The following is a 57,096-nucleotide window of genomic DNA, read 5'->3' as shown; positions in this document are numbered from 1 at the left end:
GAGAGCGGGCCGACGGGCGGCGGCCTCGGCCCCTCGCAGGGTTCGGGCCCGCGTTTCGGCACGCTCACCAGCAGCGGCCTGTTCGGCTCCGGCAGCAACACCGGCGAGCGGCCGACGGTCAACGGCTTCGCCAACGGCGCCACGCCTCGGCCGGCCCCGCCCGCACCCCCGTCCCGCCCGAGCCTTCCGCCGAGCGGCGGATCGGGCGGCTTTGGCGGATCGGGCGGCCAGGGCGGCTTCGGCGGCTTCGACGCTGGCAGCGGCTTCGACGCCGGCAGCGGCGCGGGGCCCGACCGCACCGGAGCGTCCGGCGGCGGTCGCAGCCTCCCGGCCTGGTCCGACCTCACCGGCGTGGGCGGCGACCCGTACCCGTCCCGCCCGAACCCGCCGAGCGAACTCGGCCCGCTGCCGCAGCGCCGCGCGAACGAGAGCTGGCCGGCCGACGGCGACATCGACGGCGAGGAGGTCAGCGGCCCGATCCCGCGGCAGCGCCCCGGCTTCCCCGGCTCCTACGACGACGCGCCCGCCGGCCCGGCCGGCCTGTTGACGCCGCCCGCGCCCGCCCAGCCGCCGTCCGCCTGGCCGCCGGCGGCGGAGCCCGAGCCGCAGCGCCCCGCGCCGAGGCCCGAGCCCCTCGCGCCGGTCGACATGACGGCGGAGATGCCGCGGGTACGGCTGGATTGGGACCCGGCGCCGAACGAGAGTGAATCTCACGACCCTCGGCAGCGGTTCGTCGACGAGACGATGGAGCTGCCGATCTTCCGGGAGCTCGAGTCGGCGTGGTTCACGACGACCAAGCAGCACCCCCTGGTGGACCCGACATCGGCGGCTCCCGCCCCTGTTCAGCAGCCCTCGCCGGGCCCTCGCCCGGTCGAGGTCACGTACAGCGACGCGTCGTCTCATTACGTGCCGCCGCAGCGATTCGAAACCCGTAGTCCGGGTGAAGCTTCGCGAGGTTCGGCCGACCGGGCATCGAGCGGTTCGGCAGTAAACTGGCACACTGCGGCAGACGAAGGATGGCAAGCGGCAGCGGCACTCGCCGACGCGCAGGAATTTACGACGACCGACATTGGTTTGCCCAAGCGCGTTCCGATGTCGCAGTTGGTTCCAGGTGGGGTTGAAAAGAACCCCGCCGCTGCGCACAAGCGGACGCCGGAGTCCGTGCGCGGTCTGTTGTCGGCGTATCACCGAGGCGTTCAGCGCGGCCGCACGCGGTCCGACGACTCGAAAACCCCGGAGCCGACTTCGGCCGGGCCTCAAAACTCGCAGGTTGGCAAGGAGCAAGAGGCATGACATCTACGCAGGATCTCGGTTGGCTGCTCGCCAACTTCGCGGACCGAGTGCCGGGGGTCGCCCATGCGGTCGCCGTCTCGGCGGACGGTCTGCTGTTGGCTGCTTCTCGTGACCTGCCCCGCGACCGCGGTGACCAGCTCGCCGCGATCGCCTCCGGTCTCGTGAGCCTGACCCAGGGCGCATCCCGCTGCTTCGAGGGCGGGGCCGTGCTGCAGACTGTGGTCGAAATGGACAACGGCTTCCTGTTCCTCATGTCGATCTCCGACGGTTCGTCGTTCGCGGTCCTCGCGGCCCGCGCCTGCGACGTCGGTCAGGTCGGCTATGAAATGGCGTTGCTGGTGGACCGCGTCGGTGATGCTCTTACGCCGCCGCCACGGCCTGCCGCTTCGATGCTCGGCTGAAGCTGAACTAGGTGACAGAGCAATATCCCTTAGCTGTAACAGACTTATTGGCTGCTTACGAGGCCCGACGAGTGAGGAGGTGAACGGCGAACATGGCCGAACGCGATGAGCCAACGGGCGCGTTGGTAAGGCCGTACGCCGTCACCCGAGGTCGCACCCGGCCCAAGCTGGAGATTGCGATCGAGGCGCTGGTCGAGACCACCGTGCGTGGCCGGGCGGCCAATACCCGGCCGGGCGGTGCTCACGGTCAGGAGCAGCAATACATTTCCACGCTTTGCGACGGTCGCCTGCAGTCGCTCGCCGAGATCGCGGCGCGCATGCAGCTCCCGCTGGGTGTCGCCCGCGTCATCGTGGCCGACATGGCTGCCGACGGACTGGTCGCGGTGTACGAGCCGACCTCGCTCGACGACGAAAACGAGTCGGTGGGCACAGAACTGCTTGAGAGGGTGCTGAGTGGACTTCGGAGGCTCTGACGTGGCACACCGCCCAGGGCGGGTCACGTCAGCGAAGATCGTCATCGCCGGAGGTTTCGGCGTGGGCAAGACCACACTGGTCGGCTCGGTATCGGAGATCACGCCGCTGACCACCGAGGCCATCATGACCTCCGCCGGTGTCGGTGTGGATGACACCCGCAATGTGCCCGGCAAGACCACGACCACGGTCGCGATGGACTTCGGTCGTATCTCGATCGACCGGGACCTGATCCTGTACCTGTTCGGTACCCCGGGCCAGACCCGTTTCTGGTTCATGTGGGACGAGCTGGTGCGCGGCGCCATCGGGGCGGTCGTGATGGTGGACACGCGGCGCCTCGCGGACTGTTTCGCCGCCATCGACTTCTTCGAGCACCGGCGGCTGCCGTACCTGGTGGCCATCAACTGCTTCGACGGCGTGCAGTACCACAACGCCGACGACGTGCGCGAGGCGCTCGCGATCTCCAGCGACGTGCCCGTCGTGTCGTGCGACGCGCGCACCCGCGAGTCGACGAAGAACGTGCTCATCTCCCTGGTGGAGTACGTGCTGTCGATGCGGCGGACCCGCGCCACCGCGCCCGCGTAACCCGCGCTCCACAACGCAAGACACCCCTCAGCCGCAACCGCGCACCGAGTAGCCCGCAAGGGTCGCCCGGTGCGCGTTCGCGTTGTGCGATCATTACGCAGCGTGTTCGCCCGACCCCGCCAGGAAGCGACCGGCCAGGACGCCGCGCCGCAAAGGCATCGATAGCCCTGTCAGCGACCCGTCGACGGTAGTGGTCCCCCGGGTATGCCTGTGGCCCGGATGACGCCGCAGCGTCCTTCTCAGGCGGCGCGGCGCGCTTCTTCAGGCGGCGCGCCGTGGTGGGTGGTGAAAGGTTCGGACCTTTGGCCGTCCCGGGCGTGGAGGCCCGAACACGGAAAGGGCCGCCCCCGGCAAACCCCGGGGAGCGGCCCATCTCAGGCGTTGCTAGCGGCGGGCGGAGCGGTATTCGTACTCGCGCTCCTGGTAGTCCCGGCTCGCCTCGCGGCTGAAGTCCCAGCCGCCGGCCGACTCACGGCCCGGGCGGCCGCCGACCGAGAAGCCGCCGACCTCCTGGCCGCGGCGCCAGCCGCGGAAGTAGCCGGTCGTGTGCGCGGCGATCTGGGCGGCGTCGCGGACGATCCGCAGCGGGCGCTCCGGGGCGTTGTTGACCGGGGCGCCGGGCACCAGGTTCTGCTGGGGCACGCGGCGCGGCAGGCCGGACCGGGTCTCGTCGCCGATCTGCGGTGCGCTCGCGCGCTGGGCGGCCTGCCAGGCCGTGTCGTTCGAGTTTTCCCAGTTCACAGAGGGGCGTTCGGTCTCGCCGGTGGTGTCGGCGTCCCAGTCGGTGAACCAGGCGGACCGCGCGGCCGCGAAGATCAGCAGGTCGCCGTCGCCCTCGTCGGCGGGCTTGGCGGCCTCGCGCTCGGCGGCGGCGCGGCGGCTCCGGCCGGCGGCGCTGCCGCTGCTGCGGGCCGTCGCGCGCTCGGCCGGGCGGTCCGAGTCGACCAGGCGGAGGGCCGGGGGCTCGAAGCGGAACTCGCCGCTGGACTCCCCGCTGACCTCGTCCGAGTAGCCGCCCTTGAGCGCCGGGTCCGGCACCGGGGCCGGCTCGACCAGCCGCAGGCCCGCGGGCTCGATCGGGTACTCGCCGGTCTGCCACGGCGGGGGCACGCGGCCCTCGCGCTGGCGCGGCAGCTCGACCTGCCGCTCGGCGGAGCGGGACCGCTCGCTGCGCGGGACCTCGGTCCGGGACCGCTCGGAGCGAGGGATCTCGGTGCGCGAGCGCTCCGACCGCGGGATCTCGGTGCGGGACCGCTCGCTACGCGCCGGCTCGCTGCGCTCCTCGGCCTCGGCCCGGCTGCGGTCGGCGCGCCGGGACTCCGACCGGGTCGGCTGCTCGGCCCGCTCTGCCCGCTCGCGCTCGGCGCGGTTGCGCTCGGCGCGGGAGAGGCCGGCCGTGGCCGACGAGTCGGAACGGGAGGGATCGGCCCGGGAAAGATCGGCCCGGGAGAGATCGCTCAGCTCGCCGCGGCCGCCCAGCGCCGGGAACTCCCCGGAGCCGAACGAGCCCAGCGAACCGCCGGTGGCCGGCGAGGAGAGCGACCCGGTGGTCTCCAGCGGCGAGGAGGCGTCGAGCGCGCTGAAGTCGGGCGGCTGCGGGATGTCGCTCAGCTTCGGCAGGCTGCTCAGCTCCGAGGGGGAGGCGAGCGGGTCGGCCCCGAACGCGTACGACGGCGGCTCCGAGGACGACGTCTCCGCCCCACTGAGCGGCCAGCCGGCACGCGAGCTCGCCGCGGCGGTCGTGTCCAGCGTCGGCGGCTCCCCGAGCGCGCTGAGGTCGCTGAGCCGCATCGCGCCGCTGTCGTGCCCGCCGCCCGAGGTGGGTGCGGAGGACACGGACGCGGCCGGCGGCGCCGAGGACCGGCCGGATAGCGGGTCGTAGCCGAACGAGTCGTAGCGCGCCGGTTCGGTGGGCTCCGGTCCGCTCAGGAGCGGGGCGATGCCCGGGGGCGGCGGCGGCATCAACGACGTGAACTGCGGCTCGCTCGCCGTTGGCTGCGGCGGGATCACCGGCGCCGGGGCGACCGGCGGCGGTGCGACCGGTGCGGGCGCCACGGGCAGCGGCGCGACGGGCACGGGCTGCGGCGGGGCCGGCTGCAGCGGCACCGGGATCGACTGCATCGACGCCGGCACCGGCGGCTGGTAGGTCGGCGGAACCGGCGGCGCGGGCGCGTACATCGGCGTCGGCGGCTGATAGGCAGCCGGCTGGTACGGCGGCGGCGCGGCATGCGTGCCGTGCGTGGGTGGCGTGTATCCGGGCGGGGTCGACGTCACCGGTGGCGCGGAGGGGACCCCGTAGGCGGGCGGGGCCGACGGGACCTGCCCGTAGGCGGGCGGGGCCGACGGGACCTGCCCGTAGGCGGGCGGGGCCGACGGAACCTGCCCGTAGGCCGGCGGCGCGGACGGGACCTGCCCGTAGGCGGGCGGGGCCGAGGTGACCTGGCCGCTCGCGGCGGCGGGCGTGTAGCCGGGCGGGGTCGAGATGACCGGCGGCGTGGAGACCACGGCCGGCGGCCCGGAGACGACCGAGGACGGCAGGCCCGTGTGGGCCGGGGGCGCGGAGACGACCGGCGGTTGGGCCTGGTTGGGCATGGCCGGGGCGTTCTGGGCGCGGCGGCGACCGCCGACGGCGCGCGTGGCGGCCGACTCCTCGGCGCGGGCGGCCTCGGCGGCGCGGGACGCCGCCCGCGAGCGGGTCGGCGCGGCGTCGGCAGAGGCGGCCGGCGGCCGGGCGTTGGACGCGGCCGCGGCGGCCCGCGAGCGGGTCGGCGCGCTGTCCTGGGCGGCGGCGGGGCGCAGCGGGGTGGCCGGGGCGAGCGGTGATGCCGGGCTCATCCCGGTCGGGGCGAGCGGCGAAGCCGAGCGCTGGCGACCCGGGGCGACCCGGGGCACGGCCGGGCTCATCTTGTCCGCCAGCACCGCGACCAGGGCGGCGGCGGCCGCGTCGCCCGCGCGCACCGCGGCGACCGACTGCCGGATCGTCTCGGCGATGGCGTTGTTCACGGCCCGGTTGACGCCGGTGCGGCGCGGGGTCTCGGCGATCGCGACGCGCAGCGCGGTGATCGCCTCGCCCAGCGTGTCGGCGTCGGCGACACCGGCGTTGGCCAGCTCGGCGACGACGGCGGCGTCACCCTTGCGGCCGTTGGCGCCGCCGCCGAGGATGCCCGGCTCCGGCAGCGCGTCGAGGATGGCCAGCGGAATGGCCTCGGCCGGGTCCGGGTAGGCCCGCAGCGCCGCGGGGTAGAGCTCGCGGAGCACCTCGCGCAGCGTGGCCGCGGCGCTCTGCCGGCCGGAAACGACCGCGGCGTGCGCGGCGAGCACCGGCTTGAGCGGCAGCATGTCGCGCGGCGGGCTCTGGCCGACCGCGGAGAGCACGCCGGCCTGCAGCGCTCGGGCGAGCCCGACCGCGCGGCGCTCGGCGGCGTTGGACTGGATCTCCTCCGGCGACTCGTCGTCGGCGAAGCGCTCGGCGTAGTCATCGGCCGAGTCGTCGTCGGTGAAGGCGAGGTTGCGGCCCGCCGCGGTGAGCAGCTGAGTGACGACGTGGTCGTCGCTTTCGGCCGCGACCGCCACGGCGGACGTGCCGCCGGAGCGCTGCGCCAGCAGAGCGCTCAGCTCGGCGTAGCCGCCGGCGTCGTCGCTTACCTCGCAGATGTCGATGAGTCGGCCGGCGTCGTCGACGACCGCGACGGTCAACCAGATGTCGGAACCCGACTGCGGCTCGGCGGGGTCAGCCGACGCCAGACCGCAGTACACCCGAACGAGCGCCACCGCGTCGTCCTCCTCTCGGGACATCAGTTGAGCTTTCGTCACGTCGGCGGGGACTGTCCCGGCCCCCCGCCGCCGTGTTGCCGCAGGTCAAACTGAACGACCTCTAGTGAACAGGTTGACGGCCGGTGACGCGATCAGCCTTTTCGGCTGAATGCCCCGCTGGCTGATCGTCGTCCACCGCCGCCACCCGTCCGGCTAGGGACCGGGTCGGGCCCGCCGTGCCAAAATGCCCACGACTTAGATCCTGTCGGTCACAAATCAATCACGCCAGTCCGCCGCGGCAGAAATCTTGCCAATAATCGTCCGCCAGCCCAGCGCTGCCTGTTGTGCCCCGATTTTCTTGAGCCGGCGCTTGGCGAAGAAGCCCCCGACACCCCCGGCCGCCGCAGCTCGCAGGCCCTCGTCGAGGTCGTCGAGCGGCGAGCCCGCGGCGAGCGCCGTGCGGACCGCCTCGAGGCGCAGGGCGTAAGCAAGGTCACGCGCGGCCTCGCCGGCGCCGAGCAGCAGATCGGTGTCCCAGGCGTCCTGGCCGCCGCGGAGGTTCTCCACCACGAGGTCGAGTTCGTAGCGGTTCTCGTCGGTGGGCACGACCGACGACACGGTGATGCGGGACTTGAGGCTCTCCCAGGTGTCCAACTGGGTCAGGTCGTGCTCCGCGTCGGACTTCACGAACTCGACCAGGCCCTCGACGCTGCGGAAGAGCAGGAGCTTGCCGTGGTGGCTGAGGAATGCGGGAACCTCCTCGGGCTCCGCCTCCTCTTCTTCCTCCTCCTCTTCCTCTTCTTCTTCCTCGGCTTCGTCCGATTCCTCGGTCTCTTCCGAAGTATCGGACTTGTCCGACTCGTCCAGCTCGGCGGCTTCGTCCTTCTTGTCGGAGTCCTCGTCGGCCTCGTCGTCGGCGTCCTTCTTGGCCGGCTTCTTCTTCGAAGCGGCCGCGGGCGCGGCGACGGGCTCCGGCTCCTCGTCCTCGAACATCTCCGCGTTCTCGAGGATCACGACCCGGTCGTCGTCCTCGTCCTGCGGCTTCCGGTGGAGGACCGCGAACTCGTCCTCCTCCTCTTCGACCTGCGTCGGCGTCAGCTCGGTCGAGAGCCGGTACGCCCGAAGCGTGTAACCGACACCCTTGGGCAGCGCCAGCTCGACCGGCTCGATCTTGACGTCGCTCCACATCGCGTCGGCCTGGGCCGAGCGCTCGCTGCCGCCGTCCTCCTCATCGAAGTCGGCGCCGTCCTCGAGATCGGCTTCGTCATCAACCTCGGTGTCGACGTCCTCGACGGCGTCGACCTCCTCTTCCACCTGCTCGGCCTTCTTGGTCGGCCGCGACGACGCGGACCGGGAAGACTGGGAAGATTGGCGGGCCACTGTAGACCTCCGTAGTCGGACTCGGCGTGCGGGCACACTTAGGGCGTGTGTGGCCTCGCGCACAAACACCCTAGTGTGCCCGGTCGGGCGGCGATCAGACCCCCTTGGGGTGCCAGACCGTCTTGATCTCCAGAAGCGAGAGCATCCGGGAGACGCCCGGGTCGGCGGCCCAGTCGGGATCGCTCGGGCGGATCACCCGCTTGAGGTTCTCCGCCGCGGCCGCCTCGAGCTCCCTCGCCAGTGTGGGGTCCGTCACACCGGTCAGGTCGATGGCGTTGACGTCCATGTGCGCCGCGAGCCAGGGCGCCATCTCGGCGACCGACCCGGTCAGCAGGTTGACCACCCCGCCGGGCAGGTCCGAGGTCGCCAGCACCTCGCCCAGCGTCACGGCGGGCAGCGGGCGGTCGGTCGAGGCGAGCACAACGACGGTGTTCCCGGTCACGATCGCCGGCGCGACGACGCTCACCAGGCCCAGCAGCGACGAGCCAGCCGGCGCGACGACCCCGACCACCCCCGTCGGCTCGGGCGCGGAGAGGTTGAAGTACGGCCCGGCGACGGGGTTGGCCCCGCCGTGCACCTGGGCGATCTTGTCGGCCCATCCGGCGTACCAGACCCAGCGGTCGATGGCGGCGTCGACGAGCCCGGCGGCCGCCTCCGGGGCCGTGCCCTCGGCGGCGGACACCTCGGCGACGAACTGGTCGCGCCGGCCCTCCAGCATCTCCGCGACCCGGTACAGGATCTGCCCGCGGTTGTACGCGGTGGCGCCCGACCACTTGGCCACGGCCGCCCGGGCCGCCTTCACGGCGTCGCGGACGTCCTTGCGGGAGCCGAGGGCGGCGTTGGCGAGGAAGTCGCCGGAGGCCGAGTGCACCTGGTAGGACCTCCCGGACTCGCTGCGCGGGAACGCGCCGCCGATGAACAGCTTGTAGGTCTTGCGGACGGCGAGACGCGCCTCAGTGCTCAAGGTAGGCCTCCAGCCCGTGGCGGCCGCCCTCGCGGCCGTAGCCCGACTCCTTGTACCCGCCGAACGGCGAGGCCGGGTCGAACTTGTTGAACGTGTTGGCCCAGACGACCCCGGCGCGCAGCCGGTCCGCGATGCTCAGGATGCGCGAGCCCTTCTCGGTCCACACCCCGGCCGACAGCCCGTACGGCGTGTTGTTCGCCTTCTCGACCGCCTCGTCCGGGGTGCGGAAGGTGAGCACCGACAGGACCGGCCCGAAGATCTCCTCGCGCGCGATCCGGTGCGCCTGGGTCACGCCGGTGAAGATCGTCGGGGCGAACCAGAACCCACGCTCGGGCAGCTCGCACGGGGGCGACCAGCGCTCGGCGCCTTCGTCCTCGCCCACCCGGGACAGCTCGCGGATCCTCGCCAGCTGCGCGGCGGAGTTGATCGCGCCGATGTCGGTGTTCTTGTCCAGCGGGTCGCCGACCCGCAGGTGCGCCATGCGCCGCTTGAGCGCCGTCAGGAACTCCTCGGCGACGGACTCCTGCAGCAGCAGCCGCGAGCCCGCGCAGCACACGTGGCCCTGGTTGAAGAAGATGCCGTTGACGACGCCCTCGACCGCCTGGTCCAGCGCCGCGTCGTCGAAGACGATGTTGGCGGCCTTTCCGCCCAGCTCGAGGGTGAGCCGCTTGGTCGTGCCGCTCACCGCCTTGGCGATCGCCCGCCCGACCTCGGTCGAGCCGGTGAAGGCGACCTTGTCGACGCCGGGGTGCTCCACCAGCAGCCGCCCGGTCTCCCCGGCGCCGGTAATGATGTTGACCACGCCCGGCGGCAGGTCGGCCTGCCGGCAGATCTCGGCGAACAGCAGCGCGGTCAGCGGCGTCGTCTCGGCAGGCTTGAGCACCACCGTGTTGCCGGCGGCCAGCGCCGGGGCGATCTTCCAGGCGAGCATCAGCAGCGGAAAGTTCCACGGGATGACCTGGCCGGCGACGCCCAGCGGCCGCGGGTCGGGCCCGAAGCCGGCGTACGGCAGCTTGTCGGCCCAGCCGGCGTAGTAGAAGAAGTGCGCGGCCACCAGCGGCAGGTCCACGTCCCGCGACTCGCGGATCGGCTTGCCGTTGTCCAGCGACTCGAGCACGGCGAGCTCGCGGGAGCGCTCCTGGATGATCCGGGCGATGCGGAAGAGGTACTTCGCCCGCTCCCGCCCCGGCATCGGCCCCCAGACGGTGTCGTAGGCGTGCCGGGCCGCGCGCACCGCCGCGTCGACGTCGGCGGCGTCGGCGCAGGCGATGTCGGCGAGGATCTCCTCGCTGGCCGGGTTGATCGACTTGAACGGCTCCCCGCGGCCGTCGACGAACTCGCCGCCGATGAACAGCCCGTACGAGGAGCGGAGGTCGACGATCGAGCGCGATTCCGGGGCCGGTGCGTATGAAAAATCCATCGTGGCTAGTCCAGGGTGAAGTAGTCGGGGCCGCTGTAGCGGCCGGTGGCGAGCTTCGTGCGCTGCATTAGCAGGTCGTTGAGCAGCGTGGACGCGCCGAAGCGGAACAGGTCCGGGTCGAGCCAGTCCGGCCCGGCGGTCTCGTTGACCAGCACGAGGTACTTGATGGCGTCCTTGGCGGTCCGGATGCCCCCGGCGGGCTTCACGCCGACGATCCGGCCCGTCTCGGCGCGGAAGTCGCGCACCGCCTCCAGCATCACCAGCGTCACCGGCAGCGTGGCCGCGGGCTGCACCTTGCCGGTCGAGGTCTTGATGAAGTCGGCGCCGGCCAGCATCGCCAGCCAGGAGGCTCGGCGCACGTTGTCGAGCGTCGCCAGCTCGCCGGTCTCCAGGATGACCTTGAGGTGCGCGTCGCCGCACGCCTCCTTCACCGCGGCGATCTCGTCGTGGACCTCGGCGTAGCGGCCGGCCAGGAACGCGCCGCGGGAGATCACCATGTCGATCTCGTCCGCGCCGTCGGCGACCGCGGCCCGGGTGTCGGCGAGCTTGACCGGCAGCGGTGCCTGGCCGGACGGGAACGCGGTCGCGACGCTGGCCAGGTGCACCCCGGTGCCGCGCAGCGCCTCGGCGGCGACCCGGATCATCGCCGGGTACACACAGATGGCGGCGGCGCTCGGGCAGGTGGCGTCGGCGGGGTCCGGCCGGACCGCCTTGGCGCACAGGGCGCGCACCTTGCCGGGGGTGTCCGAGCCCTCCAGCGTCGTTAGGTCGACCATGCGGATCGCCAGGTCGAGGGCTTGGGCCTTGGCCGTCGTCTTGATCGACCGGGTGCCCAGCATCGCGGTGCGTTGCTCGGCGCCGATCTGGTCGACTCCCGGCAGGCCGTGCAGGAAGGTTCGCAGGGCGCCTTGTGAGCGCGCGACCTCGGCGGTGAGGGTCATGGGGAAAATACTAGGCTGTCCGCTCGTGGACGTACTCGTGGTGGATCACCCTCTGGCCAAGTCGCGACTGACCGCGATGCGCGACGAACGCACCGACAACGCGGCCTTCCGGGCCGCGTTGCACGAGCTGACGACGATGCTGGTGTACGAGGCGGCACGGTCCTTCGCCACCGAGCAGTTCCCGGTCAGAACGCCCGTCGCGGTCACCGAGGGCACCCGCCTGGCCAACCCGCCGCTGCTCGTGCCGGTGCTGCGCGCCGGGCTGGGCATGGCCGACTCGGCGCTGGCGCTGTTGCCCGAGTCGTCCATGGGCTTCGTGGGGCTCGCGCGCGACGAACACACGTTCGAGCCGCGCGCCTACATGGAGTCGCTGCCGCGCGACCTGTCCGGCATCCCGGTGCTGGTGCTCGACCCGATGCTCGCCACCGGCGGCTCCCTGGAGCACTGCGTGCGGCTGCTCGTGGACCGCGGGGCGACCGACATCACAGTGCTGTGCGTGCTCGCCGCGCCGGCCGGCATCGAGCGGCTGGCCGGCTCCGGGCTGCCGATGCGCCTGGTCACCGCCGCGATCGACGAGCGGCTCAACGAGCACAAGTTCATCGTGCCGGGCCTCGGCGACGCGGGCGACCGCCAGTTCGGCGGCATGCCCCGCTTCGGCGGCGACAAATCTTAAAGGCCGCTCGCGTCGCCGAATGGGGCGTGTACGAGCACGCCGCCGACCCGGCGCAGAAGGCCTGGATCTACTCCACCGTCGCGCAGCAGATCGGCCGCTTCCCGCGATCCGTGCACTGGTCTACTTCGACTCGCCGAACGCGCCGAAGGGCGACACCCGCCCCGACTCGTCGCAGCCGGCGCTCGCCGAATTTCGCAAGCTCGCCGGGTCGGGGCTGTTCTCCGTGACGCTCTAGGGGTTGGCTACTTCAGGCCCAGCGCGGTCGCCGTCTCGGTGCGCAGGGCGGCCAGCCCGGCGGCGGCGCGCTCGCGGGCGCCCGGGAGGTCGGTGGGGTCCGCGACCGGCTCGACGACCTCGAGGTAGGCCTTCAGCTTCGGCTCGGTGCCGGACGGGCGCACCACGACCCGGGTGGTGCCGGCCCGCAGGATCAGCACGTCGGCGTTGGGCAGCCGGTCCTCGATCGACGTCACCGGCTCGTCGAGCAGGTCGGCCGGCGGGCGGGCCCGGATCGTGGCCATCATCTCCGCGATCTCGCCCAGGTCCTCGACCCGGACCGAGAGCTGGTCGGTGGCGTGCACGCCGTAGCGCAGCGCCAGCTCGTCGAGCCGGTCGCCGAGCGTGCGAAGCTCCGCCCGCAGCCCGGCGGCGAGCTCGCAGACCAGCAGCGCGGCGGTGATGCCGTCCTTGTCGCGGACCAGGTCCGGGGCCACGCAGTAGCCCAGGGCCTCCTCGTACCCGTACACGAGGTCGTCCCCGGCCCGCACGATCCACTTGAAGCCGGTCAGCGTCTCGCCATACGGCAGGCCCCGGTCCTCGCACATGCGCGAGAGCAGGCTCGAGGACACGATCGTGGTCGCGTAGCGGCCCCGCACCCCCCGGCGCATGAGGTGGTCGGCGAGCAGCGCCCCGACCTCGTCGCCGCGCAGCTGGTGCCACCCCCCGTTGCGCGCGTAGGCCACGGCGCAGCGGTCGGCGTCGGGGTCGTTGGCGATCGCGATGTCGGCGCGCTCGCGGCCGGCGAGCGCCAGCAGCAGGTCCATGGCGCCCGGCTCCTCCGGGTTGGGGAACGCCACGGTGGGGAAGTCCGGGTCCGGCTCGGCCTGCTCGGCGACGACGAACGGCGCAGGGTACCCCGCCGCGGCCAGCGTCGCGGTGAAGACCTCCCGGCCGACGCCGTGCATCGGTGTGTACGCCACGGCCAGCTCGCGCGGCACCTCGGGGTCCACGACGCCGAGCGCGGCGTCGACGTACTCCCGCACGATGTCCTCGGTCAGCACCTCGCCGGGTGGCCCCAGCGGCACGTCGGCGAGCGGGCCGACCTCGCGGATCGCGCGCTCGATCCCGGCGTCGGCCGGCGGGACCAGCTGGGCGCCGTCGGCCAGGTACACCTTGTAGCCGTTGTCCTGCGGCGGGTTGTGGCTGGCGGTGACCATCACGCCGGCGGCCGCGCCCAGGCGGCGGACCGCGAACGCGAGCACCGGCGTCGGCAGGGGCCGCGGCATCAGCAGGGCACGGCGCCCGGCGCCGGTGGCGACCCGGGCCGTCTCCACCGCGAACGCGTGCGACCCGTGCCGGGCGTCGTAGCCGATGACCAGGGGCCGGTCGTCGGGCCCGGTCTGCTGCGCGGCGAGCCAGCGCACCAGGCCGGCCGCGGCGCCGCGGACCACGGCGAGGTTCATGCCGTTGGGCCCGGCGCGCAGCGGGCCGCGCAGGCCGGCGGTGCCGAACCGCAGCGGCCCGGCGAAGCGGTCGGCCAGCTCGGAGTCGTCGTCCAGCACCGCCCGCAGCTCGTCCCGGCTCGCCGGGTCCGGGTCATCGGCGAGCCAGGCCTCGGCTGCCGCGCGCAGGGATGGATCGCGCTCCGTGGAGGTCATCTGCCTTTCATAACATGGATCACGGGCCGGTCGACGGGGGAGTCAGCTTGAACGAGGCGACCATCTCGTCGAAGATCGCCTTGCTCTCGGTGAACCGGGCGTCCGGCACGGTGACGAAGAAGTGGTACGCCTTGCCGTTGACCACGGCGGCGTTCCACAGCGCGTGGCGCTGCTTGTCGCCGGCACCGCAGGTGTACTCCAGCACCGCCGCCGCCTGCCCGTCGAGCTTGTCCTCGGTCATGTCGACCCGGTTGTACGGCGCCTCGCAGCTGGACGGCGTGGACTTGAGCCGGTTTTCCGCGGCCTCAAGGAAGGCCCGGGGGCTGGCCGAGGTCTTCTCGATGTTGACGCGGATCCGCCGGTTGCCGTCCGCCGGGTCGATGATGTCGAAGTAGGGCGTGTTGGGGTTGCCCAGCTTGGAGGTCTTCCAGCCCTTCGGCACGTTGACCGTGATGCCGCCCGGGTGCATGAACGACTCCACCTCCAACGCGGGCTTCGCCGGGGCGCTGGAGGCCGTGCCGGTCGGCTTCTGGCCCTGCTGGCCGCCGCCGTCGCCGGAGAAGAGCCCGGTCGCCGCGCCGATGCCGAGGAACAGCACCACCACGACGCCGGCCGCCACGGCGGCCTTGGCCCACGTCGGCGCCGCCTTCGCCCGACCGACCAGCTGCCGGCCCACGCCGCCCTGGTGCGGCGGCGCCGGCGGCGGGCCCTGGGTCCAGTCGTCCTGCGTGTACTCGGGCGCATACGCGTTGTAGTGCTCCGCGCCGGTGCGCTCCAGGTCGGCCTCGTGACCGGCGGCCGGGGCCGGTCCGCCGGTGTGCATCCGCCGCAGCGCGCCGCTGACGGTCTCGCCCGGGGCGATCATGGCCCGGCCGCCGATCTGGCCGGTCGGCTGCTGCGGATGGACCATCGTCGGCTGGTGCGCCGGGCGGACCACCGCGTAGGGGTCGGTCATGTGCGCCGGCGCGTTGCTGGCCAGCGGCCCGGCGAGCAGGTCGCGCAGCACCGCGCGGGCGGTCTCCACGTTCCAGCGGCGGTTCGGATCCTTCTCCAGCAGGCCGTAGAGCACGCCGGCCAGCGGGCCGGCGCGCATCGACTGCGCCGGGGGCTCCTCGACGACGGCCCGCATGGTCTCGAACGGGTCGCGCTTGTCGAACGGCGGGCGTCCCTCGACCGCGGTATACAGCGTCACACCCAGGGAGAACAGGTCGCTCGGCGGGCCGAACTTGGCGCCGATCGCCCGCTCGGGGGAGATGAAGTGCGGGGAGCCGAGCACCATGCCGGGCGTGGTCAGCTCGCTGTCGGTGGGCATCCGGGCCACGCCGAAGTCGGTGAGCACGCAGCGGCCGTCGCCGCAGATGAGCACGTTGGCCGGCTTGACGTCGCGGTGCAGCACGCCGGCGGCGTGGGCCACCTCGAGCGCGCCGAGCAGCGCGATGCCGATCTTGGCGACCGCCCGGGCGGCCAGGGGGCCGTCCTCGACGATCATCTCGGCGAGGCTGCGGGCCTGCAGCAGTTCCATGACGATCCACGGCCGGCCGGCCTCGGTGACGACGTCATACACCTGTACGACCGACGGGTGCGACAGCGCCGCCGCCGCGCGGGCCTCGCGCAGGGTCCGCTGGTACATCGAGTCGCGGTCGCTGGGGGCCAGGCCGGGCGGGAGGATCACCTCCTTCACCGCCACGTCGCGGCGCAGCAGCGTGTCGCTGGCGCGCCACACGGTGCCCATGCCGCCGTGTCCGATCGCCGTGCGCAGTGCGTAACGCCCGCCGATCACCACACCCGGCGCGGCGCGCTGCCCCGGCACCGGGGGCGCGGTCGAGCCGGGTTCGCGTGGTTCCCGGGCGGGTCCGTTGGAGGGAGAGTCGGCGCCGCGCGCAGGGTCGCGCCCGGCACCGGCCGAGGCCAGAGCACCGGTGGGTGGCTGGGGCTCACCATGCCACGTCGGAAGCTGAGTCACAGGCAGTAAACCGTCATGGGAGGGGGAGGTTGACTTCTCGCCCCACTATCTTGCGTGCTCGTGCCCGGTTAAGAAAGGTGGGGTCCGCTCCTTCACCGTACCGTGACCCGCGAGCAACCGGCCGTGGCGATCTTGTCGTCCTGCGGACCGTCGCAGGATTGAATTCGTTCATCCGGGGAACCAGGACAGCCGGGTGAAGCGTCTAGGCAGGTAACGGAAACCTCGATGGAACATCGGCGAACTAGGTTTCCTGGACTTTGGAATGCCACCGCCGACAGTCGGACGAGCGGTGCGTCGCCAGGTGCCGGGTTCGTGCCACCCTGCGACGTCTCTCGTCACTGTGCGTCGAACGGCGGCGACCCTGGTCACGGCGCCGCTGTGAAAAGTTATCGCGACACCACGTGACCGTGGCGCCTGTCACCCGTTATAGGAGGTGAGGGGTACGTGTCTGGGGCTGGAGCAGCCATCCCGTCCGTGCCTGCTGGTTTGCGCCTCCACGAGGGCCCGAGTGACGCTCAGCTATATCAACATCACGAGAATGATGTTGCGCTCCGTCACCTTGACCCGGTTAGTCTGTCCATGGCACGCATGAGGCGGGCCGCTCCATTAGACCGAAATAGAGAACTCACCGTGACGAGAGCGCTGACGCTGCCCGAGAACGCCGCCACTGCGGCGCGATCGGTCGGCAAGTTGGGGTCGTCCAAAACCGAACGACTGGCCGAGCGGCTGTCCGAGGGCTGGCCCGAGGCACCACCCGGAACCGATCCGCTGCCCGGCCAGCTCGACCGCTGGCTGGCGTCCCGCGGTGCCGAGCTCGTAGCGATCCGTCGTCACATCCACGCGCACCCGGAGTTGTCCGGCCAGGAGTTCGAGACCGCCGCGCTGGTCGCCCGCGAGCTGACGCGCGCCGGCCTGTCCCCCCGCATGCTGCCCAAGGGCAACGGCGTCATGTGCGACATCGGCTACGGCGAGCGCGTCATCGCGCTGCGCGCCGACCTCGACGCGCTGCCGCTGCCCGACACCAAGGACGTGCCCTACCACTCCACCGTGGACAACGTCTGCCACGCCTGCGGCCACGACGTGCACACCACCATCCTGCTCGGCGTCGGGCTCGCCCTGGCCCAGCTGGCCGAGCGCGACGAGCTGCCCGGCCGGGTCCGGCTGCTGTTCCAGCCGGCCGAGGAGACCATGCCGTCCGGCGCGCCCGAGGTGATCGCCGCCGGCGGGCTCAAGGACGTCGCCGCGATCTTCGCGCTGCACTGCGCGCCGCAGCTGCCCGTCGGCCTGGTCGGCGTGCGCTCCGGGCCGTTCACCGCGGCCGCCGACAAGATCGAGGTCCGGCTGACCGGGCGCGGCGGGCACACCGCCCGGCCGCACCTGACCGCCGACCTCGTGCACGCGCTCGGCCGCATCCTCGTTGACGTGCCGTCGCTGCTGGACCGCAAGCTCGACGCGCGGGCCGGGGTGTCGATGGTGTGGGGCGCGGTGCGGGCCGGTGAGGCCGCCAACGCCATCCCGATCGAGGGGATGGCGCGCGGCACCATCCGCGTCCTGAGCCGCGACGCCTGGCGCGACGTGCCGGAGCTGGTCACCAAGCTGGTCCACGACGTCATCGCGCCGACCGGCGCCGACGTCGAGGTCACCTACACCCGTGGCGTCCCGCCGGTGGTCAACGACCGGCTCGCCACCGCGATCATCGCCGGGGCGGCCGGCGCGGCGCTGGGCCCCGACCGCGTGGTCGAAGCCGAGATCAGCATGGGCGGCGAGGACTTCGCGTTCTACCTCGACGGCGTGCCCGGCTCGATGATCCGCCTCGGCGTCGGGGTGCCCGGCGCGGAGACCAAGTTCGACATCCACCAGTCCGCGTTCGACGTCGACGAGCGAGCGATCGGCCACGGGGTGCGGGTCATGGTGCACACCGCCCTCGCCGCGCTGAGCGCCGGCGCGTTCTAGAGGTTTTCAGACAGCGCGATCGATCCATGTCTGCTATTCCGTAGGCATGGTCACCGAGCTGCGCGTGCACGGCGTCACCGGCTCCCCGGCCGAGGACGTCCTGGACCGCCCACTGCTGCGCCGGGTCGCCGGCGACACCGACGCGGGCTTCTTCCGCCCGCGCGCCGAATACGGCGCCATCACCGGCCCCGGCGGCGCGACGCTGGAGGCGTACCGCTGGGGCAACCTCACCGCCGGCGCGGCCGCCCGCGCGCTGTGGCTGCTGTTGCTGCCGTTCATGCTCGCCAACGTCGCGCTCTGGCTGCGCCCGGCCACGCGCCCCGGCCCGCGGGCCGCGATCCGGGCGCTGACCCGGATCTACGCGCTGAGCATGACCGCCTCGTTCGTACTGTCGTTCGTCGAGATCTCCATGGACCTCGTCGGCTGGCAGTGCGCGAGCCTGCCGCGGTGCCTGCAGGGCCGCTCCTACCTCGACGTGCTCGCCGCCGGGTTCTTCGCCACCCCCGGCCGGCGCCTCGCGGTGACCGCGCTCGTGCCCGCGCTGGCCATCGCGTTCCTGTGGTTTCTCGGGCGGCGCACCTGGTCGCGGTACGAGGCATTCCCCGCCGCGACCGAGGGCGACGGCGACGGGCTGGCCCACCCGTGCTTCTGGAACGGCAAGCCGCTCGTGGGCCGGCTGCGCTCGCTGCACATCGCGTTCGCCTTCGGCACTCTCGACGCGGTACTGCTGGGCATCCTGGCCCCGCACGACCGCGACCCGGCCGGCTATGCGCTCGCCGCGGCGGACGCCCTGATCCTTGTGCTGTGCGTGGTCGCGGTGGCGCTCCGGCCGGTGGTCAACCGGGACGACCCGGCCCGCTGGGCCCGGCCGTCCACCCGGCTGCTCAGCCACGCCGCGGTCCTGCTGACCGTCCTGGTCTTCGGCTACGCGCTGCTGGCGCGCGACCCGTGGCCCGCCACCGGCCGGCTGCCGGTCCTCGGCGGCACGGTCACCGGCCTGTTCGCCGTCCAGGTCGTGCTCCTGCTCGTGCTCGGCGTCGTCGTGCTGGCCAGCCGCCCGCGCGGCACGTTCCTGCAGGGGCTGGCCGGCCCGCTTGTCGCCAGCGCCGGCCTCGGCGTCGCCGTGGCGTTCTCCGCCGGCCTGTCGTACCGCGTCGCCGACTTCCTCGACCGCCGGGCGCTGCCGTCCTCGGCCGACTACGCCGGCGGGCAGCCGCTGCAGCCGCCGCCCGCCTACGAGTGGGGCGCCGCCGGCTTCGTGCTGCTGATCCTGATCATCGCCGTCGTCGCCCTCGCCGGCTGGCTGCCGCTGGTGCGCCGGCTGCGCCGCGACGCCCGGGACCTCACCGACCTCGACTTCCGGGGCGGGCGCGAGCGCGACGCGCAGCGGGCCCGGGACATCGACCGTGCCGTCGCCGACGCGAGCGTCACCGACCACATCGGACGGATGCTGGTCTGGGTGTTCATCCCGACGGCGATCGCCGCCGTGGCCGCGACCGGCTTCGCGCTGGCCGGGATCCGCCCGGTCCGGCTGGCGCGCTCGGGCTCGCCGGCGGCCGAGGCGCTCTCGTTCGCCGTCAACCTGGGGACGTACCTCATCGGCCTGGCCGCGTTCGCGCTCGTCCTCATCGGCGTGCTCGCCTACCGCTACCAGCGCTTCCGCCGCATCGTCGGCGTGCTGTGGGACCTCGGCACGTTCTGGCCGCGCGCCGCGCATCCGCTCGCCCCGCCCTGCTACGCCGAGCGCGCGGTGCCGGAGCTGGCCACGCGGGCCGCGTGGCTCGCCGCGGAGCAGGGCGGCGTCATCTTGTCCGGGCACAGCCAGGGCAGCGTGCTCGTCGCCGCGACGGTCCTGCAACTGCCGCCCGAGGCGCAGGCCCGCACGGCGCTGCTGACCTACGGCTCGCCCCTGCGGCGGTTGTACGCCAGGTTCTTCCCCGCCTACCTCGACGACGCGGTGCTGGAGCAGGTCGGCGCCGTACTGGCCCGGCCCCCTGCGGAGCCGGGCCAGCACACCCCCCGTTGGGTCAACCTGTGGCGGAACACCGATCCCATCGGCGGACCGGTGGGGTCGTCGACCGCCCGCGACGTGCGCCTCGTCGACCCGCCGGGCTTCGACATCCCGCCCGGCGACACGGTGTTCCCCAAGGTTGACGGTCATTCCGGCTATCAGTTGCGGCCGGAGTTCGGTGCGGTGATCAGCGGGCTGATGAAGAGCCTGACGGCCCGTCGTCCTGAGGCTGCGGCCGGTGCGGGGCCGCAGCCTCAGGTGCCCGCGTAGGTTCGGCCTCTGCCCCCTCCGCCGCATCCGAAACCGGCCCATCGCCGTCTTCCTTCCCGGCCGGTGTCGCGGCGGGCGGTGCCGAAACGGGCGGCTGCTGCGCCGGGATCCAGCGCCCACCCTGCGGGGGCATCGGCCGGCGCGGCTGCTGCACGGGGTGGCCCGGGAACGCGGCCACGGGCGGCATCGCGGCCGGGGCGCGGACCGGGGCCGGGTGCGTCCGGCGGTATCGCCGCAGCAGCCAGACGATCAGGTAGATCGGGCCGCCGACGAACACGATCCAGGGCAGCAGCCAGCCGAGCACCGTCAGCGCGACCCGCAGCGAGGCCACGAACGCGCTCCAGCCGTTGCGCAGGCCGACCATGATGCCGGTGTCCTCCTTGGACACCACCGGCGCGTCCGGGCCGTGCAGCATCAGGGTGATGGTCGACAGCGCGGTCAGCCCGTCCAGCCGCCGCTTGCGGGCCTGCAGCGACTCGAGGTCGGACTCGCGCCGGGACAGCTCCGACTCCAGCGACGTGATCTCCCCGATCGTCTGGGCCTTCGCCATGAGCGCGCGGATCCGGTCGACGCTGGCCTGCGCGGTCTGCAGCCGCGATTCGACGTCGGCCACCTGGTCGGTGACGTCCTGGGCCGAGACCTGCCGGCTCTTCTCGTCGCCGATGCCCTTGAGCTGGTCGAGCGTGGTCTGGAACTTGGCCGCCGGCACCCGCAACGTCAGCGTCGCGGTCGAGCCCTCGCCGTTGATCTGCCGGTTGTCGCCGCCGACGAAGCCGCCCGCGCCGATGGCGAGCGCGATGGCCTGCGCCGCGGCCGCGTTGACGTCCTTCACCTGTACCGTCATCGTGCCCGAGTAGATGATCGACCGGCTCTCGGTATCGAGGATGTCCGGCGCCTTCTGCTGGCCCTCCTGCGGCTTGTCCTGGGCCTGCGCCTGCGCGTTGACGGCGGGCCCGGCACCGGCGTAGCCGGCGGCCGGCGCGACCTGCTCGGGGCGGCCATCGCTGCTCATGCTCTTGTCGTTGCTGTCGGACCCGCATCCGCTCAGCGCGAGGACCACCGCGGTGGCGGCCGCCGCGACGAACACGGTGGTGCGCCTGACTGACATGACGCCTCCTGGGTAGGGTCGATCCGGAAGCCGGAACTGCCACCTCGGACGCGGGCCGGTGAGGCTCCGGTTCCATCCGCTCGGGTCACGGTTCTGCCACGAGGAGGTCACCGGATGCGCATCACGAAGTACACCCACGCCTGTTTGCGCCTGGAGCACAGCGGCGGGGTACTGGTGATCGACCCCGGCGTGTTCAGCGAGCCCGAGGCGCTGGAGGGCGCCGACGCCGTGCTCATCACGCACGAGCACATGGACCACGTCGACCTCGACAAGCTGCGCGCCGCGGCGGCCAAGCAGCCCGCGCTGACCGTGCACACCCACCCCGACGTCGAGGCGCAGCTGACCGACCTGGACGCCGACATCTTCGCGGTCAACCCCGGCGACACGTTCGTCGCGGCCGGCATGACCGTGCGCGCGCACGGCGGCCGGCACGCGATCATCCACCCCGACATTCCGCGCATCGTCAACGTCGGGTTTGCGATCGAGGCCCCGTTCGGGACGATCTACCACCCGGGCGACTCGTTCTACGTGCCGGACGAGGAGATCGCGACGCTGTTCGTGCCGGTCTCGGCGCCGTGGCTCAAGCTCTCCGAGGCGATCGACTTCGCCCGCGCGGTCAAGCCGGAACGCGCGTTCGCCCTGCACGACAGCCTGCTCGTGGAGGTGGGCCAGCAGATGGTCACCGGGCACATGACGCGCCTGTCCGGCACGCAGTACACGCGGCTCGAGCCGGGCAGCTCCATATAGCTTGCCTCTATGGAAGACGCCCTCGCCGCCGTCACCGCCCGCCTGTACTCGGCGCCGCCCGAGGACTTCATCGCGCTGCGGGGCGAGGAGGTCGCCAAGGCCCGGCAGGCGCGCGACACCGCGCTGGCCGCCGCGATCGGGAAGCTGCGCAAGCCGACGGTCGCGGCGTGGCTGGTCAACCGGCTCGCCCACGAGCGGCCGGACCTGGTCGCGGAGCTGCTCGGGCTCGCCGAGGAGCTGCGCGCCGCCCAACGGGAGCTGCGCGGCGCGGACCTGCGGGAGCTGTCGGTGCGCCGCCGGGCCACCGTCGCCGCGCTGGCCCGCGAGGCCGCGCGGCTGGCCGGGCCGGAGCGCGGCAACCTGCCGGTCGCCGAGGTCGAGGCCACCTTCGCCGCGGCGCTCGCCGATGCCGAGGTGGCCGCGGCGGTACGCGATGGGCGCCTGACGAAGGCGCTGGAGTACACCGGCTTCGGGGAGACCCCGCGTCCGAACCTGCGCCTGGTGCAGGGCTCCGGGCCGGGCGGCGGCACCTCGACCGTGACCCCGATCCGCTCGGCGCCGGACGAGGGCGAGCGGGAGCGGCGGGCCGAGGCGCGCCGCCGCGAGGAGGAGCGCCGCCGCGAGGAGGAGGAGCACGCCCGGGCGGTGAAGCAGGCGCGCCGGGAGCTCATGACCGCCCTGCAGCAGCTCTCCGACGCCGAGACCGCCAAGGCCGAGGCCGAGCGCGCGGTCGCCGCCGCCGACAAGGCCATCCGGCAGGCCGAGAAGCGGGTCAAACTCGCCCAGGAGGCCCTGGCCGACCTCGGCTGAACCGGTCGTCCGTTCGCGCGCACGGCTGGTCCTCGAACGATTGCCTTCACCGTGATCCGGGCGGGAGGGCAGAATGATCCGGGTGACTCCCGAGCAGGCGGCCGCGGCGGCGAAGCAGGCGGTGCTGGTCCTGGGCGGCGCGTTCAGCGACGACCCGAAGACCATGCGCCGCGCCCGCCAGATCGGCCTCACCGGGTGGGCCTTCTACGTCGCCGGCCGGGGCGGTGCGCTGGGCGACGTCCGCGCCGACACCGTCGCCGCCGCGCTGGGCTTCATCGCGCCCGAGGCCGTCCAGGACGGCTGGGACGCCGCGCGCAAGATCGCGCCGCCCGAGCAGATCGCCGCCGACAACCTCGACGAGTGCTGCCGCTGGGGCCGCGAGCACCTCGAGAGTTTCTACGCCCTGTCGAAGCTCGTCGAGCTCGCGGAGCGGGTCGTGGTCAGCGCCGAGACGGCCGGGATGCCGCTGTTCGCGGCCTGGCGCGCGATGCCGCTGCCCGACGACTCTCCGGGCGCCCGCGCCGCGGTCCTGGCGCACCTGCTGCGCGAGCACCGCGGCGCCGCGCACCTGCTGGCCATCCGCGCCAGCGGCCTCAGCCCGCTGGAGGCCATCATCTCGGGCCCCGACGGCGAGGCCGAGGCCACCGCGTTCGGCTGGCAGCCGCCGTACCCCGCGTTCGAGCCGCTGGTGCGCCGGCGCAGCTGGGCCGAGGCCCTGACCGACCGCATCGCCGGCGAGGCATTCCGGGCGCTGGCCCCGACCGAGCGCGCCGAGCTCGTCAACCTCCTCGACGCCGCCGTCCTCTCCGTGAAAGAGGCCCTGCCGTCCTGACGGCGTTTTTGTCGTACCCCCGGACTAAGGTCCTCGTCGTGGAGCTGACGGGGTTGCCTGGCTGGACGGTACGGGGGTGCACGCTGCACGACGTGGCCGCGATCCTGTCGGTCACGCGGGCGAGCGACGTCGCCGCGCTCGGCGAGCCGGACTGGACCGAGGACGAGGTCGTGGCGACGCTGACCGCGCCCAATCAGGATCCGGCGGTGGACTCGTGGCTCGCGTCCGGCCCCGGCGGGGAGCCGCTCGCCTGGGCCTATGTGGACAATCCCGAGCGCGGCACGCGGGACAACGTGGAGGTCTACGCGGTGCCGGGGCGCGGCGCCGCGGCCTACGGCCCGCTGCTCGACCTGGCCCTGGAGCGGGTCACCGCGCGCGCTCGCGAGGCCGGCCACACGCAGGTCACCCTGCGCGCGGGGGCGGTCGCGAGCGAGTCGGCCTACATCGACGCGCTGACCGCGCACGGCTTCGCCTTCCGCAAGCGCCACGCGCGGATGACGCGGCCGTTGACAGGGGACGACCGTGCGCTCTTGGTCGGCGATCGCCTGCTCGTTCGCGCCTTGCGGGCCGGCGACGAGGCCGAGATGCGGCGGTTTCACGAGGTGCTGCAGGCGGCGTTCACGGACACGCCGGACTTCCAGCCGGTGCCGTATGAGGCGTGGCGCGAGTCGCTCGCCGCCCTGCCGTCGATCAGCTGGGACGAGTGGCTGGTCGCCGAGGTCTCCGACCGGGTCGTCGGCGTGCTGCAGTCTGCGGACCAGGGCGTGGAGCGCGGCGAGGGGTGGGTGAAGAACCTCGCCGTGCTGCGCGAGCACCGAAGGGAGGGCATCGGCGGCGCGCTGCTGCGGTCGGCGTTCGCGATCTACGCCGCCAAGGGACGCACCACCGCCGGCCTGGGCGTCGACCTGACCAACCCGACCGGCGCGCACCGGCTGTACGCCGGCGTCGGCATGACCGTCGCCTTCGCGGCCGACATGTTCGAGCGGACGGTCACCGCCCCGCCATAGCCGGCCCCCGCCCCACCCCACGGCGCCGCAGTCCTCGCCGCCCTCGCCCTCCGTCGCCGACCGGTCGCGGCATCGTCCGGCGAAGGCACTCAACGGCGGTCCGGCTCGGCCCGGCGGCGGCTCGGCCCGGCGGCGGCTCGGCCCGGCGGCGGTCCGGCCCGGCGGCGGTCCGGCCCGGCGGCGGTCCGGCCCGGTTGCCGTGCCGTTGTCCGCGGTGTTGCCGTCCTCGGTGGGCGGCTACGGCATCGCCGTCTTCGTCGGGCGGGCGCGCAGCGCGTCCAGGTAGTCGGCGGGGGCGCCGGCCTTGGCGGCGGCGTTGGCGATCTCGGCCAGGTACCACGCGGTGGGCAGGCCGCCCTCGTAGCCGTTGAAGACGTAGACCCACGCGGTCTCTTCGCCGTCGAGGGTCGCCACCCGCAGGTGCAGCTTCCGGTAGGTGCCGGCCAGGGCGCCCTCTACCTCGTCCAGCTGCTTCTCGTCGTTGGGGTGCACGTCGTACAGCGCGACGAAGACCCGGTCGCCCGGGGACTCGACGATCGTCGTGACCGAGCCCTCCCAGCCTAGGACGTCCTCCCCGGCGAAGGTCAGGCGCCAGCCCTCGAGCCAGCCGGTCCCGATCATCGGCGAGTACGGACAGTAGGCCCGCATGCGGGCAGGGTCCAGGTTCGAGCCATACGCGGCGTAATGACGCACGGCGATGACGATAAACCCGACCGGGTGCGCGAGAGAATACTGCCGAGCGTGTCGTATTCGGAACCACCCGTCGGCGCGGCATGCGCCGTTCGGATGGGGTCGGGCCCGGGGGGACCCGCCGGGCGAGGGAGAATACGTCGGACGGGGGAGAACAGGGCAGTGGTAGCCGAGGAGGGGTGGCTGGCGTGGGCCGGATCGTGATCATCGGAGGTGGCCCGGCGGGCTACGAGGCGGCCCTGGTCGCCGCGCAGCTGGACGCCCAGGTGACCGTGATCGAGGCCGAAGGCGCAGGTGGCGCCTGTGTGCTGCACGACTGCGTGCCCTCGAAGACGTTCATCGCCAGCTCGTCCGTCGTCACGGCGCACCTCGACACGGAGGCGTTCGGGGTGATCGGGCCCGACGGGCCTGACGTGCGGGTGGACGGGCCCGCGGTACACAAGCGGGTCAAAAGGCTTGCGACGGCACAATCCAGTGACATTCACGCCAAACTGGTCAAGGCCGGTGTGGAGTTCGTCACCGGTACGGCGCGCCTCGGTGAGGATACTCTCGGTCACACCCACGCGGTGCGGGTCACGCCGGCCGACGGTGACGCTCCGTATGTGATTGACGCCTCGACCGTGCTGATCGCCACCGGCGCGACGCCCCGAGTGCTGTCGACCGCGACGCCCGACGGCGAGCGGATCCTCGACTGGCGCCAGGTGTACGACCTGCCGCAGCTGCCCGAGCGCCTCATCGTGGTCGGCTCCGGCGTGACGGGGGCCGAGTTCGCGTCGGCATACCTGGCGATGGGCGTCGACGTGACGCTCGTGTCCAGCCGGGACCGCGTCATGCCGCACGAGGACCCCGACGCCGCCATGGCGATCGAGCGCGTCTTCCGCACCCGCGGCATGACGATCCTCAACAACTCCCGCGCGGCCGCCGCCCGGCGCATCGCCGACGGCGTCGTGGTCGAACTGGCCGACGGGCGGTCGGTCGAGGGCTCGCACGTGCTGATGTGTGTCGGTTCGATACCGCAGACATCGGCGCTCGGCCTCGGCGAGTACGGCGTCGAGGTGGCGCCCGGCGGCTACGTGACGGTGGACCGGGTCTCGCGCACCAACGTCCCCGGCATCTACGCCGCCGGCGACTGCACCGGCCTGCTCCCGCTGGCCAGCGTCGCCGCCATGCAGGGCCGCATCGCGATGTGGCACGCGCTGGGGGAGGCGGTGGCCCCGCTGAAGCTGCGCACGGTCGCCGCGAACGTGTTCACCGACCCGGAGCTGGCGTCGGTCGGCATCACGCAGTCTGACATCGACAGCGGCCGGGTGCCGGCGCGCGCGGTCACGCTGCCCCTGGCCGGCAACGCGAGGGCCAAGATGGACGGCCTGGACGACGGCTTCGTGAAGATCTTCTGCCGCCCGGCGTCCGGCCTGGTGGTCGGCGGCGTCGTGGTGGCCCCGAAGGCGAGCGAGCTGATCATGCCGATCGCGATGGCGGTGGAGAACCACCTGAGCGTCGACCAGCTCGCGCACACGATCACGATCTACCCGTCGATCTCGGGTTCGATCGCCGAGGCCGCGCGCCAGCTGATGCAGCACGACGAGGACTGACCAGATTAGGGGATCTCGCGGTAGATGTCGCGGGCGTAGTCGGCGACGGCCGCCCGCGTCACCGTGGCCTCGATCGGCAGGGACTCCAGGCAGCGGCGCAGGGTCTCGGTGAGCAGCGGGCGCGGGACGCGCATGGACACGGTGGAGTGGGGGATCCACTCGCCGGGGGTGTACAGCGGCAGCGACTCGATGCCGGCCCCGTCCAGCAGGCGCCACACCCGGGCCTGGTGCTCGACCAGCTCCGGGGTCGGGGCCGGTCCGAGGAAGACCACGCGGCCGACGAAGACGCCCGTGTACTGGAAGTTGATCCGCAGCGGCTCCGCCACCCGGATGCCGGCGAGCGTCTCGGCCACCGCCTCAGGGTCCAGCCGCCGGGCCACGGCCAGCGTCACGTGCGGGCGGTGCCGGCCGTCGTGCGGGGTGCGCAGCGACTGCACGCCTATCTCCTCCAGCTGGTCCCACAGCACGCGGATGCGGCGGGAGGCGCGCTCGTCGAGGTACATCTCGACCGACGCGACCATCAGCCGGCCTTCTGGCAGCGCGGGCACCAGTAGGCATTGCGCGCGTTGAGCACGGCGGTGCGCACGGGGCTGGTGCACACCAGGCACGGCTGGCCGGTACGCCGGTAGACGTAGACCTCGCCGCCGTGCCGGTCGACGCGCGGCGCCCGGCCCATCGCCTCCGGCATGTGTGCACTGTGGACGGTGTCGATCCGGCCCTCGGCGACGCCGGCGCGCATGAGGGTGCGCAGGTCCTGCCAGATGGCCAGCCAGCGACGACGGCTCAGCTTCGTGCCGGGGGTCGTCGGCGGCAGCCCGGCCCGGAACAGCGCCTCGGTCACGTAGATGAGCCCGGCGCCGGCGACGATCGACTGGTCCATGAGCAGCGCCATGAGCGGGCGGCCCGAACTCTTGATCACGCCGTACGCCCGGTCGCCGTCGCTGCCCTCGTCGAGCGGGTCGGGGCCGAGCCGGGCGTGCAGGGCCTCCAGTTGCGCGGGGTCGAGCAGCTCGCAGGCGGCGGGGCCGCGCAGGTCGAGCCAGTGCTCGTCGTCGGCCATCCGCATGCGGATCTCGCCGACCGGCGCAGGGGCGGGGCCGTCGCCGTCGCTGAACTTCCCGTACAGCCCCAGGTGGACGTGGACCGTCTCGCCGCCGGCGTAGTGGTGGAACAGGTGCTTGCCGTGGGCCGAGGTGTCCTCGAGCACGCGCCCGTCGATGCGCCGCGCGTCCGCGGCGAAGCGGCCCTGCGGGCTGGCGACGGCGACCGTGCGGCCCGCGAACAGCTTGCGGTGCCGCTCGGCGAGGCGGTGGATGGTGTGACCTTCGGGCACCCGAGCATTTATACCCGCTCCGTTCGCGGGCGCGGAGCTATGCTGGTGGCGTGAGTCGCAGCGCACTGTCCACGACGACGCCGGGCCTTCCCCGGCGGCGCTGACCGACGTTCAGCTTTGCTCCGGGGCGATGCGCTCCGGAGCTTTTTCGTGTCCTGAGTCGCGCGCTCCCGGGGTGCCAACCCATCGAGGAGTCGTCATGCAGGACCATCGCCGGCTCGGGCGCGAGCTCGAGCTGTTCCACTCCGATCCGCTCGTCGGCGCCGGGCTGCCGCTGTGGCTGCCCAGGGGCGCGGCCGCGCGCCGCGCCGTCGAGGACTATCTGATCGACCTGGAGCGCCGCAACGGATACCAGCACGTCTACTCGCCGCCGCTGGCCAAGGCCGAGATGTACTACAGATCCGGCCACCTTCCGCACTACGCCGACGACATGTTCCCGCCGATGTCGCTCGGCGCGCAGAGCGCTGACAACGCCGACAGCGCCGGCGACGCCTTCGTGCTGCGGCCGAGCCTGTGCCCGCACCACGCGGCGGTGTTCGCCGCGCGCGGGCGCTCGTACCGCGAGCTCCCGCTGCGCATCGGGGAGATAGGGGGGCAGTACCGCGCCGAGCGCTCCGGCGTGCTGGGCGGGCTTTCCCGGGTACGCGCGATATCCCTCAACGACGGGCACGTCTTCTGCGCCGAGGACCAGGTCGAGGCCGAGGTCGTGGCGGCGCTGGAGCTGATGCGGGAGGCGCACGCGGCGCTCGGCTTCGCGCCCTCCTCGTGGCGGCTGTCGCTGCGCGGTGAGGGAAACAAGTACGTCGATGACCCGCCGATGTGGAAGCGCGCGACCGAGGTGCTGCGTCGCGCGCTGGAGTCGGTCGGCGTGCCGTACGAGGAGGCGCCCGGCGAGGCCGCGTTCTACGGCCCGAAGATCGACATCCAGCTGCTCGACCACGCCGGCCGGGAGAGCACCCTCGCGACCGTCCAGGTGGACTACTTCCAACCGGCCCGGTTCGATCTGTCCTATGTGGACGCGGACGGCTCGCGGAAGCGGCCGGTCATGGTGCACCGCAGCGCGGCCGGGAGCATGGAGCGGCTGTTCGCCTACCTCATCGAGGTGCACGACGGCGCCTTTCCGGCCTGGTTCGCGCCGGTGCAGCTGGAGGTGCTCCCGGTCGGCGAGGCCGACGTGCGCGGGTTCGCCGACCGCTGCCGGGCGCTGGGGCTGCGCGTCGAGGAGTCGTACGCCGGGAGCCTCGCCGCCCGCATCCGCGACGCCTCGGTGCGCAGGGTGCCGTTCGTGGCCGTGCTCGGCGCGAACGAGCTCGCCGCCGGCACCGTCTCGCTGCGCTCGCGCGGCGGCGCGGTCGAGGAGCTGCCGGTGCCGGACGCGCTGGACCGGCTGGCCGCCGCGTGCCGACCGCCTAAACAAGCCAGCGGGGTCGGCTCGTCAGTCCCCGTGTGAGTGTTGCTCGCATGATCGGCGCGGGGCTCGCGGTGCTCTGCCTGGCCGCGTGCTCCGCGCCGCCGTCGTACTCCTCGTCGTCGTACTCCTCGCCCGAGCCGGCCGCCCCCTCCTCGCCGGCGCCCGAACCTTCCAGCAGCCCGGCGACCCGCGGCCCCGTGACCGTGGCCGTGCCCGAGATCTCTTACCCCGCGGCCGGCGGCGGCGCCTACGAGTACGCCGCCGCCGGCGGGCCGGTCGCCGGCGCCTCCGGCTCGCTGCTGACCTACCGCATCGCCGTCGAGCGCGACATCACCGGCATCACCGCCCCCGGGTTCGCCGAGGCCGTCGAGGCGGTGTTCGCCGACCCGCGCAGCTGGCCCGGCACCGGGCAGTGGCGGCTGCGCCGGGCCGGCGACGGCGAGCGGTACGACTTCACGATCTACCTCGTCACGCCGGCGACCCGGGACCGGCTCTGCGGCAGCTCCTACGACCGGTACACCAGCTGCCGCAACGGCAACAGCGTGGTCGTGAACGTGGCCCGCTGGGTGCACGGCGTCCCGGACTACGGCGCCGACCTGGTCACCTACCGGCAGTACGTGATCAATCACGAGACCGGCCACCGGCTCTACCACGGCCACGAGCTGTGCCCCGGGCCCGGCCGCCCGGCGCCGGTGATGCAGCAGCAGACGCTCGGCCTGCACGGTTGCGTGGCCAACGCCTGGCCGATCGTCGACGGGCGGCCCTACGCGGGGCGGTCCGGGCAGTACGACGATCCGACCCCGCGGGAGACGTAAACGCTCCGGCCCCCGGCCCTCGTCTATCCCCATGGAAGCGCCGGCCGGGGGAGGGTTCGTGCAGGTCGAGTTCACCGAGTTCGTGCTCGGTCGGTCCCATGCCCTGCTGCGCTTCGCGTACCTGCTGACCGGGGACCGGCACCTGGCCGAGGACCTGACCCAGGAGGCGCTGGTGGGGGCGCACCGGCGCTGGGCGGGCATCGTCGGCGAGGAGGGGCCGGAGCCGTACGTGCGCAAGGCGATCCTGCGGCAGTACCTCTCCTGGCGCCGGCGTCGCTCGTCCGCCGAACGGCCGGTCGCCGAGCTGCCGGACGCCCTGCCCGGCGCGGTCGCCGACGACGCCGTCGGCCGGGTCGCCGAGACCGACGCGATGTGGGGGCTGCTGCGCACCCTGCCGCGGTCCCAGCGGGCCGTCATGGTCCTGCGGTACTACGAGGACCTTCCCGACGCGGAGATCGCCCGCCTGCTGGGCTGCTCCGCCTCCACCGTTCGAGTCCACGCGTTCCACGCCCTGCAGAAGCTCCGGGCGGCCCTGGTACCGGACCGGGTCGCCCCCGCGCCGGGAGGCAGAAGATGATCAGCGACGAGGACGTCGAGGAACGGCTGCGCGAGGCCCTGCGGCTGCACGCCGCCGAGGCCCCGCCCGGCGGGGCCATGCTGGCCGGCGTCGCCGCCGAGTCGGCCCGCAGGGGCCACCGGGGGCGCCTGGCGACGCTCTCCGCCGGCGCCGCGGCCCTGGTCGCGATCGGCGCGGCGGTCCCGTTCGCGCTCCGCGGCCCGGACCCGGCCCCGGCCCCGGCCGTGGTCGGGCAGCAGCCGGCGGCGTCCGCGCCGGTCCCGGTGACAGCGCTGGTGCCGGCCGCCGTGCCCGCATCGGTGATCTTCCCGTACTCCCCGCCGTCCGCGGCCGGCTACGGGACCCCGATGGTCATGCTGAGCGCGGGCCGCCCGACCCTCGTGCAGCGGCTCCCCACGGGCGCCGGCGCAACGCTGACGCTCTACGACGCCCGCCCGCCCGCGCCGACCTCGAAGGCGAGCGCCGTCCCCGCGACCGTGCACGGCCAGCCGGCGACGGTGTACTCGTGGCACTGGTCGGACGACGACCCGCAGAACCCGGACCCCGGCACGCAGCGCACGCTGGTCTGGCCGGCGGCGCCCACCGCCTGGCTGTCGCTCACCGTGCAGGGCGAGCCCGCGCCGGCCGACCTGACCGGCTACGCCGAGCGGCTCCGGCCGGGCGCGCTCAAGGCGCCGGCGCCGTTCACGTTCGGCCTCATGCCGGCCGGCTGGACCGTCGACAACATCAGCGCAGCCGCCGTGACGTTCTGCCCGCCGGGCGTGGGACCGGACCCGACCTTCGTGAACAAGATCGCCGTGCAACTGGACGATTCGCCGGGAACCGAGCCGAAGTACTCGGACGGCTCGGCCACGTCCGTGCAGGTCGGCACGCGCAGGGCCTGGCTCGTGACATCCTCGGAGGGTCAGGTGCTGCAGGTGCCGACCGACGGCGGCCGCTCGCTGCTGCTGCAGATCGGCCCGAAGGCGCTCCTGCCGCTCGACGTGCTGCTACCGTTCGCCGCGTCGATCGGCGTGACACCGGCCGCCGAGGTGAGCCGCGGCTGAGGGGCGAGCCGCCGGGGTCAGATATCGGATGATTCGGACCAGATCGCCTCGAAGCCATACATATCTGCATACGATCATGCGGTGCTGGTAGTAACGACTGAGGGCCTCCCCGGCTACGAGATCACGACCGTGCTCGGGGAGGTTCTGGGGGTGGTCGCCACCTCACGAAACCCGTTCGCCGCGGGCATCAGGTCCACGGAGGGCGGCCCGGGACAGGACATGTCCCAATTTCTGGTACAAACGAGGTCCCGGGCGGTCGGACAGATGGTCCAGGCCGCCGAACACCGCGGCGCGAACGCGATCGTCGGCATGCGCTTCGACCACCGCGACGTGACGAACACGTGGGTAGAACTGTGCGCCTACGGCACGGCAGTGGTCGCGGTCCCTCTGCATGCGAGGACAGGAGCCCACGCCGCCGCATAGAGCAATGCCGCGCCTGCGGTGTGCGTAGACCGGCCGGCACGCGTCGCGCCCCGACCTTGCCGGGGCGGACCAGCACAAGGTCTCCGCGATCATGCAGCACCCGGCACGCGGTTGGGACCTGGGCATGCGGCTCGAACCCCGGGCACTAACCCTGTTGGACGCCCGGCCCGGCGATCCCCGGCCCGGCATCCCCGAGCCCGGCACCCCCCCGGCCCCGGAGCGCGCCGCGCAGGCGGGCTACTTCAGTTCGGTGATGACCGCGCCGGCCGAGACGACCTCGCCGACCGTGGCGTTCAGGCCGGTCACGACGCCGGCCTTGTGTGCGTTGAGGGGCTGCTCCATTTTCATGGCCTCCAGGACGACGATGAGGTCGCCCTCGGTCACGGTGTCGCCCTCGGCGACGGCGATCTTCACGATCGTGCCCTGCATCGGGCTGGTCAGGGCGTCGCCGCCGGCGCCGGCCGCGTGCTTCTTCGCGGCCGAGCGCTTGCGCGGGCTGGCCTGGGCGGGGGAGCCGGCGGCGCCGGAGAAGCCGACGGTGGACAGGCCCGCGGGCAGGGTGACCTCGAGGCGCTTGCCGGCGACCTCGACCACGATCGTGTCGCGGCCGGCCGGCTCCTCGGCGGGCTCGGCCGGGGCGGTGAAGGCCGGCACGTCGTTGGCCCACTCGGTCTCGATCCAGCGGGTGTGCACGCGGAACGGCTCGTCGGTGAAGGCCGGGTCGCGCAGCACCTTGCGGTGGAACGGCAGCGCGGTGGCCATGCCCTCCACGATCATCTCGTCGAGGGCCCGCCGGGCGCGCTCGATGGCCTGCTCGCGGGTCTCGCCGAAGACGATCACCTTGGCCAGCAGGGAGTCGAAGTTGCCGCCGATGACGCTGCCCGCCTCGATGCCGGTGTCGACCCGCACGCCGGGGCCGGTGGGCAGGGTGAGCGCGGTGACCGTGCCGGGCGCGGGCAGGAAGTTGCGGCCCGGGTCCTCGCCGTTGATGCGGAACTCGATCGCGTGCCCGCGCGGCGCGGGGTCGGCGTCGAAGCGCAGCTTCTCGCCGTCGGCGACACGGAACTGCTCGCGCACCAGGTCGATGCCGGCGGTCTCCTCGCTGACCGGGTGCTCGACCTGCAGCCGCGTGTTGACCTCGAGGAAGGAGATGGTGCCGTCGTTGCCGACGAGATACTCGACGGTGCCGGCGCCGTGGTAGCCCGCCTCCCGGCAGATGGCCTTGGCCGACTCGTGGATCTGCGCGCGCTGGGCGTCGGTGAGGAACGGCGCGGGCGCCTCCTCGACGAGCTTCTGGTGGCGCCGCTGCAGGGAGCAGTCGCGGGTGCCGACCACGATCACGTTGCCGTGCTGGTCGGCGAGGACCTGGGCCTCGACGTGGCGGGGCTGGTCGAGATAGCGCTCGGCGAAGCACTCGCCGCGCCCGAACGCGGCCACGGCCTCGCGGGTGGCCGACTCGAACAGCGCCGGGATCTCCTCCAGGGTGCGGGCGACCTTCAGGCCGCGCCCGCCGCCGCCGAAGGCCGCCTTGATGGCGACCGGCAGGCCGTAGGTCTCGGCGAACGCGATGATCTCGGCGGCGTCGGCGACCGGCTCGGGCGTGCCCGGCACCAGCGGCGCGCCGGCGCGCTGGGCGATGTGCCGCGCGGTCACCTTGTCGCCGAGGTCGCGGATGGCCTGCGGGCCCGGGCCGATCCAGGTGAGGCCGGCGTCGATCACCGCCTGGGCGAAGTCGGCGTTTTCCGACAGGAAGCCGTAACCGGGGTGCACCGCGTCGGCCCCGGCCTTGGTCGCGGCGTCGATGAGCTTGTCGATGCGCAGATAGGACTCGGCTGCGGTGTCGCCGCCGAGGGCATAGGCCTCGTCGGCCAGGCGCGCGTGCAGTGCGTCGCGATCGGAGTCCGCATAGACGGCCACGCTGCTCAGACCGGCGTCGCGACAGGCACGGATGACGCGGACCGCGATCTCGCCCCGGTTGGCGATGAGTACCTTACGCACTGAACGCTCCCTTGGTCTTCCCCTCCGGCGCAGTCTAAGCCCAGGGTCCGACACTTTCCGTTGCCAACAAAATCACTACCGGGCGTTAGTCAAGTTTTCCTATTACGCTTATATCGTGTCCACAACGCGCCTGATGATCCTCGGCCTCGTGTCGTACCTCCAGCCGGTCCACGGATACGACATCCGCAAGGAGCTGGCCAGCTGGAACGTCGAGAGCTGGGCCAACGTCCAGCCGGGGTCGATCTACCACGCCCTGCGCAAGATGACCGAGGAGGGCCTGCTCGAGGAGGTCTCGACCGAGCAGGTCAACAACCGGCCCGCCCGCACCGTCTACCAGCTCACCCCGTCGGGCGCGGCGGAGTACCAGGCGCTGCTGCGCAGGTACTGGTGGGACTACCAGGAGCCGCAGGACCCGTTCCTGGCCGCGTTCGCGTTCCTGCCGCACCTGCCGCGCGCGGAGGCGATCGGTGCGCTGCGCGCCCGGGCCCGGCTGCTCGAGGGCTGGAACGCGGCCTATCGCGACAATGTCGAGGAGTGGACCGAGCACAAGCCGCCGCACGTCGGCTGGCAGTTCGAGCTCACCATGCTGCGCTGTGAGGCGGAGGCCCGCTGGTGCCACGACATCGCCGCGCGCATCGAGGCCGGCGAGGGCATGCACGTCAACGAGCAGCCGGAGGGGACGATGGCCGACGAGTGGCGCAAGGCGATCCGGGCCGAGTACGGCGAGCCCACCGACGAAGACGAGTAGTACGCGACATATTCAAGCTTGACCCATCAAACTATATCGCGTTATGGTCTCCCCGCGAACACACAGACAGGGAGACCGACATGATCGAGACGAGGGGACTGCGGAAGTCGTTCCGCTCCCGCGCCGGTCGCGAGACGAAGGTCGTCGAGGCTGTCCGGGGTGTCGACCTCTCCGTCAAGGAGGGGGAGATCTTCGGGTTTCTCGGGCCGAACGGCGCCGGCAAGACCACCACGCTGCGCATGCTCGCCACGCTCATCACCCCCGACGGCGGCGAGGCCCACATCGCCGGCGCCGACCTGCTCAAGGACCCGGGCGAGGTGCGGCGGCGGATCGGCTACGTCGCGCAGGGCGGCAGCACCTGGGACGAGAGCACCGCGCGCGAGGAACTGGTCCTCCAGGCGCGCTACTACGGCATCTCGAAGTCCGAGGCGCAGCGCCGCGCGGCGAGGGCGCTCGACGCGTTCCAGTTGACCGAGTACGCGGACCGCCGCTGCAAGACCTACTCGGGCGGCCAGCGCCGCCGCGTCGACATCGCGCTCGGCATCATCCACGAGCCGAGGATCGTCTTCCTCGACGAGCCGACCACCGGGCTCGACCCGCAGAGCCGCGCCCACATGTGGGACGAGGTGCGCCGCCTGCGCGACGAGGGCATGACGGTCTTCATCACCACGCACTACCTCGACGAGGCCGACGCGCTCTGCGACCGCATCGCGATCATGGACCACGGTGAGATCGTCACCGAGGGGACCGTCGACGCGCTCAAGCGCGAGGTCGCCGGCGATGTGGTCACGGTCGGCGTGAACGGCAGCTCCGAGATCGCCGCCGGCCTGCTGACCAACCAGGACTACGTGCGCAAGATCGAGCGCGTCGGGGGCCGGCTGCGCCTCTACGTCACCGACGGCGCCACCGCCATCCCGCACGTTCTGCGGCTGCTCGACCACGCCGGCGTGACACTCGGCGAGATGGAGCTGCACCGCCCGAGCCTCGACGACGTGTTCCTCACCAAGACCGGCCGTTCCCTGAGGGAGAGCTGACCGATGAAATTCCTCCGTGACACCTGGCTGGTCTTCCAGCGGCAGATGCAGCTGATGCTGCGCAACCCGGTCTGGCTGATCGTCGGGATCATCCAGCCGCTGTTCTACCTGCTGCTCTTCGCCCCGCTGCTCAAGCCGGCCCTGGGCGTGAGCTCCAACGCCGACGCGTACAAGCTCTTCGTCCCCGGCCTGCTCGTGCTGCTGGCGATGTTCGGCTCGCTGTTCACCGGCTTCGGCCTGATCGCCGAGCTGCGGGCCGGCGTGATCGAGCGCAGCCGGGTCACCCCGGTGAGCCGGTTCGCCCTGCTGGTCGGCCGGTCGCTGCGCGACGTCGTGTCGCTGCTCTTCCAGGCCCTGCTCATCGTGGTCATCGCGGTCGGGTTCGGGCTCAAGGTCAACGCGCTGGACGTGCTCGGCGCGTTCGGGCTGATGGCCGTGATCTCGCTGATGCTGTCCGCGTTCTCGTACGCGATCTCGCTCAAGCTGCGCAGCGAGGACGCCCTCGCCCCGCTGCTCAACACGATCTCGCAGCCCCTGCTGCTGACGGCCGGCATCCTGCTGCCGATGACCTTCGCGCCGAAGTGGCTGAAGACCGTCGCCAACTGGAACCCCTTCTCGTGGGCCGTCGACGGGGTGCGCGCGCTCTTCGACGGCCACCCCGGCGCGGACTCGGTGTGGCAGGCCGCGGTGGTCATCGGCGGCCTGACGGTCGTCACCGTGGTGTGGGCCTCGAGGGCCTTCGCCAAGGGCGTCCGGTAACGACCGTCACACGTCACGGCCCCTTCCCGCGCGGGGAGGGGCCGTGACAGCGTGTGGCGGTGCCACGTCTGGTCCGCGACCGCCTCACCTGGGTCATGTACGTCCAATTGGCCCTGTGGGTCTACTTCCTCTACGGCTTCGGTCCGGTCGCCCCGCTGCTGCGCGACGAGCTGCACATCAGCCGCACGCTGGCCGGCCTGCACGGCACGGCCTTCGCCGTGGGCGGGATCGTCGGCGGCCTCGTGCTGCCGGCCCTGACCCGTCGCCTGGGCCGCAACCGCCTCATCTGGGCGGGCCTGAGCTGCGTCTGCGGTGCCGCGCTCGGCATGTACGCGGCGCACCACATCGCACTGACCCTGACCTTCACCACGCTGGCCAGCCTCGGCGCCGCGATGGCGGTCAACGCCATCAACGCCGCGCTCACCGATCACCACGGGACCGCCGCGCCCGCCGCGATCAGCGAGGCCAACGCCGTCGCGGCGGCCGTCGGGCTGGTCGCGCCGCTCGTGGTCGGCGCCACCTACGCCGCCGGCTGGGGCTGGCGCCTCGGGCTCGTCATCGTCGTGCTGCCGGTGGCGCTGACCGCCGTGTACGCGCGGGCGAAGGCGGTACGTCCGCCGGAGCCCGCCGGCTTCGGGCAGCCGCACGCCGGCCACCGGCCGTTGCCGGGCGCCTTCTGGCTGGCGCTGACGAGCCTGTTCGCCACCGGTTCGGTCGAGATCTGCCTGACGCTGTGGGGCAGCGACGTCCTGCGCGACCGCGTCCACGTCTCGGCCGGCGTGGCCACGGCCGCGGTGTCCGCCCTCATCGCCGGCATGGTCCTCGGGCGCTTGGCCGGCGGCCGGCTGCTGCTGGCGTTCCGCCCCACGCGGGTGCTGCTGGGCGCCCTGGCCGTCACCCTGGCCGGCTTCGCCGTCTTCTGGTCGGTGACGGTGCCGTGGCTCGCCGTGGCCGGGCTGTGCGTGTGCGGCGTGGGCATGGGCCTGCACTACCCGCTCGGCGTCGGCCTGGCCCTGGCCCACTCCGACGGCCAGCCCGACCTGGCGGCGGCGCGCGCGTCGTTCGCGGTGGGCATCGCGTTCGGGGTGGCGCCGTTCGCCCTGGGCGCGCTGGCCGACCGCGCCGGCCCGCACCAGGCGTTCCTGCTGGTGCCGCTGTTCGTCGCGGTGTCGGCGCTGGCGATCGTCCGGCTGGATCGCTCTTGGCACCGCGAACCTGGCAGGGCCGGGGCCGCCCTTGAGGCAGGCCCCGGCCCGTTGTCTGGCGGGAGCGACGGTCCGCAGGTGAAGCGGACCCGAGCCACCTAAAGGCGGCGCGCGATCGTGAGGCCGTCGGCGATCGGGACCAGGACCGACTCCACGCGCGGGTCTTCCAGGACGCGGCGGTTGAACTCGACCATCGCGACCGTGCCCGCGTCGGACGGCGAGGGGTTGACGATGTGGCCGTGCCGGAGCACGTTGTCGACCAGGATCAGGCCGCCCGGGCGCATGCGCGGCACGAGCTGCTCCCAGTAGCCGAGGTAGCCGGTCTTGTCCGCGTCGATGAACGCGAGGTCCAGGTGCGGCTCCTGCGGCAGCGCGCCGAGCGTCTCCGCGGCCGGGCCCAGGCGCAGCTCGATGCGGTCGGTCAGGCCGGCCCGGGCCCAGTAGCGCCGCGCGATGCTCGTGAACTCGTCGGACACGTCGAAGCAGGTCAGCCGGCCGCCCTCGGCCAGGCCGCGCGCGATCGCGATGGACGACAGGCCGGTGAACGTGCCGATCTCCACGGCCCGCCGGGCGCCGAGGACGCGGGTCAGCAGGGTCATGAAGGCCGCCTGCTCGGGGGCGATCTGCATCTCCGCGTCCGCGGGCAGGACGCGCGCCGTCTCCGCGATGAGGTCCCGCACGACCTCGTCGGGCTCGCTGCCGTTGGCCACCACGTAGTCGTGCAGCGCACCGGTCAGCGTCAGCGTCTCTTTGCTCATGGATCCATCCTGCCGCGCGTCCACAGCGACGTGATCGGCACGCCGAGCCGGGCCAGCAGCAGCCGAAGCGTCGGTATCGACAGGCCGACGACGTTCGTGTGGTCGCCCTCGATGCCCCGCACGAACGCGCCGCCGCGGCCGTCGATGGTGAACGCGCCGGCCACGTCGAGCGGCTCGCCCGAGGCCACGTACGCGGCGATCTCGTCGTCGTCGGGCTCGGCGAAGTGCACGGTGGTGGCTACCACCTCCTCGGCCGCCGCGCCGGTCGCGGCGTCGACCAGGCAATGGCCGGTGTACAGCACGCCGGAGCGGCCCCGCATCGCCTTCCAGCGGGCGGTCGCCTCGGCGGCCGAGGCCGGCTTGCCCAGGATCTCGCCGTCGAAGGCGAGCACCGAGTCGCAGCCGAGGACGAGCGCGTCGGTGCCGGCGGTGTCGCCCAGGGACGCGACGACCGCGCGGGCCTTCAGGCCGGCGAGCGTCCCGGCCAGCGTGGCCGCCTCGCCCGCCTCCACCGCGGACTCGTCGACGCCGCTGACGACGACCTTCGGCTCGATGCCGGCGTGTGTGAGCAGCCGCCGCCGGGCGGGGCTCGCCGAGGCGAGAATGAACGTCTTCACGCGATGGAAGGTTAGCGCCATCTCCGTACCATCGACGCCGTGCGGAAGCTCTGGGCGGAGTTCAAGGCGATCGCGGTCGGGGGCTCGGTCCTCGATCTGGCGCTCGGGTTCATCATCGGCACGGCGTTCGCGACGCTCGTCCAGTCGTTCGTGACCAACCTGTTCCTGCAGGCCGTCGCCGCCGTCGTCGCCGAGCCCGACTTCAAGGACCTGCACGTCACGATCCACCGCACGCCCATCCGGTACGGCGTGTTCCTCAACGACCTGCTGCAGTTCGTGCTGCTCGCCCTCGGGCTGTTCATGGTCATCAAGCTGATGACGCTGATCGGCGTCGAGCGGGGACGGCCGCTGGAGGTGCGCAGCTGCCCCTACTGCCTCGACCGCATCCCGGCGGGCGCGCTGACCTGCCGCTCCTGCGGTCAGCAGCTGGTCACCGATCTGCCCTCGCCGGAGGAGGCCGAGCGGCTGCAGCTGGAGCGGGAGGCGCGGCGCTGGCCGATGCTGCCGCCGATCACGATCCCGCGAAGGCGCCCCACTGGCGGCGCCGGCCCGGACGAGCGCTCTGCATCCACCGGGAGCGCGGACGCTCCCCGGGAAGCGACCCGGCCGGAGGGGTAGCGGGCGCGAGGCTGAACAGCGCGCCCACGATCGCCGCGACCTCCTCGGCGGTCGGCGTGCCGCGCACCACTTTGAACAGCGGCTCTCCGGTCACGGAACCCTCCCGCACATGTTCGCGAAACGTTGCTGTCCTGCGAGCATACGCACACCCACCGGCGCATACTCGAACGGAACGGGAGTCGATGGCGAATTTGGGGGGCGCATTGACGAACGTCCGGTTTGGCCGAGTATGCGCATTGATATCGACAGCCTTCGCTGTGGCGATCTTCGCCACCGCCGACCCGGCGGCGGCGCGGGAGGGCGAGCAGCCCGCATCCGTCTCCGCCTCGCTGCACTACCGGGTCACCTTCGTGGCCCGGGCCTGCGACAACTACCAGAGCATCATGGGCAACCGGGTCCGCGACGACCACGCCGAGAGCGCGGCGCCGACCGGGCGCGACAGCGTGTACAGGGACGGCGACGAGGTCGACCCGGCCGTCGAGGCGGCCAACGCCGGCGGGTGTGCGCCGCTGGACGGCTGGCAGTTCTCCCTCGGCGGCGGGCAGGAGAAGAAGGGCGCCCTGTCGACCGTCACCACGCCCGCGACCGGCTCCGGGCCGACCGCCGCCGCCGCGCAGCTGCTCGACCGCACCGGCCAGAAGACCGGCAAGACCATCGACGGCGCCGTCACCGTCGTGCTCACCGACGACCAGGCCAAGGCCGCCGCCCGCCACCAGCTGTGGGCGCAGGGCGGCAGCCCCGGCGACCCGCTGCTCGCCGGGGCGCAGTCCGGCAACCCCGGCTACGGCTTCGGCGCCCTGCGCTGCGCGCTGGACGGGCACTCCGGCGGCAACGTGCAGTGGATCGGTTTCCCCAGCGGCGTGCGGCACGTGTTCTGCTTCGCGTACTACGTCAGGGCCGCCCCCGCCACGGGCACGCTGATCGTGCGGGCGCGCACCACGAGGTCGCCCGGCTACCCGCAGCGGTTCGCCTTCGACGCGAGCCCCAGCTATGCGCCCGACAAGCGGGTCACGATCGACAACGCCACCGACGCGACGTTCGTGCGCAGCTCCGGCGGCCAGCCCGGCACGATCGTCTCCCACACCCCGGCCGGCTGGAACCTCGCCGACCTCGGCTGCGCCAAGAACGGCGCCGGGCGCAGCCTCATCGCCACCGACGTGCCGACCGGCCAGGCCACCGTCACGGTGGCCCCCGGCGAGATCGTCACGTGCACGTTCACCTACACGCCGCCGCCCGCGCCGCCCGGGCTGACCCTCCGGCTGTACTCCGACAGCCCCGGCAGCGCCTTCGGCCTCTCCGTCGCCGACCCGTCCGGCGGCGCACCGCGGCAGCTGAGCGTCACGCCGACCGGCGACGGCTCGGCGGCGGTCGCGACCGGCGCCGACCTCGGCGCGCTGCCGCCGGGCGCCTACCCGGTGACGCTCACCGCCCCGGCCGGCGAGACCGCGCTGTGGAGCCTGGCCGGCGTGAGCTGCGGCGACCAGGAGCTCAAGCCCGACGGGACGGCCGTGACGGTGAACGTGACCACCGACGCGCCCACCGACTGCGCCCTGCGGGTCAGCCGCAAGGCCGGCTCGCTCGAGCTGCGCGGGGTCACCGTCGGCGGCACCGGCGCCGCGTCCTTCGCCGTCACGCCGCGCGCCCAGGGCGTGGCCGGCTGGTCCGGCGTCGCGACCACGACCGCGCCCGGTGTCACCGCGGTGGCCCAGGGTGACGTGCCCAAGTCACTGCCGTTCGGCGAATACCTGGTCACTCCGGTCCCGCCCATCTCCACCGCGGACGGCGGCTGGCGGCTGAGCTCGTTCGCGTGCGACCCGGGGGAGTCCCAGGACATGCCGAACCTGGGAGCGGACGTCGTACCCCTGGCCGCCGCGAACGCCGCCGCCAAGTGCACGGCGACGTACATCTTCGAGCCCGCCCGGCAGCTGCAGGTAACCCTCCGCTTCGCCGGCAACGTCGACGGCCGGGCCGGCGCCGTGGTGCTCGACGTCGACTGCGAGGACGGCTCGACCGGCCGGGCGGTGCTCGGCGACAGCGACAACGGCGAGGCCTCGCTGCCCGCCCCGCTGGGCTTCCTGAGCCCGACGAGGTGCACGATTCAGCGGCCCCAGGCGCCGGCGACCAAGAATGCCGAAGTCTCGATCGCCGCGAACGTGGACCCCAACCCCGGCAGCGCCCAGCTCGCGATCCCCGGCGTGGTCCAGATCGGGGCCGACAACGCGGCCGACGCCCAGGAGTACACGGTCATCGTCACGGTCACGTTCGACACCGGCGAGGCTACCCCGACGCAGCAGAAGGTCCTCGATACGTTCCGGGTCCTCCCGGTCGCCCTGATCGGGGCCGGTCTGGTCGGAATCGGCGTGGTCATCCTGTTGGTCATGGTCCTTCGGTCGCGTGTGGACTGAGCCCCGATCTTCACCGGAACCGGGGTTTTTCCGGGGTGCGCGGGTTGGGTAACTTTCTTGGTGATGACGCAGCCCAGGGCACTGATCGCCGAGCGATACCGACTGATCGAGTCGCTCGGCGCCGGTGGCATGGGCCGGGTGTGGCTGGCCCGCGACGAGGTGCTGCGCCGCGACGTGGCCATCAAGGAGGTCATCCCGCCGGCGAGCCTGACCCCGGACGAGCGCGACGAGCTGCGGATGCGCACCCTGCGCGAGGCGCGCGCGGCGGCCCGGCTCAACGACGCCAACGTCGTGCGCATCTACGACGTCGTGCACACCGAGCAGGCGCCGTGGATCGTGATGGAGTACGTCCCGTCGCGCTCGTTGCACCAGGTGATCGCCGAGGACGGGCCGCTGCCGCCGGAGCGGGTCGCGCAGATCGGTCTCGCCGTGCTGGCCGCGCTCAAGGCCGCGCACGGGGCCGGGGTGCTGCACCGCGACGTCAAGCCCGGCAACGTCCTGCTCGCCGACACCGGCCGGGTCGTGCTGACCGACTTCGGGCTGGCCGTGTTCGAGGGCGGCGACGGCGCCGTCACGCGGCCCGGGCTCATTCTCGGCTCGCCGCAGTACATTTCGCCGGAGCGGGCCCGGGAGGGCACCTCCGGCCCGGAGTCCGACATGTGGTCGCTGGGCGCCACGTTGTACGCCGCGGTCGAGGGCCGGTCGCCGTATGCGCGCTCGACGACGTACGCCACCCTGACCGCCCTGGCCACCGAGGAGCCCGACCCGCCGTCTCGCGCCGGCGTGCTCAAGCCCGTGCTCGGCGCGCTGCTGCGCAAGGATCCGCGGGCCCGCGCGGGCGTCGCCGAGACCGAGCGGCTGCTGCAGCGCGCCGCCGCCGGCGAGGGGCGCGGCTGGCCGTGGGGCATGCCGGCGCTGCCCCGCCCGCGCCGCTCCCGCGAGGGCCAGCCGGGCGCGTCCCGCGGCTCGTCCGGCAGTGCGCTGCGCGGGTACTCCCGCGGCTCCGCCCACTCCGGCGGCGCCTCGGGCGGGCGGCCGGATGCGGCGCGCCCGCCGGAGGAGCGGGAGGCCGCCGCGGTCGAGGCGATCGCGCCGGTCTCCGCCGCGCCGGGCGCCGCGTCCGACATGTCGCCCGAGCCGATCACCGTCTTCCAGGGCGCGCCGAGCATCACCTACCCGGGCCGGGCGAAGGGCAGCGCCGCGGTGCCGCCGGGCTCGGACGACCCGCCCGTCGTCGCGCTGAACTCGACCGACGACGACCTCGACCGGACCGTCCCGCGGCACCAGCGCTGGCGCTGGGTCGCCGCCGGCGTGGCGATCCTGGCGCTCGTGGTCGCCGCCGCGCTGTACTTCACCGACTCCGGCGACGGCACCGGCCAGGGCGCCGCCCCGCCGCAGACCACGGGCGCCCCGGCGCAGGCGGCCCCCGCCTCGCCATCGGCAAGCACGACCCCGTCACCGGTGGTCGAGGGCTCCAGCGGCGGCGCGGCCGTCCAGCTGCCGGAGGGCTACGAGTGGGTGACCGACCCGAAGTACGGCTGGCGGGTCGGCCTGCCGGCAGGCTGGATTCGCACCCCGCACCCGACGTCGGACTCGATGGTCTACTTCGTGAACAACACCGATTCGCGGATGCGCGTAGGCTTCGACACGTCGGACCACCCGCCGCAGGGCGACCCGAAGCAGGACTGGGAAAAGCAGGAGCGCGGCCGGCTGAACAGCCGCATGTATGCGAACTACCAGCGCATCAAGATCGCCGACGTCGACGGCTACCTCGGCGACTGCGCCGACTGGCAGTGGTTCTACGACAGCTCCCAGGGCCACATGCGCGTGTCCAACCTGGGCTGCCGTGTGCGCCCCAACCTGGGCCAGGCGATCTACTGGGAGTGCCCGGCGGACATGTGGAACTCCCCGCCGGTCCAGCAGATCTACAACATCATCAGGGCCTCGTTCCAGCCCCGCCCCGCCTGACGGGTGGTGCTACAGCGGGATGTTGCCATGCTTCTTCGGGGGCAGGGTCTCGCGCTTGGTGCGCAGCAGGCGCAGCGCCCGGACGATCTCGATCCGCGTGGTCGACGGGGGGATGACGCCGTCGACGTAGCCGCGCTCGGCCGCCACGTACGGGTTGGCCAGCGTGTCCTCGTACTGCTGAATCAGCTCCGCGCGCCGGGTGGCCGGGTCCTGGGCGTTGCGCAGCTCCTGGCGGTACAGGATGTTGACCGCGCCCTGGGCGCCCATCACCGCGATCTGCGCCGTCGGCCAGGCGAAGTTGAGGTCGGCGCCGAGGTGCTTGGAGCCCATGACGTCGTACGCGCCGCCGTAGGCCTTGCGGGTGATGACCGTGACCTTCGGTACCGTCGCCTCGGCATAAGCGAAGATCAACTTTGCGCCGCGGCGGATGATGCCGTCCCACTCCTGGCTGGCGCCGGGCAGGAAACCGGGCACGTCGACGAACGTCAGGATCGGGATGTTGAACGCGTCGCAGGTGCGCACGAACCGGGCCGCCTTCTCCGAGGCGTCGATGTCCAGGCAGCCGGCGAAGTGCATCGGCTGGTTGGCCACGACCCCGACCGGGTGGCCCTCGACGCGGCCGAAGCCCACGACGATGTTCTGCGCGAACAACGGCTGGACCTCGAGAAAGTCCTCGACGATCCCCTCGATGACCGTTTTGATGTCGTACGGCTGGTTCGCCGAGTCCGGGATGACGGAGTCGAGCGCCAGGTCCTCCTCGGTGACCTCCAGCGGCGCCGGGGCGGGCACGACGGGCGCGTCGTCCATGTTGTTGGACGGCAGGTAGGACAGCAGCGCGCGCACGTAGTCGATCGCGTCGTCCTCGTCGGCGGCGAGGTAGTGGGCGTTGCCCGACTTGGTGTTGTGCGTGCGCGCCCCGCCGAGCTCCTCGAACTCGATGTCCTCGCCGGTGACGGTCTTGATCACGTCCGGGCCGGTGATGAACATGTGCGAGGTCTTGTCGACCATGACGGTGAAGTCGGTGACGGCGGGGGAGTACACCGCGCCGCCCGCGCACGGGCCCATGATGAGCGAGATCTGCGGGATGACGCCCGAGGCGCGGACGTTGCGGAAGAAGATCTCGCCGTACAGCCCCAGGGAGACGACGCCCTCCTGGATGCGCGCGCCGCCGGAGTCGTTGATGCCGACGATCGGGCAGCCGATCTTCATCGCGAGGTCCATGACCTTGACGATCTTCTCGCCGAAGACCTCGCCGAGGCTGCCGCCGAAGACGGTGAAGTCCTGCGCGAACACGCACACCTGGCGGCCGTCGACGGTGCCGTAGCCGGTGAGGACGCCGTCGCCGTAGGGCCGGGTCTCCTCCAGGCCGAAGTTCGTGGACCGGTGCCGGGCCAGCTCGTCGAGCTCGACGAACGACCCGGGGTCGAGCAGCAGGTCGATGCGCTCGCGGGCGGTCTTCTTGCCGCGCGCGTGCTGCTTCTCCACGGCGCGGGCCGAGCCCGCGTGGACCGCCTCGTCCGTGCGGCGCACGAGATCCGCGAGTTTTCCGGCCGTCGTGTGAATGTCAGCGCCGACACCAGCCTGCTCAATGGTCACTCTCGGCATCGTAATCGCGCCGACATAGGGTCGACCTGTGAACATTTCCACCGGCGCCTCCTCGAACGCCGCGTACTCGGATCTGGACCGCCCGCCGCTGCACCAGGCCGCGCTGCGCCGCGCGCTGGTCGTCCCCGGCGGATTCTGGACCGACCTGCGCGTCGTCGACGAGACCGGCTCGACCAACGCCGATGTGGCGGCCGCGGCCCGTGACGGCGCGCCCGAGGGCCTGGTGATCGTCGCCGAGCGGCAGACCGCGGGCCGCGGCCGCCTGGGCCGGCAGTGGCAGTCCCCGGCCCGCGCCGGCCTGTCGCTGAGCCTGCTGCTGCGCCCGCAGGTGCCGCTGGCCCGGCTCGGGTGGCTGCCGCTGCTGGCCGGGGTCGCGCTGGCCGAGGCCGTGCGCCGGGTGGCCCGCATCGACGCCTACCTGAAGTGGCCCAACGACCTGCTGCTGCGGGGCGCCCGGTCCGGGTCGCCCGCGCAAAGCCAGCGAGCCGGACTGGGCGTAGACCGCAAGACCGCCGGCATCCTCGCCGAGGCGGCCGGCGACGGCGCCGTGGTCATCGGCATCGGGCTCAACACGACGCTGCGCGAGGACGAACTGCCCCGCCCGGACGCCACCTCGCTCGCGCTCGGCGGTGCGGTGAGCACCGACCGGGACCCGCTGCTGCGGGCGCTGCTGCGCGCGACCGCGGAGTGGTACGCGCGCTTCACCGAGCACAAGGGCGACCCGGAGGCGTCGGGGCTGCGCGAGGCGTACGTCTTCCACTGCGGCACCATCGGCCGCCGCGTGCGCGTCCAGCTGCCCGGCGGCGACGAACTGGAGGGCCTGGCCGCGGGCGTCGACGGTGACGGCCGGCTCCAGGTCACCGACCGGTTCGGCACCGTGCGCGCGGTCGCCGCCGGGGATGTCGTCCACGCCAAATTGGAAAAACCCGAATAGATACGGCCGGGTAGTCAATGCCGCCGGGTGGCGGCCAGGGTCTAGCCTCACCTCCGACATTCATGAACGAGGAGGGGTTGGCGTGGGGTTCCCGGAAAGCGTCCTGACCAAGGACGAGCAGGTGGTGCTGCACCTGCACCCCCACTGGAAGGCGCTGTTCCTGCCGGTGGTCTGGGCCGTCCTGGCCGTGGCCGCGGTCGCGGCGGCGGCGATCTTTACCAGCTGGAACGCGATCGTACTGCTGATCCTGGCCGGCGTGGCGCTCGTGGTGCTGCTGGTGGTCACCGTGTGGCCGTGGATCAAGTGGAAGACCACGCACTACGTCTTCACCAACGAGCGGGTGATCATGCGCAGCGGCGTCTTCTCGCGCAGCGGCCGGGACATCCCGCTGGGCCGGATCAACGACGTGTCGTTCTCACACTCGCTGTTCGAGCGGATGCTCGGCTGCGGCACGCTGACGATCGAGTCGGCCGGTGAGCGGGGTCAGGTGCAGCTGACCGACCTGCCGCACGTCGAGAAGACCCAGAGCACGCTGTACGAGCTGGTCGACGCGGACCGGCAGAAGCACACCTTCGGCGACGACGACCGCGAGGCGCTCGTCAAGGAGATCAAGCACGACTGAGCTTTGCGGCGGGCCCCCGCCTCAGCGCTTCGCGGCGGGGGTCTCCAGCTCCTCGGCCGGCTGACGGGGCGCGGGCGGCGCGGCCGCGTCGGAGAACGCCGCCTCGAGCCGCTCCATCTGTCGCTCGTCCGGGGCGATGGCGGCGGTGTCGGAGAAGGCCACCTCGAGGGCCTCGATCTCGCGCTCCTCGGCGGTGCGCGCCGGGGTGGCCGAGGTGAAGACGAACGTGCGGTACGCCCAGAAGCGGAAGATCATGGCGAGCGCGATGCCGGCCGCGTTGGCGATGTTGAAGGCCAGCCGGTCGCCCGGGTTGGACTCGCTGAAGTGCAGGCCATACTTGGCCACGGCCAGGACGGCCTCCTGGAGGAGCAGGCCAACCCCGTTGAGCGCGAAGAACAGCACGTATTCGCGGCGCACGCTGCTGCGGTCCCGGTCCTGATAGGTCCACTGCCGGTTCAGCACGTAGGAGACGGTCGTCGCGACGACCGCGGAGACGATCTTGGCCTTCAGCGGGCCGATGAACAGCAGCGCGTTGACCAGAGCGAAGTCGATGATCGTGTTGACCCCACCGACGGCCGCGAACCGGAACAGTTCGGTCGCGAGGGAGCGATACCGCTCGGGGATGAAACGGTCGCGAAGACTCCTGGCGAAGCGCACCGGCCAACCTTACGGTAAGCGACCAGGCGCCGCTCGCTCTCGCTGGGTGAGTGCAAGCCAGGTCACCCGGCGGTTTCACCCGCAGGCTCGGCCGCCGGCTTGCGGAACACGATCTGCCGGTAGGACCAGAACCGGAACGCAGTGCCCAGGACCAGGCCAATCCCGTTCTTCGACACGTTGTCGGCCAGGCGCGAGGTGAGCCCGAACCCGTAGTGGCTCACCCACAGGCACGTGAGCGCGATGAACAATCCGCAGAGGTTGAAGAGGAAATACAGTGCGTATTCGCGGCGCAGATCCGTGCGCACCCGGTCGCGCCACGTCCAGAAGCGGTTGCCGATGAATGCCACCGTCGCCGCGACCGTCATCGAGACCGCGCCGGCGACCAGCGAGTTGATGTGACCGAAGAGCAGGTTGAACACGACCGTGTCCACGACGAACGAGACGGCGCCGATCGTGCCGAACTTGCCGACCTCGCGGACCAGGCTCTCGAAGCGCTCGTAGAGGCGCGTGCGCAGCGATGGCTGGGGCGCCGACTTCAGGTCCGTCACCTTCGACAGGGTAAGGCACCGGACGGTTTGCGCAATGGTGCGCGCTGGGCGAAAAGTTCGCGCGATTTTCTGCGAACGGCCGCGAACTTCTCCGGAGTTTGTGCAGCGTTTCACAAGCTCTCGCGGTGCTGTGCCCGGCCGACCGGCTTAGGCTGAGACAAATCGGTTGGATTTCACGACGCGCTTGCCCCATCGCGCGCCGCGCTTCGCGCACCCCTCCGATGCACCCCAGGTCAACGCCGACCACGAGGAGTCTCCACATGTCTGCCCCGGTTACCGTGCCCGGCCTAGATCAGGCGCCGACCGCCCATCCCCGGCTACTCGCCTGGGTCCGTGAGGTCGCCGAGCTCACCAGACCCGAGCGGGTGGTCTGGTGCGACGGCTCCGAGCAGGAGTGGAGCCGCATCACCGACGAGCTGGTGGACAGCGGGGCCTTGGTCCGCCTGGCCGCCCGCCCGAACTCGTTCTGGGCCCGCACCGACCCGTCGGACGTGGCCCGGGTCGAGGAGCGCACGTTCATCTGCTCGGTCGACGAGGCCGACGCGGGGCCGACCAACAACTGGATGGCGCCGGACGAGATGAAGCGGCGCATGACCGAGCTGTACGACGGCTGTATGCGCGGCCGCACGATGTACGTCATCCCGTTCTGCATGGGCCCGCTGACCGCCGAGAACCCGATGTTCGGCGTCGAGCTCACCGACTCGCCCTACGTGGTCGCGTCGATGCGGATCATGACCCGGATGGGCACCGCGGTGGTCGAGCGCATGGGCGCCGACGCGCCGTTCGTGCCGTGCCTGCACTCCGTCGGGGCGCCGCTGGCCCCTGGCGACGAGGACGTGGCGTGGCCGTGCAGCGACACGAAGTACATCTCCCACTTCCCCGAGACCCGCGAGATCTGGAGTTACGGATCCGGTTACGGCGGCAACTCGCTGCTCGGCAAGAAGTGCTACTCGCTGCGCATCGCGAGCGTCATCGGGCGCGACGAGGGCTGGCTCGCCGAGCACATGCTCATCCTGAAGCTCACCTCGCCGGCGGGCGCGGTCAGGTACGTTGCCGCGGCGTTCCCGAGCGCGTGCGGCAAGACCAACCTCGCGATGCTGGAGCCCACGGTGCCGGGCTGGAAGGTCGAGACGCTCGGCGACGACATCGCCTGGATGCGCTTCGGCAGGGACGGCCGCCTCTACGCGGTCAACCCGGAGTTCGGTCTGTTCGGCGTCGCGCCCGGCACCGACTGGAAGACCAACCCCAACGCGATGCGCACGCTCGCCCGGGGCAACTCGATCTTCACCAACGTGGCGCTCACCGACAACGGCGACATCTGGTGGGAGGGCATGGGCGAGCCGCCCGCGCACCTGACCGACTGGCACGGGGCCGACTGGACGCCGGAGTCCGGCGAGCTGTCGTCGCACCCGAACTCGCGCTTCTGCGCGCCGATCGAGCAGTGCCCGATCCTGGCTCCGGAGTACGACGACCCGCGGGGCGTGCCGATCGACGCGATCCTCTTCGGCGGGCGCCGCAAGACGACCATCCCGCTGGTCACCGAGGCGCGTGACTGGGTGCACGGCGTCTACCTGGGCGCGACGCTGTCCAGCGAGACCACTGCCGCGGCGGTCGGCCAGGTCGGCGTCGTGCGCCGGGATCCGATGGCCATGTTGCCGTTCATCGGGTACCACGGGGGCGACTACTTCGCACACTGGATCGAGATGGGCAAGGGCGCCGGCGGCGACGCTTCCAAGCTCCCGCGGATCTTCTACGTGAACTGGTTCCGCCGCGGCGAGGACGGCCGATTCCTCTGGCCCGGGTTCGGCGAGAACTCCCGGGTGCTCAAGTGGGTCGTCGAGCGGATCGAGGGCACCGCCGAGGCCGTGGAGACCCCGATCGGGGCGGTGCCGGTGCCCGGCTCGCTCGACGTGTCGGGCCTCGACATCTCCGCGGAAGACCTGGCCGCGGTGCTCCACGTCGACCCGGCCGAGTGGCGCGAGGAGCTGCCCCAGATCGCGGCGTGGTTCGAGAAGTTCGGCGAGAAGTTGCCCGGTGTTCTCTGGGCCGAACTCGATGCGCTCCGTGCTCGTCTCGGCGCCGCGTAATTTCCCATAACCGCAGGTGAGCGGCCGGTCCCCCGGGTGACCGGCCGCCGCTGCGTTTACAGATTCGGTACTGTCCGGTCCCCGGCTAGCGGTGTTGTTTCGCCCGGTAGGTCGCTAGTCTTCTCTGCCGTGGGTTTGCGTCACGTGGTTTATTCGCTGTACGAGAAGCGTCTCGCCCGGAGGCTGCTCGGCAAGCCGACGCCGCACCACGTCGGGGTGATCGTCGACGGCAACCGCCGCTGGGCGCGCGAGATGGGGTACGTCGATCCCAACGACGGCCACCGCGTCGGCGCCGAGCGGATCAAGGAACTGCTGCGCTGGTGCGACGGCGCCGCGGTCAAGCACGTCACGCTCTGGCTGCTCTCCACCGACAATCTCTCCCGCCCGGCGCAGGAGCTCGACCCGCTGCTGCAGATCATCGAGAGCCTCGCCGCCGACCTGGCCGCCGAGCGCAACCCGTGGGAACTTCGGATCGTCGGCGCGCTCGACCTGCTGCCGAGCTCCAGCGCCCAGGCCCTCAAGGCGGCCCAGGAGAAGACGGTCGACCGCACCGGCGGCGCTCAGGTCAGCCTGGCCGTGGGCTACGGCGGCCGCCGCGAGATCGCCGACGCGGTCCGCTCGCTGCTGCACGAGCACGCCAAGGCCGGCACGACGATCGAGGAGCTCGCCGAGATCCTGGACGTCGACCACATCTCCGATCATCTGTACACGCGCGGCCTGCCCGACCCGGACCTGGTCATCCGCACCTCGGGCGAGCAGCGCCTGTCGGGCTTCCTGCTCTGGCAGAGCGCCCATTCGGAGTTCTACTTCTGCGACGTACATTGGCCGAGCTTCCGCCGCACCGACTTCCTGCGTGCGCTGCGCTCCTACGCCAACCGCCAGCGCCGCTACGGCGCCTGACTCCGCGCCGGCCATTCGCGCCAAAGACAGGTCTCAATCCGGATAAATCCAGACACTTCGTGTCCAGATTTATCCGACTTATACCCCGACAGGCGAAAAATGCGATAAGTCGTGGCGCGCAGCGCCCGACTTATCAATGGAAGAACGACCGCCAATTGGCTGGCGGCACCAGCCCGCGGGCAAGTCTCTGTGATCATGTACTCGGCGACCGCGGTGGGCGGGTTCGTCATGATCCACCGTTGCCGTGCCGACTATCCAGGATGGCCGAAAATGCCCTCCCCCCGTCCGACTTCGACCCCACCCCGCGGCCCTGGACTCGATCGCGGTCTTCTCCCGGACGGCGATCGAGCGCCGCGCCGCCCCGATCTACGACCGCACCCCGTCCGGCAAGACGTTCCGCCTGGCCGAGCTTCCTGACGGTGAACGAGTCCGGCCCGATCACCGAGATCCGCCGGGTGCACGACCTCGACGCCGTGGAGCGCCTGATGCCCGACCTGCTGCTGGGGACTGTGTAAAAAATGGCTGTGATCGCAGCCATCTTTTACACGTGATCCTGCGCCATCCCGGACGGCCGGCACGGCAACGGCGACTGCCCTCTCCCGTCCCGCTTCGACCCCACCCCGCAGCCTATTTTCGACTCATCACGGAGTAGCGCTGCTCCTTGTACGTGTCCACTCCGTGATCATGGAAAGCCGGGCGGTTGCTGCATGATCGCGGAAACGTTGTGCTGGCCGGTCCTGGCGAGGTTGGTCAGCGCTGCCCGAAGCGGGCTTCTCGGGATGCTGACGACCCGATTGACGGTTACGCTAAATCCGATTTATACCCTGACAGGCGAAAAATGGGATAAGTCGCGGCACGGAGTGTCCGACTTATCGATGGACATCGCCGGCCATGGAAGCCGGCGACGCCGGGTTCGCAGGGCGTTCGGGCCTGATCGGCTGGGAATCACGGTCACGATCTAGTGGATTTTGCCGGTACCCGATAGCGTCATTGCTGTGGTGGGGGTTTTCCCCGCCATCCGAGGCCCGGACCGAGCGAACGCATGTGAAGCCACGGGGCCAAGCACCCGACCCCGTGCGGGCGTCGGAGGACGCGAGTGCGGGCGGCGAGGTGCCCGCCCCCGGAGATCCCGTGACCGTTCGCCGTAGTCCCTCAGCATCCTCCGCATCCTCCTCGGAGCCGGCGCCAGCGTCGGACCAGCAGCCCGTCAAGGCTGTTCGCCGCACTCGCAAGAAGGCCGAGGAGGCCCCCGTTCCCGCCCGGCGCACCTTCGTGCTCGACACCTCCGTCCTCCTGTCCGATCCGGGCGCCTTCCTGCGCTTCGGCGAGCACGACGTGGTCCTGCCCCTGGTCGTCATCTCTGAGTTGGAGGGTAAGCGGCACCACCCCGAGCTGGGCTACTTCGCGCGGCGCTCGCTGCGCTTCCTCGACGAGCTGCGGGCCAAGCACGGCCGGCTGGACGAGCCGCTGCCGCTGACCGACACCGGGGGCACTCTGCGCGTCGAGCTCAACCACGCCGACCAGCACGTGCTACCGGCCGGGTTCCGGGCCGACACCGACGACGCGCGCATTCTCGCCGTCGCGCTCGCGATGCAGGCCGAGGGCAGGGACGTCCTGCTGGTCACGAAGGACATGCCGCTGCGGGTGAAGGCGGGCTCGGTGGGCCTGGCGGCCGACGAGTACCAGCCCGGGCCGGCCGCCGATCACAGCTGGACCGGCATGGTCGAGCTGGGCGTCAGCGAGGCCGACGTCAAGCGGTTGTACGCCGGGGAGGCCGTCGACCTCGACGGCGCCGGGGACCTGCCCGTGCACACCGGCCTGGTGCTCTCCTCGCCCAACGGCTCGGCGCTGGGGCGCGTCGGCACCGACAAGTCGGTGCGGCTGGTGCGCGGCGACCGCGAGGCGTTCGGCGTCAGGGGGCGTTCGGCGGAGCAGCGTGTCGCGCTCGACCTGCTGCTGGACGACTCGGTCGGCATCGTGTCGCTCGGCGGGCGAGCCGGCACCGGCAAGTCGGCGCTCGCGCTCTGCGCCGGCCTCGAGGCGGTCATGGAGCGGCGCAAGCACAAGAAGGTCATCGTCTTCCGGCCGCTGTACGCGGTCGGCGGCCAGGAGCTGGGATACCTGCCCGGCAGCGAGGCCGAGAAGATGTCGCCGTGGGCGCAGGCCGTGTTCGACACGCTCGGCGCGCTCGTGCACGACAACGTGATGGAGGAGGTCGCGGGCCGGGGCATGCTCGAGGTGCTGCCGCTGACCCACATCCGCGGCCGGAGCCTGCACGACGCCTTCGTGATCGTCGATGAGGCGCAGTCGCTCGAGCGGGGCGTGCTGCTGACCGTGCTGTCGCGCATCGGCAGCAACTCGCGGGTGGTGCTCACCCACGATGTTGCGCAGCGTGACAACCTCCGGGTCGGTCGGCACGACGGTATCGCCGCGGTGATTGAGGCGCTGAAGGGCCATCCGCTCTTCGCACATGTCACCCTCACCCGTTCGGAGCGTTCTCCGATCGCGGAGGTCGTCACGGATCTGTTGGAAGACCTGCCGTTCGAGCGCTAGCGGCGGCCGGACTTGAGGGAATGCGTCCGAATTGCCCAGTGATTAGAATCACAGAAGGTAGCGTTTGGGTTCTCACCCGCGAATGCACTAGGCGATGGTGGGTCTCGAGCGCATGACGCCAGGCAAGTCGGCATCAGGCGCTCACGGTGCGTAAGGGTCCGGATGGGTCACAGCCCGTCCGGACCCGGTCCCCCCGCGAGGGGGCGGCGCCGTGTCCCTGTCCCCGACGAATGGATGACTTCGTGATCCGGCTGTGGCACCGGGTCGGCACCATCCGAGCTGTGTTCGCCCTCGTGATCCTCGCGGGACTGGTGGGCGGGCTCGTGATTGCCGGCCTGCAGACCCAGCACGACGCGCCCGCGAACTCGGTCAAGGCCGCCGGCGCCGCGTATCCGCTCTCCTCGTCGTCCGCGACGCCGTCGGCGTCGCGCCCGCCGGCCAACGCCGACGAGGCCGACGCCCTGGCCAAGGCCAAGGACGCCGCTTCCGACGCTTCGGTGCAGGCCAAGGCGGCCGACGACGAGGCCCGCAAGAAGGCCGAGGAGGCGGCGAGCCGGTCGAACCAGCGCACCACGACCGCGCCGCCGACGAACTCGCCCCCGAAGTATCCGGTCCCCAGCTCGTGCGACGCCTACTCGGGCAACAAGAAGATCGGCTGCGCGGTGCTCGTGGGCTACGGCTTCGGGCTCGACCAGATGCCGTGCCTCGAGAAGCTGTGGGACAGGGAAAGCCACTGGAACGTCAGCGCCGCGAACAAGAGCAGCGGCGCGTACGGCATCCCGCAGGCCCTGCCCGGCAGCAAGATGGCCAGCGTCGGCGCGGACTGGAAGACCAACCCCGAGACGCAGATCCGCTGGGGCCTGAACTACATCAAGGGCCGGTACAACACGCCCTGCGGCGCCTGGTCGCACAGTCAGTCGACCGGCTGGTATTAAACGGGCACTCCGGGCAAACGCGAGCGCCGTCGCACCTATGTGTGGCGGCGCTCGCGTGTACCTGCTACCACGGTGACGTGGCGATCGACTCTGAGCGGCAGTCCGACCCGACGCGCTTCGGCACGGAGGCCTTCTACGCCTCCATCGGCCGCGCGTTCGTGGCCATGTGCGCCTTCGTCCCGGTGCTGTTCCTCATCGAGTACCTCGACATCCTGTCCGGGCACCGCCTGGACCAGGAGGGCGGCATCCGTCCCCACCACCTCGACGGCCTCGACGGCATCGTCTTCTCGCCGTTTCTGCACGTCAGCTTCGACCACGTGCTGGCCAACAGCGTCCCGCTGATCCTGCTGGGCACGTTCGTGCTGGCCGCGGGCGCCTCTCGCTTCTGGCTCACCACGGTGTTCATCGCGATCGTCGCCGGCGTCGGGGTGTGGTTCACCGGCGACGGCAACAGTGTGGTGGTCGGCGCCAGCGGGGTGATTTTCGGGTACCTCGGCGTCATCCTCATGCGTGGCGTGGTCGAGCGCAGCTGGTGGCACATCGCGGTCGGCCTGCTGATCGGGCTCCTCTACGGATGGCAGCTCGTCGGCGTGCTCCCCGGCGATCCGGACATCTCCTGGCAGGGTCACCTGTTCGGGTTCATCGGCGGGCTCGTCGCCGCGATCCTGTTCCGCCGGCGCCGCCCGAAACCGGTCGAACACGTCGATACACTGGCCCTCGGGCCGGACCTGTCGTAGCGTCTGCCGCATGCGGGAAGTCGACCTCGCCATTGTGGGCGCGGGACCGGCGGGGCTGTTCGCCGCCTATTACGCGGGATTTCGTGGGCTGTCCACCGCCGTGATCGACGCGCTGCCCGAGCCGGGCGGCCAGGTCACGGCGATGTACCCGGAAAAGATGATCTTCGACGTCGCCGGTTTCCCCGGCATCCGCGGCCGTGATCTGGTCGCCAACCTCGTCGAGCAGGCAGCGCAGTTCAACCCCGAGTACGTGTTGGGGGTACGCGCCGAGGGGTTGTCCTATGCGGATGACCGGCCCGTGCTCACGCTGTCCGACGGGCGGTCGCTGCACTGCGGGGCGGTGCTCATCACCGGCGGCCTGGGCAGCTTCACCGCCCGCCCGCTGCCCGCCGCCGAGGGCTTCCACGGCGAGGGACTCGTCTTCTTCGTACCCCACCTGGCCGAGCTGGCCGGGCACGACGTCGTCATCGTCGGCGGCGGCGACTCCGCCTTCGACTGGGCGCTGGCGCTGCAGCCGATCGCGAAGTCGGTGACGCTGGTGCACCGCCGCGACAAGTTCCGCGCGCACGCCTCCACCGTCTCCCGGGTGCAGGCGCTGCCGGTCGAGATCGTGGTCAACGCCGAGGTCACCAAGCTGCTCGGTGACGGGCGGGTCTCGGCGGTCGAGGTGGTGGCCCGCGGCGGCGAGGCGCGCACCCTCCCGGCGGACACGGTCGTGGCCGCGCTCGGCTTCACCGCCGACCTCGGCCCGCTCGCCGACTGGGGCCTGGAGCTCGACAAGCGCCACATCCGGGTCGACTCCACGACGGCCACCAACCTGCCGAGGGTCTTCGCCGCCGGGGACATCAGCGAGTACAACGGGAAGGTCCGCCTCATCGCGGTCGGCTTCGGCGAGGCGGCCACCGCCGTCAACAACGCCGCCGTGATCATCGACCCCGCGGCGCACCTCTTCCCGGGACACTCCAGCGACAACGGCTGAACCCGGCCGCAACTCCCCAACCACCGGTGCGCATCGCCGATGTGAGAAGGCGTGGTGGGCGTCCGTCTGCAGGTCCTCGGCGTGGT

51 protein-coding genes (2 of these 51 only partly in view) are annotated in these 57,096 nt (G+C 72.2%); 33 read left to right on the top strand and 18 right to left on the bottom strand.

Features of this window, described 5'->3' with window-relative positions; all coding sequences use genetic code 11:
• The 4 genes from ACGFI8_RS05045 to ACGFI8_RS05030 form a co-directional block, all read left to right on the top strand.
• On the top strand, positions 1-1,293 hold the 3' portion of the coding sequence (locus ACGFI8_RS05045) for a nitrate- and nitrite sensing domain-containing protein (protein ID WP_392800168.1). The gene continues 2,121 nt to the left of window position 1, outside the view; 1,293 of the gene's 3,414 nt are visible here — the last part of the coding sequence; its start codon lies off the left edge, out of view; its stop codon occupies positions 1,291-1,293.
• Positions 1,290-1,694 (top strand): roadblock/LC7 domain-containing protein, encoded by a 405-nt coding sequence (locus ACGFI8_RS05040; protein ID WP_389342733.1) that lies wholly within the window; start codon positions 1,290-1,292, stop codon positions 1,692-1,694. Before ACGFI8_RS05045 ends, ACGFI8_RS05040 begins: the two co-directional genes overlap by 4 nt.
• A 92-nt stretch (positions 1,695-1,786) precedes the next feature.
• Positions 1,787-2,167, top strand: a complete 381-nt coding sequence (locus ACGFI8_RS05035; RefSeq protein WP_392800166.1) for a DUF742 domain-containing protein — start codon at positions 1,787-1,789, stop codon at positions 2,165-2,167.
• Positions 2,148-2,750 (top strand): ATP/GTP-binding protein, encoded by a 603-nt coding sequence (locus ACGFI8_RS05030; RefSeq protein ID WP_392800163.1) that lies wholly within the window; start codon positions 2,148-2,150, stop codon positions 2,748-2,750. The genes ACGFI8_RS05035 and ACGFI8_RS05030 overlap by 20 nt, the downstream gene beginning before the upstream one ends.
• A gap of 384 nt (positions 2,751-3,134) precedes the next feature.
• Here the strand turns inward: ACGFI8_RS05030 and ACGFI8_RS05025 are convergent, their stop codons facing one another.
• From ACGFI8_RS05025 to deoC, 5 genes are all read right to left on the bottom strand, one after another.
• Entirely contained in the window at positions 3,135-6,545 is a 3,411-nt protein-coding gene (locus ACGFI8_RS05025; protein WP_392800160.1) for a hypothetical protein, read from the bottom strand.
• Positions 6,546-6,779: 234 nt separating this feature from the next.
• The gene (locus ACGFI8_RS05020; RefSeq protein ID WP_392800158.1) at positions 6,780-7,883 is read right to left on the bottom strand and encodes a DNA primase; all 1,104 of its coding nucleotides are present in this window, start codon (positions 7,881-7,883) and stop codon (positions 6,780-6,782) included.
• Between the two features lie 94 nt (positions 7,884-7,977).
• The gene (locus tag ACGFI8_RS05015; RefSeq protein ID WP_392800155.1) at positions 7,978-8,847 is read right to left on the bottom strand and encodes an aldehyde dehydrogenase family protein; all 870 of its coding nucleotides are present in this window, start codon (positions 8,845-8,847) and stop codon (positions 7,978-7,980) included.
• Positions 8,837-10,267, bottom strand: coding sequence for an aldehyde dehydrogenase family protein (locus ACGFI8_RS05010; protein ID WP_392800154.1), 1,431 nt, complete (start codon positions 10,265-10,267; stop codon positions 8,837-8,839). Before ACGFI8_RS05010 ends, ACGFI8_RS05015 begins: the two co-directional genes overlap by 11 nt.
• 5 nt (positions 10,268-10,272) lie before the next feature.
• Positions 10,273-11,208 (bottom strand): deoxyribose-phosphate aldolase, encoded by a 936-nt coding sequence (gene deoC, locus ACGFI8_RS05005; RefSeq protein ID WP_392800151.1) that lies wholly within the window; start codon positions 11,206-11,208, stop codon positions 10,273-10,275.
• Between the two features lie 25 nt (positions 11,209-11,233).
• On the opposite strand from deoC, the gene upp reads away from it, so the two are divergent.
• Positions 11,234-11,881 (top strand): uracil phosphoribosyltransferase, encoded by a 648-nt coding sequence (upp, locus tag ACGFI8_RS05000; RefSeq protein ID WP_392800149.1) that lies wholly within the window; start codon positions 11,234-11,236, stop codon positions 11,879-11,881.
• A 242-nt stretch (positions 11,882-12,123) separates the two neighbouring features.
• On the opposite strand, the gene ACGFI8_RS04995 is transcribed toward upp, so the two are convergent.
• Together ACGFI8_RS04995 and ACGFI8_RS04990 are read right to left on the bottom strand one after the other, a co-directional pair.
• A complete protein-coding gene (locus ACGFI8_RS04995; RefSeq protein ID WP_392800146.1) occupies positions 12,124-13,755 on the bottom strand; it encodes a phospho-sugar mutase in 1,632 nt (543 codons plus the stop codon).
• A gap of 19 nt (positions 13,756-13,774) precedes the next feature.
• Complete coding sequence (locus ACGFI8_RS04990; protein WP_392801188.1) at positions 13,775-15,487, bottom strand: serine/threonine-protein kinase; 1,713 nt, start codon at positions 15,485-15,487, stop codon at positions 13,775-13,777.
• An 861-nt stretch (positions 15,488-16,348) separates the two neighbouring features.
• Between ACGFI8_RS04990 and ACGFI8_RS04985 the strand changes: the two genes are divergently transcribed.
• Both ACGFI8_RS04985 and ACGFI8_RS04980 read left to right on the top strand, forming a co-directional pair.
• On the top strand, positions 16,349-17,671 hold the full coding sequence (locus ACGFI8_RS04985; protein WP_392800143.1) for an amidohydrolase: 1,323 nt from the start codon (positions 16,349-16,351) through the stop codon (positions 17,669-17,671).
• A gap of 46 nt (positions 17,672-17,717) precedes the next feature.
• Positions 17,718-19,952, top strand: a complete 2,235-nt coding sequence (locus ACGFI8_RS04980; RefSeq protein WP_392800140.1) for a hypothetical protein — start codon at positions 17,718-17,720, stop codon at positions 19,950-19,952.
• On the opposite strand, the gene ACGFI8_RS04975 is transcribed toward ACGFI8_RS04980, so the two are convergent.
• Positions 19,870-21,060, bottom strand: coding sequence for a DUF4349 domain-containing protein (locus ACGFI8_RS04975; RefSeq protein WP_392800138.1), 1,191 nt, complete (start codon positions 21,058-21,060; stop codon positions 19,870-19,872). The genes ACGFI8_RS04980 and ACGFI8_RS04975 overlap by 83 nt on opposite strands.
• Positions 21,061-21,174: 114 nt before the next feature.
• Between ACGFI8_RS04975 and ACGFI8_RS04970 the strand changes: the two genes are divergently transcribed.
• The 4 genes from ACGFI8_RS04970 to ACGFI8_RS04955 all read left to right on the top strand — a co-directional run bounded on the left by ACGFI8_RS04970 (position 21,175) and on the right by ACGFI8_RS04955 (position 24,456).
• Complete coding sequence (locus tag ACGFI8_RS04970; RefSeq protein ID WP_392800136.1) at positions 21,175-21,807, top strand: MBL fold metallo-hydrolase; 633 nt, start codon at positions 21,175-21,177, stop codon at positions 21,805-21,807.
• Positions 21,808-21,816: 9 nt separating this feature from the next.
• Positions 21,817-22,617: a hypothetical protein gene (locus tag ACGFI8_RS04965; RefSeq protein ID WP_392800133.1), complete on the top strand. Its 801-nt coding sequence runs from the start codon at positions 21,817-21,819 to the stop codon at positions 22,615-22,617.
• A gap of 82 nt (positions 22,618-22,699) precedes the next feature.
• Positions 22,700-23,449, top strand: coding sequence for a hypothetical protein (locus ACGFI8_RS04960; protein WP_392800131.1), 750 nt, complete (start codon positions 22,700-22,702; stop codon positions 23,447-23,449).
• 38 nt (positions 23,450-23,487) lie between these two features.
• The gene (locus ACGFI8_RS04955) at positions 23,488-24,456 is read left to right on the top strand and encodes a GNAT family N-acetyltransferase (protein ID WP_392800128.1); all 969 of its coding nucleotides are present in this window, start codon (positions 23,488-23,490) and stop codon (positions 24,454-24,456) included.
• Between the two features lie 237 nt (positions 24,457-24,693).
• Here the strand turns inward: ACGFI8_RS04955 and ACGFI8_RS04950 are convergent, their stop codons facing one another.
• A complete protein-coding gene (locus ACGFI8_RS04950; RefSeq protein WP_345124357.1) occupies positions 24,694-25,149 on the bottom strand; it encodes a gamma-glutamylcyclotransferase family protein in 456 nt (151 codons plus the stop codon).
• Between the two features lie 185 nt (positions 25,150-25,334).
• On the opposite strand from ACGFI8_RS04950, the gene ACGFI8_RS04945 reads away from it, so the two are divergent.
• Entirely contained in the window at positions 25,335-26,738 is a 1,404-nt protein-coding gene (locus tag ACGFI8_RS04945; RefSeq protein ID WP_392800124.1) for an NAD(P)H-quinone dehydrogenase, read from the top strand.
• Positions 26,739-26,743: 5 nt separating this feature from the next.
• Here ACGFI8_RS04945 and ACGFI8_RS04940 read toward each other — a convergent pair whose 3' ends face one another.
• The gene (locus tag ACGFI8_RS04940) at positions 26,744-27,259 is read right to left on the bottom strand and encodes a 2'-5' RNA ligase family protein (protein ID WP_392800121.1); all 516 of its coding nucleotides are present in this window, start codon (positions 27,257-27,259) and stop codon (positions 26,744-26,746) included.
• Positions 27,259-28,071, bottom strand: a complete 813-nt coding sequence (locus ACGFI8_RS04935) for an Fpg/Nei family DNA glycosylase (protein WP_392800119.1) — start codon at positions 28,069-28,071, stop codon at positions 27,259-27,261. The genes ACGFI8_RS04940 and ACGFI8_RS04935 overlap by 1 nt, the downstream gene beginning before the upstream one ends.
• A 199-nt stretch (positions 28,072-28,270) precedes the next feature.
• On the opposite strand from ACGFI8_RS04935, the gene thrS reads away from it, so the two are divergent.
• The 5 genes from thrS (at position 28,271) to ACGFI8_RS04910 (ending at position 32,343) form a co-directional block, all read left to right on the top strand.
• Positions 28,271-29,521: a threonine--tRNA ligase gene (thrS, locus tag ACGFI8_RS04930; RefSeq protein ID WP_392800116.1), complete on the top strand. Its 1,251-nt coding sequence runs from the start codon at positions 28,271-28,273 to the stop codon at positions 29,519-29,521.
• 11 nt (positions 29,522-29,532) lie between these two features.
• Positions 29,533-30,297, top strand: a complete 765-nt coding sequence (locus tag ACGFI8_RS04925) for a DUF3152 domain-containing protein (RefSeq protein ID WP_392800113.1) — start codon at positions 29,533-29,535, stop codon at positions 30,295-30,297.
• 58 nt (positions 30,298-30,355) lie between these two features.
• The gene (locus tag ACGFI8_RS04920; protein WP_392800110.1) at positions 30,356-30,874 is read left to right on the top strand and encodes a SigE family RNA polymerase sigma factor; all 519 of its coding nucleotides are present in this window, start codon (positions 30,356-30,358) and stop codon (positions 30,872-30,874) included.
• A complete protein-coding gene (locus tag ACGFI8_RS04915; protein WP_392800107.1) occupies positions 30,871-31,920 on the top strand; it encodes a hypothetical protein in 1,050 nt (349 codons plus the stop codon). The genes ACGFI8_RS04920 and ACGFI8_RS04915 overlap by 4 nt, the downstream gene beginning before the upstream one ends.
• A gap of 81 nt (positions 31,921-32,001) precedes the next feature.
• Positions 32,002-32,343, top strand: a complete 342-nt coding sequence (locus ACGFI8_RS04910; RefSeq protein ID WP_392800104.1) for a YbjQ family protein — start codon at positions 32,002-32,004, stop codon at positions 32,341-32,343.
• Positions 32,344-32,580: 237 nt separating this feature from the next.
• Here ACGFI8_RS04910 and ACGFI8_RS04905 read toward each other — a convergent pair whose 3' ends face one another.
• A complete protein-coding gene (locus ACGFI8_RS04905; RefSeq protein ID WP_392800101.1) occupies positions 32,581-34,341 on the bottom strand; it encodes an acetyl/propionyl/methylcrotonyl-CoA carboxylase subunit alpha in 1,761 nt (586 codons plus the stop codon).
• Positions 34,342-34,456: 115 nt separating this feature from the next.
• Here ACGFI8_RS04905 and ACGFI8_RS04900 point away from each other — a divergent pair, with 115 nt between their 5' ends.
• The 4 genes from ACGFI8_RS04900 (at position 34,457) to ACGFI8_RS04885 (ending at position 38,189) form a co-directional block, all read left to right on the top strand.
• Positions 34,457-35,089: a PadR family transcriptional regulator gene (locus tag ACGFI8_RS04900; RefSeq protein ID WP_392800099.1), complete on the top strand. Its 633-nt coding sequence runs from the start codon at positions 34,457-34,459 to the stop codon at positions 35,087-35,089.
• An 80-nt stretch (positions 35,090-35,169) separates the two neighbouring features.
• Positions 35,170-36,123, top strand: coding sequence for an ATP-binding cassette domain-containing protein (locus ACGFI8_RS04895; RefSeq protein WP_392800097.1), 954 nt, complete (start codon positions 35,170-35,172; stop codon positions 36,121-36,123).
• A gap of 3 nt (positions 36,124-36,126) precedes the next feature.
• On the top strand, positions 36,127-36,882 hold the full coding sequence (locus tag ACGFI8_RS04890; protein ID WP_392800094.1) for an ABC transporter permease: 756 nt from the start codon (positions 36,127-36,129) through the stop codon (positions 36,880-36,882).
• Positions 36,883-36,941: 59 nt separating this feature from the next.
• Positions 36,942-38,189 (top strand): MFS transporter, encoded by a 1,248-nt coding sequence (locus ACGFI8_RS04885; protein WP_392800092.1) that lies wholly within the window; start codon positions 36,942-36,944, stop codon positions 38,187-38,189.
• Here the strand turns inward: ACGFI8_RS04885 and ACGFI8_RS04880 are convergent.
• The gene (locus ACGFI8_RS04880; protein WP_392800089.1) at positions 38,186-38,845 is read right to left on the bottom strand and encodes an O-methyltransferase; all 660 of its coding nucleotides are present in this window, start codon (positions 38,843-38,845) and stop codon (positions 38,186-38,188) included. The genes ACGFI8_RS04885 and ACGFI8_RS04880 overlap by 4 nt on opposite strands.
• The gene (locus ACGFI8_RS04875) at positions 38,842-39,462 is read right to left on the bottom strand and encodes a Maf family protein (protein WP_392800087.1); all 621 of its coding nucleotides are present in this window, start codon (positions 39,460-39,462) and stop codon (positions 38,842-38,844) included. The genes ACGFI8_RS04880 and ACGFI8_RS04875 overlap by 4 nt, the downstream gene beginning before the upstream one ends.
• Positions 39,463-39,501: 39 nt before the next feature.
• Between ACGFI8_RS04875 and mscL the strand changes: the two genes are divergently transcribed.
• A complete protein-coding gene (gene mscL / locus ACGFI8_RS04870; protein ID WP_392800085.1) occupies positions 39,502-40,080 on the top strand; it encodes a large conductance mechanosensitive channel protein MscL in 579 nt (192 codons plus the stop codon).
• Here the strand turns inward: mscL and ACGFI8_RS04865 are convergent.
• Positions 39,974-40,354, bottom strand: coding sequence for an acyl-CoA carboxylase subunit epsilon (locus tag ACGFI8_RS04865; protein ID WP_392800082.1), 381 nt, complete (start codon positions 40,352-40,354; stop codon positions 39,974-39,976). The genes mscL and ACGFI8_RS04865 overlap by 107 nt on opposite strands.
• Between ACGFI8_RS04865 and ACGFI8_RS04860 the strand changes: the two genes are divergently transcribed.
• The gene (locus tag ACGFI8_RS04860; protein ID WP_392800080.1) at positions 40,338-42,485 is read left to right on the top strand and encodes a hypothetical protein; all 2,148 of its coding nucleotides are present in this window, start codon (positions 40,338-40,340) and stop codon (positions 42,483-42,485) included. The genes ACGFI8_RS04865 and ACGFI8_RS04860 overlap by 17 nt on opposite strands.
• A 63-nt stretch (positions 42,486-42,548) precedes the next feature.
• Positions 42,549-44,453 carry a serine/threonine-protein kinase gene (locus ACGFI8_RS04855; RefSeq protein ID WP_392800077.1) on the top strand — a complete coding sequence of 635 codons (1,905 nt, stop codon included), beginning with the start codon at positions 42,549-42,551 and terminating at the stop codon, positions 44,451-44,453.
• 9 nt (positions 44,454-44,462) lie between these two features.
• Here ACGFI8_RS04855 and ACGFI8_RS04850 read toward each other — a convergent pair whose 3' ends face one another.
• Positions 44,463-46,058, bottom strand: coding sequence for an acyl-CoA carboxylase subunit beta (locus ACGFI8_RS04850; protein ID WP_392800075.1), 1,596 nt, complete (start codon positions 46,056-46,058; stop codon positions 44,463-44,465).
• 34 nt (positions 46,059-46,092) lie between these two features.
• Here ACGFI8_RS04850 and ACGFI8_RS04845 point away from each other — a divergent pair, with 34 nt between their 5' ends.
• Positions 46,093-46,992, top strand: a complete 900-nt coding sequence (locus ACGFI8_RS04845) for a biotin--[acetyl-CoA-carboxylase] ligase (RefSeq protein ID WP_392801186.1) — start codon at positions 46,093-46,095, stop codon at positions 46,990-46,992.
• Positions 46,993-47,074: 82 nt separating this feature from the next.
• Entirely contained in the window at positions 47,075-47,614 is a 540-nt protein-coding gene (locus tag ACGFI8_RS04840; protein WP_392800073.1) for a PH domain-containing protein, read from the top strand.
• A 21-nt stretch (positions 47,615-47,635) separates the two neighbouring features.
• On the opposite strand, the gene ACGFI8_RS04835 is transcribed toward ACGFI8_RS04840, so the two are convergent.
• Complete coding sequence (locus tag ACGFI8_RS04835; protein WP_392800070.1) at positions 47,636-48,271, bottom strand: GtrA family protein; 636 nt, start codon at positions 48,269-48,271, stop codon at positions 47,636-47,638.
• Between the two features lie 62 nt (positions 48,272-48,333).
• Positions 48,334-48,819, bottom strand: a complete 486-nt coding sequence (locus ACGFI8_RS04830) for a GtrA family protein (protein WP_392800067.1) — start codon at positions 48,817-48,819, stop codon at positions 48,334-48,336.
• Between the two features lie 260 nt (positions 48,820-49,079).
• Here ACGFI8_RS04830 and ACGFI8_RS04825 point away from each other — a divergent pair, with 260 nt between their 5' ends.
• The 7 genes from ACGFI8_RS04825 to ACGFI8_RS04795 all read left to right on the top strand — a co-directional run.
• Positions 49,080-50,906, top strand: a complete 1,827-nt coding sequence (locus tag ACGFI8_RS04825; RefSeq protein WP_392800064.1) for a phosphoenolpyruvate carboxykinase (GTP) — start codon at positions 49,080-49,082, stop codon at positions 50,904-50,906.
• A 129-nt stretch (positions 50,907-51,035) separates the two neighbouring features.
• Complete coding sequence (locus tag ACGFI8_RS04820; RefSeq protein WP_392800062.1) at positions 51,036-51,806, top strand: isoprenyl transferase; 771 nt, start codon at positions 51,036-51,038, stop codon at positions 51,804-51,806.
• 1,272 nt (positions 51,807-53,078) lie between these two features.
• Complete coding sequence (locus ACGFI8_RS04815; RefSeq protein ID WP_392801184.1) at positions 53,079-54,359, top strand: PhoH family protein; 1,281 nt, start codon at positions 53,079-53,081, stop codon at positions 54,357-54,359.
• Between the two features lie 230 nt (positions 54,360-54,589).
• Entirely contained in the window at positions 54,590-55,294 is a 705-nt protein-coding gene (locus tag ACGFI8_RS04810) for a lytic transglycosylase domain-containing protein (RefSeq protein ID WP_392800060.1), read from the top strand.
• A gap of 83 nt (positions 55,295-55,377) precedes the next feature.
• Positions 55,378-56,031: a rhomboid family intramembrane serine protease gene (locus tag ACGFI8_RS04805; protein WP_392801181.1), complete on the top strand. Its 654-nt coding sequence runs from the start codon at positions 55,378-55,380 to the stop codon at positions 56,029-56,031.
• Positions 56,032-56,041: 10 nt separating this feature from the next.
• Positions 56,042-57,010 carry an NAD(P)/FAD-dependent oxidoreductase gene (locus ACGFI8_RS04800; protein WP_392800057.1) on the top strand — a complete coding sequence of 323 codons (969 nt, stop codon included), beginning with the start codon at positions 56,042-56,044 and terminating at the stop codon, positions 57,008-57,010.
• 54 nt (positions 57,011-57,064) lie between these two features.
• Positions 57,065-57,096, top strand: the start of a protein-coding gene (locus ACGFI8_RS04795) for a hypothetical protein (RefSeq protein ID WP_392800055.1). Its footprint extends 490 nt past the window's final position; 32 of the gene's 522 nt are visible here — the first part of the coding sequence; it begins with the start codon at positions 57,065-57,067; the stop codon falls past the right edge of the window.

This window comes from Dactylosporangium sp. NPDC048998 (assembly GCF_043197855.1).
Lineage (GTDB): Bacteria > Actinomycetota > Actinomycetes > Mycobacteriales > Micromonosporaceae > Dactylosporangium.
The sequence above is the reverse complement of the archived record's forward strand: the minus strand, read 5'-3'. Positions and strand labels throughout refer to the sequence as shown.

Excerpts from the sequence above, each read along its gene's own strand:
- ACGFI8_RS04850 (WP_392800075.1), bottom strand. The coding sequence starts at position 46,058 with ATGCCGAGAGTGACCATTGAGCAGGCTGGTGTCGGCGCTGACATTCAC.
- ACGFI8_RS04970 (WP_392800136.1), top strand. The coding sequence starts at position 21,175 with ATGCGCATCACGAAGTACACCCACGCCTGTTTGCGCCTGGAGCACAGC.
- ACGFI8_RS04995 (WP_392800146.1), bottom strand. The coding sequence starts at position 13,755 with ATGACCTCCACGGAGCGCGATCCATCCCTGCGCGCGGCAGCCGAGGCC.
- ACGFI8_RS04810 (WP_392800060.1), top strand. The coding sequence starts at position 54,590 with ATGGATGACTTCGTGATCCGGCTGTGGCACCGGGTCGGCACCATCCGA.
- ACGFI8_RS04800 (WP_392800057.1), top strand. The coding sequence starts at position 56,042 with ATGCGGGAAGTCGACCTCGCCATTGTGGGCGCGGGACCGGCGGGGCTG.
- ACGFI8_RS04925 (WP_392800113.1), top strand. The coding sequence starts at position 29,533 with ATGATCGGCGCGGGGCTCGCGGTGCTCTGCCTGGCCGCGTGCTCCGCG.
- ACGFI8_RS04975 (WP_392800138.1), bottom strand. The coding sequence starts at position 21,060 with ATGTCAGTCAGGCGCACCACCGTGTTCGTCGCGGCGGCCGCCACCGCG.
- ACGFI8_RS04890 (WP_392800094.1), top strand. The coding sequence starts at position 36,127 with ATGAAATTCCTCCGTGACACCTGGCTGGTCTTCCAGCGGCAGATGCAG.
- ACGFI8_RS04965 (WP_392800133.1), top strand. The coding sequence starts at position 21,817 with ATGGAAGACGCCCTCGCCGCCGTCACCGCCCGCCTGTACTCGGCGCCG.
- ACGFI8_RS05040 (WP_389342733.1), top strand. The coding sequence starts at position 1,290 with ATGACATCTACGCAGGATCTCGGTTGGCTGCTCGCCAACTTCGCGGAC.
- ACGFI8_RS04940 (WP_392800121.1), bottom strand. The coding sequence starts at position 27,259 with ATGGTCGCGTCGGTCGAGATGTACCTCGACGAGCGCGCCTCCCGCCGC.
- ACGFI8_RS04980 (WP_392800140.1), top strand. The coding sequence starts at position 17,718 with ATGGTCACCGAGCTGCGCGTGCACGGCGTCACCGGCTCCCCGGCCGAG.
- ACGFI8_RS04915 (WP_392800107.1), top strand. The coding sequence starts at position 30,871 with ATGATCAGCGACGAGGACGTCGAGGAACGGCTGCGCGAGGCCCTGCGG.
- ACGFI8_RS05035 (WP_392800166.1), top strand. The coding sequence starts at position 1,787 with ATGGCCGAACGCGATGAGCCAACGGGCGCGTTGGTAAGGCCGTACGCC.
- ACGFI8_RS04990 (WP_392801188.1), bottom strand. The coding sequence starts at position 15,487 with ATGGGCACCGTGTGGCGCGCCAGCGACACGCTGCTGCGCCGCGACGTG.
- ACGFI8_RS04895 (WP_392800097.1), top strand. The coding sequence starts at position 35,170 with ATGATCGAGACGAGGGGACTGCGGAAGTCGTTCCGCTCCCGCGCCGGT.
- deoC (WP_392800151.1), bottom strand. The coding sequence starts at position 11,208 with ATGACCCTCACCGCCGAGGTCGCGCGCTCACAAGGCGCCCTGCGAACC.
- ACGFI8_RS04880 (WP_392800089.1), bottom strand. The coding sequence starts at position 38,845 with ATGAGCAAAGAGACGCTGACGCTGACCGGTGCGCTGCACGACTACGTG.
- ACGFI8_RS05010 (WP_392800154.1), bottom strand. The coding sequence starts at position 10,267 with ATGGATTTTTCATACGCACCGGCCCCGGAATCGCGCTCGATCGTCGAC.
- thrS (WP_392800116.1), top strand. The coding sequence starts at position 28,271 with ATGCAGGACCATCGCCGGCTCGGGCGCGAGCTCGAGCTGTTCCACTCC.
- ACGFI8_RS04855 (WP_392800077.1), top strand. The coding sequence starts at position 42,549 with ATGACGCAGCCCAGGGCACTGATCGCCGAGCGATACCGACTGATCGAG.
- ACGFI8_RS04825 (WP_392800064.1), top strand. The coding sequence starts at position 49,080 with ATGTCTGCCCCGGTTACCGTGCCCGGCCTAGATCAGGCGCCGACCGCC.
- ACGFI8_RS05025 (WP_392800160.1), bottom strand. The coding sequence starts at position 6,545 with ATGTCCCGAGAGGAGGACGACGCGGTGGCGCTCGTTCGGGTGTACTGC.